Origin of the sequence: Hominimerdicola aceti, assembly GCF_025567495.1 — a bacterium.
GTDB classification, from domain to species: domain Bacteria; phylum Bacillota; class Clostridia; order Oscillospirales; family Ruminococcaceae; genus Hominimerdicola; species Hominimerdicola aceti.
This window is the reverse complement of sequence record NZ_JAOQJZ010000009.1, coordinates 1-57,671: the sequence shown is the minus strand read 5'-3', so window position 1 is coordinate 57,671 and position 57,671 is coordinate 1. Positions and strand designations below refer to the sequence as shown.

The 57,671-nt window shown below is 43.5% G+C and carries 51 protein-coding genes, 4 tRNA genes and 1 rRNA gene (1 of these 56 running past the window's edge); 17 read left to right on the top strand and 39 right to left on the bottom strand.

Annotated elements, in window-relative coordinates:
- From OCV57_RS09550 to OCV57_RS09510, 9 genes are all read left to right on the top strand, one after another.
- Positions 1-317 carry the 3' end of an aldose 1-epimerase family protein gene (locus tag OCV57_RS09550; protein WP_267301336.1) on the top strand. 526 nt of this gene lie to the left of the window's left edge, so only the last 317 of its 843 coding nucleotides appear in the window; the start codon falls outside the window, past its left edge; its stop codon occupies positions 315-317.
- Positions 317-778 (top strand): D-aminoacyl-tRNA deacylase, encoded by a 462-nt coding sequence (gene dtd, locus OCV57_RS09545; protein ID WP_267301334.1) that lies wholly within the window; start codon positions 317-319, stop codon positions 776-778. The genes OCV57_RS09550 and dtd overlap by 1 nt, the downstream gene beginning before the upstream one ends.
- Positions 775-1,116 (top strand): arsenate reductase family protein, encoded by a 342-nt coding sequence (locus OCV57_RS09540; RefSeq protein WP_022287732.1) that lies wholly within the window; start codon positions 775-777, stop codon positions 1,114-1,116. The genes dtd and OCV57_RS09540 overlap by 4 nt, the downstream gene beginning before the upstream one ends.
- A 104-nt stretch (positions 1,117-1,220) precedes the next feature.
- A complete protein-coding gene (locus tag OCV57_RS09535; protein WP_267301333.1) occupies positions 1,221-2,015 on the top strand; it encodes an amidohydrolase family protein in 795 nt (264 codons plus the stop codon).
- A 33-nt stretch (positions 2,016-2,048) separates the two neighbouring features.
- Positions 2,049-2,675, top strand: a complete 627-nt coding sequence (locus OCV57_RS09530; protein WP_195249444.1) for an SH3 domain-containing protein — start codon at positions 2,049-2,051, stop codon at positions 2,673-2,675.
- 14 nt (positions 2,676-2,689) lie between these two features.
- Positions 2,690-3,196 (top strand): DUF6106 family protein, encoded by a 507-nt coding sequence (locus tag OCV57_RS09525; protein ID WP_022287735.1) that lies wholly within the window; start codon positions 2,690-2,692, stop codon positions 3,194-3,196.
- A gap of 2 nt (positions 3,197-3,198) precedes the next feature.
- Positions 3,199-3,582 carry a holo-ACP synthase gene (acpS, locus tag OCV57_RS09520; protein WP_046439454.1) on the top strand — a complete coding sequence of 128 codons (384 nt, stop codon included), beginning with the start codon at positions 3,199-3,201 and terminating at the stop codon, positions 3,580-3,582.
- Complete coding sequence (locus OCV57_RS09515) at positions 3,575-5,098, top strand: NAD(P)H-hydrate dehydratase (RefSeq protein WP_267301331.1); 1,524 nt, start codon at positions 3,575-3,577, stop codon at positions 5,096-5,098. Before acpS ends, OCV57_RS09515 begins: the two co-directional genes overlap by 8 nt.
- Before the next feature lie 60 nt (positions 5,099-5,158).
- Positions 5,159-5,653 carry a hypothetical protein gene (locus OCV57_RS09510; protein ID WP_267301329.1) on the top strand — a complete coding sequence of 165 codons (495 nt, stop codon included), beginning with the start codon at positions 5,159-5,161 and terminating at the stop codon, positions 5,651-5,653.
- A 47-nt stretch (positions 5,654-5,700) separates the two neighbouring features.
- Here OCV57_RS09510 and OCV57_RS09505 read toward each other — a convergent pair whose 3' ends face one another.
- The 6 genes from OCV57_RS09505 to OCV57_RS09480 form a co-directional block, all read right to left on the bottom strand.
- Positions 5,701-6,570 carry a hypothetical protein gene (locus OCV57_RS09505; RefSeq protein ID WP_267301327.1) on the bottom strand — a complete coding sequence of 290 codons (870 nt, stop codon included), beginning with the start codon at positions 6,568-6,570 and terminating at the stop codon, positions 5,701-5,703.
- Positions 6,571-6,819: 249 nt separating this feature from the next.
- Positions 6,820-7,698 (bottom strand): NPXTG-anchored protein, encoded by an 879-nt coding sequence (locus OCV57_RS09500; protein ID WP_022287740.1) that lies wholly within the window; start codon positions 7,696-7,698, stop codon positions 6,820-6,822.
- 206 nt (positions 7,699-7,904) lie between these two features.
- A complete protein-coding gene (locus OCV57_RS09495; RefSeq protein ID WP_022287741.1) occupies positions 7,905-8,666 on the bottom strand; it encodes an amino acid ABC transporter ATP-binding protein in 762 nt (253 codons plus the stop codon).
- Between the two features lie 11 nt (positions 8,667-8,677).
- Positions 8,678-9,388 carry an amino acid ABC transporter permease gene (locus tag OCV57_RS09490; protein ID WP_022287742.1) on the bottom strand — a complete coding sequence of 237 codons (711 nt, stop codon included), beginning with the start codon at positions 9,386-9,388 and terminating at the stop codon, positions 8,678-8,680.
- A gap of 278 nt (positions 9,389-9,666) precedes the next feature.
- The gene (locus OCV57_RS09485; protein ID WP_267301325.1) at positions 9,667-12,198 is read right to left on the bottom strand and encodes an AMP-binding protein; all 2,532 of its coding nucleotides are present in this window, start codon (positions 12,196-12,198) and stop codon (positions 9,667-9,669) included.
- A gap of 20 nt (positions 12,199-12,218) precedes the next feature.
- Entirely contained in the window at positions 12,219-12,662 is a 444-nt protein-coding gene (locus OCV57_RS09480) for a MarR family winged helix-turn-helix transcriptional regulator (protein WP_117924559.1), read from the bottom strand.
- Between the two features lie 214 nt (positions 12,663-12,876).
- Here OCV57_RS09480 and nadA point away from each other — a divergent pair, with 214 nt between their 5' ends.
- Together nadA and OCV57_RS09470 are read left to right on the top strand one after the other, a co-directional pair.
- Positions 12,877-13,800 carry a quinolinate synthase NadA gene (gene nadA / locus OCV57_RS09475; protein ID WP_195220982.1) on the top strand — a complete coding sequence of 308 codons (924 nt, stop codon included), beginning with the start codon at positions 12,877-12,879 and terminating at the stop codon, positions 13,798-13,800.
- 4 nt (positions 13,801-13,804) lie between these two features.
- Positions 13,805-14,239 carry a GNAT family N-acetyltransferase gene (locus OCV57_RS09470; protein WP_195247315.1) on the top strand — a complete coding sequence of 145 codons (435 nt, stop codon included), beginning with the start codon at positions 13,805-13,807 and terminating at the stop codon, positions 14,237-14,239.
- A gap of 273 nt (positions 14,240-14,512) precedes the next feature.
- Here the strand turns inward: OCV57_RS09470 and OCV57_RS09465 are convergent, their stop codons facing one another.
- Positions 14,513-15,667 (bottom strand): glycoside hydrolase family 5 protein, encoded by a 1,155-nt coding sequence (locus OCV57_RS09465; RefSeq protein WP_267301323.1) that lies wholly within the window; start codon positions 15,665-15,667, stop codon positions 14,513-14,515.
- 630 nt (positions 15,668-16,297) lie between these two features.
- On the opposite strand from OCV57_RS09465, the gene OCV57_RS09460 reads away from it, so the two are divergent.
- Entirely contained in the window at positions 16,298-16,840 is a 543-nt protein-coding gene (locus OCV57_RS09460) for a hypothetical protein (RefSeq protein ID WP_267301322.1), read from the top strand.
- A gap of 47 nt (positions 16,841-16,887) precedes the next feature.
- Here the strand turns inward: OCV57_RS09460 and OCV57_RS09455 are convergent, their stop codons facing one another.
- The 7 genes from OCV57_RS09455 to OCV57_RS09425 all read right to left on the bottom strand — a co-directional run bounded on the left by OCV57_RS09455 (position 16,888) and on the right by OCV57_RS09425 (position 27,348).
- Positions 16,888-17,586 carry a PHP domain-containing protein gene (locus tag OCV57_RS09455; protein ID WP_267301320.1) on the bottom strand — a complete coding sequence of 233 codons (699 nt, stop codon included), beginning with the start codon at positions 17,584-17,586 and terminating at the stop codon, positions 16,888-16,890.
- Positions 17,586-18,755: an AGE family epimerase/isomerase gene (locus tag OCV57_RS09450; RefSeq protein ID WP_267301318.1), complete on the bottom strand. Its 1,170-nt coding sequence runs from the start codon at positions 18,753-18,755 to the stop codon at positions 17,586-17,588. Before OCV57_RS09450 ends, OCV57_RS09455 begins: the two co-directional genes overlap by 1 nt.
- Positions 18,756-18,819: 64 nt before the next feature.
- The gene (locus tag OCV57_RS09445; protein ID WP_267301316.1) at positions 18,820-20,082 is read right to left on the bottom strand and encodes a DUF1015 domain-containing protein; all 1,263 of its coding nucleotides are present in this window, start codon (positions 20,080-20,082) and stop codon (positions 18,820-18,822) included.
- 68 nt (positions 20,083-20,150) lie between these two features.
- Positions 20,151-22,925, bottom strand: coding sequence for a preprotein translocase subunit SecA (gene secA / locus OCV57_RS09440; protein WP_267301315.1), 2,775 nt, complete (start codon positions 22,923-22,925; stop codon positions 20,151-20,153).
- Positions 22,926-23,111: 186 nt separating this feature from the next.
- A complete protein-coding gene (locus tag OCV57_RS09435) occupies positions 23,112-23,831 on the bottom strand; it encodes an N-acetylmuramoyl-L-alanine amidase (protein WP_046441586.1) in 720 nt (239 codons plus the stop codon).
- A 175-nt stretch (positions 23,832-24,006) separates the two neighbouring features.
- Positions 24,007-25,560, bottom strand: a complete 1,554-nt coding sequence (locus OCV57_RS09430) for an NPXTG-anchored protein (RefSeq protein ID WP_267301313.1) — start codon at positions 25,558-25,560, stop codon at positions 24,007-24,009.
- Between the two features lie 171 nt (positions 25,561-25,731).
- Complete coding sequence (locus OCV57_RS09425) at positions 25,732-27,348, bottom strand: peptide chain release factor 3 (RefSeq protein WP_370817503.1); 1,617 nt, start codon at positions 27,346-27,348, stop codon at positions 25,732-25,734.
- Between the two features lie 646 nt (positions 27,349-27,994).
- Here OCV57_RS09425 and OCV57_RS09420 point away from each other — a divergent pair.
- The gene (locus tag OCV57_RS09420) at positions 27,995-28,522 is read left to right on the top strand and encodes a nitroreductase (RefSeq protein WP_267301311.1); all 528 of its coding nucleotides are present in this window, start codon (positions 27,995-27,997) and stop codon (positions 28,520-28,522) included.
- Between the two features lie 245 nt (positions 28,523-28,767).
- Entirely contained in the window at positions 28,768-28,923 is a 156-nt protein-coding gene (locus OCV57_RS09415) for a helix-turn-helix transcriptional regulator (protein WP_267301310.1), read from the top strand.
- A 408-nt stretch (positions 28,924-29,331) separates the two neighbouring features.
- Here OCV57_RS09415 and OCV57_RS09410 read toward each other — a convergent pair whose 3' ends face one another.
- The 10 genes from OCV57_RS09410 to OCV57_RS09365 all read right to left on the bottom strand — a co-directional run bounded on the left by OCV57_RS09410 (position 29,332) and on the right by OCV57_RS09365 (position 40,428).
- Positions 29,332-30,708 (bottom strand): sensor histidine kinase, encoded by a 1,377-nt coding sequence (locus tag OCV57_RS09410; protein WP_267301309.1) that lies wholly within the window; start codon positions 30,706-30,708, stop codon positions 29,332-29,334.
- Complete coding sequence (locus tag OCV57_RS09405) at positions 30,696-31,358, bottom strand: response regulator transcription factor (protein WP_072521435.1); 663 nt, start codon at positions 31,356-31,358, stop codon at positions 30,696-30,698. Before OCV57_RS09405 ends, OCV57_RS09410 begins: the two co-directional genes overlap by 13 nt.
- A 14-nt stretch (positions 31,359-31,372) precedes the next feature.
- On the bottom strand, positions 31,373-32,113 hold the full coding sequence (locus OCV57_RS09400) for a lantibiotic immunity ABC transporter MutG family permease subunit (RefSeq protein ID WP_267301306.1): 741 nt from the start codon (positions 32,111-32,113) through the stop codon (positions 31,373-31,375).
- A gap of 1 nt (position 32,114) precedes the next feature.
- Positions 32,115-32,846 (bottom strand): lantibiotic immunity ABC transporter MutE/EpiE family permease subunit, encoded by a 732-nt coding sequence (locus tag OCV57_RS09395; protein ID WP_055182538.1) that lies wholly within the window; start codon positions 32,844-32,846, stop codon positions 32,115-32,117.
- Positions 32,839-33,552 (bottom strand): lantibiotic protection ABC transporter ATP-binding protein, encoded by a 714-nt coding sequence (locus tag OCV57_RS09390; RefSeq protein WP_005609481.1) that lies wholly within the window; start codon positions 33,550-33,552, stop codon positions 32,839-32,841. The genes OCV57_RS09395 and OCV57_RS09390 overlap by 8 nt, the downstream gene beginning before the upstream one ends.
- Positions 33,553-33,753: 201 nt before the next feature.
- Positions 33,754-33,918 (bottom strand): hypothetical protein, encoded by a 165-nt coding sequence (locus OCV57_RS14285; protein ID WP_317245412.1) that lies wholly within the window; start codon positions 33,916-33,918, stop codon positions 33,754-33,756.
- Positions 33,890-34,384, bottom strand: coding sequence for a helix-turn-helix domain-containing protein (locus OCV57_RS14280; RefSeq protein ID WP_317245411.1), 495 nt, complete (start codon positions 34,382-34,384; stop codon positions 33,890-33,892). The genes OCV57_RS14285 and OCV57_RS14280 overlap by 29 nt, the downstream gene beginning before the upstream one ends.
- A 105-nt stretch (positions 34,385-34,489) precedes the next feature.
- Complete coding sequence (locus tag OCV57_RS09375) at positions 34,490-36,832, bottom strand: vWA domain-containing protein (protein ID WP_267301300.1); 2,343 nt, start codon at positions 36,830-36,832, stop codon at positions 34,490-34,492.
- Positions 36,833-37,082: 250 nt separating this feature from the next.
- A complete protein-coding gene (gene clpB / locus OCV57_RS09370; RefSeq protein ID WP_138338094.1) occupies positions 37,083-39,704 on the bottom strand; it encodes an ATP-dependent chaperone ClpB in 2,622 nt (873 codons plus the stop codon).
- Positions 39,705-39,771: 67 nt separating this feature from the next.
- Positions 39,772-40,428, bottom strand: a complete 657-nt coding sequence (locus OCV57_RS09365; protein ID WP_117857815.1) for a hypothetical protein — start codon at positions 40,426-40,428, stop codon at positions 39,772-39,774.
- Between the two features lie 231 nt (positions 40,429-40,659).
- Between OCV57_RS09365 and OCV57_RS09360 the strand changes: the two genes are divergently transcribed.
- A complete protein-coding gene (locus OCV57_RS09360) occupies positions 40,660-41,316 on the top strand; it encodes an HAD family hydrolase (protein WP_267301299.1) in 657 nt (218 codons plus the stop codon).
- Positions 41,317-41,559: 243 nt separating this feature from the next.
- Here the strand turns inward: OCV57_RS09360 and OCV57_RS09355 are convergent, their stop codons facing one another.
- The 3 genes from OCV57_RS09355 to OCV57_RS09345 all read right to left on the bottom strand — a co-directional run bounded on the left by OCV57_RS09355 (position 41,560) and on the right by OCV57_RS09345 (position 44,235).
- On the bottom strand, positions 41,560-42,693 hold the full coding sequence (locus OCV57_RS09355; protein WP_118164407.1) for a D-alanyl-D-alanine carboxypeptidase family protein: 1,134 nt from the start codon (positions 42,691-42,693) through the stop codon (positions 41,560-41,562).
- A 26-nt stretch (positions 42,694-42,719) separates the two neighbouring features.
- Positions 42,720-43,175 (bottom strand): CBS domain-containing protein, encoded by a 456-nt coding sequence (locus tag OCV57_RS09350; protein WP_022288260.1) that lies wholly within the window; start codon positions 43,173-43,175, stop codon positions 42,720-42,722.
- A 151-nt stretch (positions 43,176-43,326) separates the two neighbouring features.
- A complete protein-coding gene (locus OCV57_RS09345; protein ID WP_267301298.1) occupies positions 43,327-44,235 on the bottom strand; it encodes a hypothetical protein in 909 nt (302 codons plus the stop codon).
- A 284-nt stretch (positions 44,236-44,519) separates the two neighbouring features.
- Here OCV57_RS09345 and OCV57_RS09340 point away from each other — a divergent pair, with 284 nt between their 5' ends.
- On the top strand, positions 44,520-45,449 hold the full coding sequence (locus OCV57_RS09340; RefSeq protein WP_267301297.1) for an AEC family transporter: 930 nt from the start codon (positions 44,520-44,522) through the stop codon (positions 45,447-45,449).
- A gap of 434 nt (positions 45,450-45,883) precedes the next feature.
- Here the strand turns inward: OCV57_RS09340 and OCV57_RS09335 are convergent, their stop codons facing one another.
- The 3 genes from OCV57_RS09335 to OCV57_RS09325 form a co-directional block, all read right to left on the bottom strand.
- The gene (locus OCV57_RS09335) at positions 45,884-46,570 is read right to left on the bottom strand and encodes a DUF2461 domain-containing protein (protein ID WP_256320999.1); all 687 of its coding nucleotides are present in this window, start codon (positions 46,568-46,570) and stop codon (positions 45,884-45,886) included.
- Positions 46,571-46,675: 105 nt separating this feature from the next.
- Entirely contained in the window at positions 46,676-47,212 is a 537-nt protein-coding gene (locus OCV57_RS09330) for a flavodoxin family protein (protein ID WP_022288256.1), read from the bottom strand.
- 16 nt (positions 47,213-47,228) lie between these two features.
- Positions 47,229-48,980, bottom strand: a complete 1,752-nt coding sequence (locus OCV57_RS09325) for a 1-deoxy-D-xylulose-5-phosphate synthase (protein WP_267301296.1) — start codon at positions 48,978-48,980, stop codon at positions 47,229-47,231.
- A gap of 234 nt (positions 48,981-49,214) precedes the next feature.
- On the opposite strand from OCV57_RS09325, the gene OCV57_RS09320 reads away from it, so the two are divergent.
- Complete coding sequence (locus tag OCV57_RS09320; protein WP_022288254.1) at positions 49,215-49,400, top strand: hypothetical protein; 186 nt, start codon at positions 49,215-49,217, stop codon at positions 49,398-49,400.
- Here the strand turns inward: OCV57_RS09320 and OCV57_RS09315 are convergent.
- The 9 genes from OCV57_RS09315 to rrf form a co-directional block, all read right to left on the bottom strand.
- Positions 49,397-50,092: a hypothetical protein gene (locus OCV57_RS09315; RefSeq protein ID WP_022288253.1), complete on the bottom strand. Its 696-nt coding sequence runs from the start codon at positions 50,090-50,092 to the stop codon at positions 49,397-49,399. The genes OCV57_RS09320 and OCV57_RS09315 overlap by 4 nt on opposite strands.
- 87 nt (positions 50,093-50,179) lie before the next feature.
- Positions 50,180-52,708: a pPIWI_RE module domain-containing protein gene (locus tag OCV57_RS09310; protein WP_267301295.1), complete on the bottom strand. Its 2,529-nt coding sequence runs from the start codon at positions 52,706-52,708 to the stop codon at positions 50,180-50,182.
- On the bottom strand, positions 52,656-55,730 hold the full coding sequence (locus OCV57_RS09305) for a pPIWI_RE_Z domain-containing protein (RefSeq protein ID WP_267301294.1): 3,075 nt from the start codon (positions 55,728-55,730) through the stop codon (positions 52,656-52,658). The genes OCV57_RS09310 and OCV57_RS09305 overlap by 53 nt, the downstream gene beginning before the upstream one ends.
- Complete coding sequence (locus tag OCV57_RS09300) at positions 55,696-56,829, bottom strand: restriction endonuclease-related protein (protein WP_267301293.1); 1,134 nt, start codon at positions 56,827-56,829, stop codon at positions 55,696-55,698. The genes OCV57_RS09305 and OCV57_RS09300 overlap by 35 nt, the downstream gene beginning before the upstream one ends.
- Positions 56,830-57,120: 291 nt before the next feature.
- Positions 57,121-57,196 (bottom strand) — tRNA-Trp (locus tag OCV57_RS09295).
- Between the two features lie 13 nt (positions 57,197-57,209).
- Positions 57,210-57,286 (bottom strand) — tRNA-Ile (locus tag OCV57_RS09290).
- Positions 57,287-57,357: 71 nt separating this feature from the next.
- A tRNA-Glu gene (locus OCV57_RS09285) sits at positions 57,358-57,432 on the bottom strand.
- Between the two features lie 73 nt (positions 57,433-57,505).
- A tRNA-Lys gene (locus OCV57_RS09280) sits at positions 57,506-57,581 on the bottom strand.
- Positions 57,582-57,586: 5 nt separating this feature from the next.
- A 5S ribosomal RNA gene (gene rrf, locus OCV57_RS14465) occupies positions 57,587-57,671 on the bottom strand; the annotation flags it as partial.

Here is a 57,671-nt window from a genome sequence, read left to right as displayed (position 1 = left end):
ACGGAGAAAAGACTATCACTCTCACCAGAGAGCTTTTCGACTATGACGTTATCATGAAAGACCACCCTGCTTCAAAGGCTGTCACCCTGAAAAAGTCTGACGGCGGTTTTGTAAAGCTTTCATTCCCACATTCTGAATGCATTGCAGTATGGACTTCCACCGGCAACCCTGACGCTCAGTTTATCTGCCTTGAGCCTTGGACTAGCGTGCCTGTTTACGAGGACGACGCTTTTGAGGATATCGAAAACAAGCCTCACGCTATCAAGCTTGCACCTGAAGCTGTTTACACCTACAGCTACACCGTGGAGGTGGGCTGATGAGAGCGGTAATACAGAGGGTCACAAGTGCAAAAGTTGAGGTCGAGGGCAAGGTCACAGGCGAGATAGAAAAGGGCTTTCTGATACTTTTCGGAGTAGATCAGGAGGACACTGAGACTGACTGCGACAAGCTTGCCGACAAGATATCAAAGCTTCGCATTTTCGCTGACGAGAACGACAAGACAAATCTTTCTATAAATGATGTTGGCGGAGATATTCTTTGCGTTTCACAGTTCACCCTTTATGCAGATTGTCACCACGGCAACCGCCCGTCATTTATCTATGCAGGCAAGCCTGATGAAGCCAACAGACTTTATGAATACTTCTGCAAGGTCTGCGGCGAGAAAATTTCAGGCAAGGTAGAAAAGGGCGTTTTCGGTGCAGACATGAAAGTTTCACTGCTCAATGACGGTCCTTTTACTATCATTCTTGAATGCAGAAACGGAGAGATAATCCCATGAACATACAGATATTCGGCAAGTCAAAATCCTTTGACACAAAAAAGGCCGAGCGTTATTTCAAAGAGCGTGGAATAAAGTTCCAATCTGTTGACCTGCCTACAAAGGGGCTTAGCAAGGGCGAGCTTAACTCAGTGCTTGCGGCTGTTGGGGATATTGACAAGCTTATCGACCCAAAGGCAAAGGGAGAGCAGGCAATGCTCATAAAATATCTTGGAAGCACCGAGGAGAAGATAGAAAAGCTTCTTGACTATCCCGAGCTTTTTGCCGCACCTATCGTAAGAAACGGCAAGAAAGCCACAGTAGGCTTCTGCCCCGAGGTGTGGAAAAGCTGGGAATAGCCCTAGATGAATATACTGTGAAAATTGCCGATATTCGTTGAAAGAAGCTTGAAAGTGTGGTATAATACCATATGAAAGAGTATTTTCAGAAAGAGATGTTTTAAATGGTAATTGATTTTCACGTTCATGCCTTTAATCCAAAGGTAGCGGAAAAGGCTGTTGAAAAGCTTCAGGCTTGCAGTGGAATAACTCCTTTCACAAGAGGCACTGCAGAGGAAACCATACAGCGTTTTGACGAATGGGGCATTGACAAGGGCGTGCTGTTATCAGTGGCAACAAAACCTACTCAGCAGAGAGTTATAAACGATTGGTGTGCCCAACAGGACGGCGGAAGATTTATAAGCTTCGGTGGAATACACCCTGACGCTGAGGACTATGAGCAGGAGATAGCCCACATAAAGGAGCTTGGACTTCACGGCATAAAGCTTCACCCTGACTATCAGGGCTTTATGATAGATGATGAGCGCATGGACAAGATATATGACGCCATTGAAAGAGCCGACCTGCCTGTTATATTCCATTCTGGCTATGACTGCGTTTCCCCTGACCTTATCCACTCCACCCCTGAGAGGGCGCTGAGAATGATAAAAAAGCACCCTAAACTCAAGGTCATTCTTGCTCACCTTGGTGCAAACATGATGTGGGAGCAGGTGCGTGACGTTTTGGCAGGAGTTGACGGTGAAGTTTATTTTGACACCGCTTTCACAAGTATGTGTCCTGACGAGCTTATGCAGGCTATCGTTGAAAAGCATGGGGCTGACAGGATACTTTTTGCAAGCGACTGCCCTTGGGACAGTTCCTACCTTATAAAAGAAAAGATACTGCGCTTGAGCATTTCCGAGGATAACAAAGATAAAATTCTCGGCGGCAACGCAGAAAGGCTTCTTGGCTTAAAATAAAATTGTGTAAATTCTGAAAAGAGGATATAAAAAATGAGATCAAAACTGCTTGCGGCTGTGCTGGCTTGTTCTGCGGTTTTCGGGCTTGCGTCATGTGGGGCAATGCTTCCGGAAAGCTCCTCCGAAACGGAGACCACCACGGGTACTGCCGCTCAGAGAGTTATAGAGACCACAAAGACCGCCACAATGGGCGACGATTATGATGAGGACGATGAGGATTACGAGGGCTACACCACCACCACTTCTGTGACGGCAGGCACACTTGAAAACCCAGACGTAAGCATTGACGAAGGCTACGACCCTGACATAATCGCAACGGCAACAAAGAGGACGACCACCACCACAACCACAACATCTGCCGAAACAAAGGCGACTAAAAAGACCACCACCACAAAGTTCAAAAAGGACACACTTTTCCCTTTGGGTGATGATGTGAAATACCCTGATTCTATCCCATTTCTTGTAAAGTCAGACACCTCTTATCTTAATCTCAGATACGGTCCGTCAAAGAAATATGACGTGATAGAAAAGATACCTGACGGCAAGACCATAAACGGCTATGGCGAGAGAACAGACGGTGACGGAAACATATGGGTATATGTAAAATATAACAATAAAAGCGGCTGGGTAATGAAAGAGCTTCTCAGCGGCACTGAATAAACGGAGGACAAATAATGGACAGCTTCAAGGAACAGATAGTTCGCAAGATTCCCACAAAGAACGATAAGATACAGAAAATTTTCATCATGATAGCAAGCGTGGCACTTGCCGCACTGTGCTTTATCTTCCCTTTCGGCACGCAGTTTTCTGTAATAGGCATTTTTCTTGCCGCCGCCGCACTTTATGGCGGTTATTATCTTACAACAAAACTCGATGTGGAGTATGAATACATTTTCACAAACGGAGAAATAGACGTTGACAAGATAACGGCTCAGCGTTCAAGAAAACGCCTTATCACATTCCGTTGCGGCAGTGCGACAGATTTCGGCATTGCTGACGAGAATTTCTCTGTACCTGAGGGCGCAACACAGGTCCTTGCCTGCGCTTGTGACGATAGCCTTACAGACTACTACATAACATTCAACCACAAAAATCTCGGGCTTACAACTGTTATTTTCACACCAGATGACGATATGCTGGCACTTATGAAGCCTGCGCTTCCGAGAACACTGAGGAAATAAAAATGAAAATATTTGTCGGAACTGATCTTATTGAGATCGAACGCATAAAAAAAAGCTGTCAGAGCCGACGTTTCTGTGAAAGGGTTTACTCCGAAAAGGAGCTGACCCTTTTTTCACAGAAGAAAAACCCATACGAATCCATGGCGGCGAATTGGGCGGCTAAGGAAAGCTTCGCAAAGGCTTTAGGCACAGGGGTCGAGGGCTTCGCCTTGAACGAGGTGTCATGCTTGCGTGACGAGCTTGGCTGTCCTTATCTGGAGCTTACGGGGAATGCGCTTTTGGCGGCTGAAAATAGGAGGCTGACCTTTGCGGTGTCACTTTCCCACATCAAGGATATCGCTTCGGCAGTGGTGATAGCTTATGAAAAGGAGGATAAAAATGGATAGGATATTAACAGTGGAGCAAATGACATTTTGCGAGCATGAGGCTGAAAAATATGGCGTGAGCCTTGCTCAGCTCATGGACAATGCGGCGGCACAGCTTGCGGAGGTCATTGCGAGCAACTCGTCTGCGTCCTCAAAGATAGTGCTTCTTATTGGCAAGGGAAACAATGGCGGTGACGGACTTGTGGCGGCAAATTTACTTGCGGAACAAGGTCTCAAGCCTGCGGTGGTCCTATGCTGTGGCGAGCCTGACACTGACCTCTCCTCGGCAGCGTATGCTAGGCTTGATAAGAGCGTAGAGGTGCTGAAAGCTGAAAATGCGCTGGATTTTATCGAGGATGCAGACGTGCTTGTGGACTGCATTTTCGGAACGGGTTTTCACGGAAGCTTGCGTGAAAATATCCTGCCAGTGTTCAGAGCTTGTAAAAAATGTGAAGGCATGAAGATAGCCTGCAACCTGCCGTCGGGAGTCAACGCACGGAATGGTCAGGCTGACAAGTTGTCGTTCAAGGCTGACGTGACAGTGACCTTTCATCGTGGCAAGCTGGGTCTTTATTTACAGCCTGCGGTGGACTTTTGCGGTGAAATTCTGGTAAAAGATATCGGTATTGACGAGCGTTGCGAGAATACCCTATACCCTGTTATAACGCCTTTTGACGTGGTAAAAGCAAGGGCTTCACTGCCTTTTAGACCTGCTGACGGACACAAGGGCACGTTTGGCAAGGTGGTGAGCGTGGCAGGCTCGGAGAGCTATATAGGTGCGGCAGGGCTTTCAGCAATGGCGGCAATGCGAACAGGCGTGGGGCTTTTTGAGCTTTGCACTGCAAAAAGCGTAGTCAACTCCCTGTCGGCTGGTATGTATGAATGTACATACTCGGCAATGAAAACCGACAAGGACGGCTTTATGGTGGCTGAAAATGCGGAGACGATACTGAAAAAGTGCGAAAAGGCAAGCTCTTTGCTGATAGGCTGTGGGCTTGGTCACACGGCTGAAACGGAAAAGCTGGTGGCGGAGCTTATAGAAAAAGCGGAGATACCCATAGTTTTGGACGCTGACGGAATAAATTCACTTTGTCCGAATATAGATGTACTGTTGAAGAAGAAAAGTACAGTTATCCTCACCCCTCACCCTGCGGAGCTTGCAAGGCTTTGTGGCGTGACGGTGGGCGAGGTCATGTCGGACAGACTTGGGTTTGCATATAGGCTGTCAGAAAAATATGGTGTGACAGTGCTTGCGAAGTCGGCTGACACCTTTGCTGTGGACGGTGGGAAAGTTTATCTTTGCACCGAAGGCACAACTGCGCTTGCAAAGGGTGGCTCAGGGGATATGCTTGCAGGCATTGTTTCCTCCTATGTGGCTCAGGGGTTCGATGCTCTTGATGCGGCGGCACTTGGGTCGTTCACACTTGGCTCGACGGCTCTACTTGCAGGATACAAAAGATCTGAGCGTGGAATCATTGCAAGAGATGTTATTGACGCTTTGCCACGATTTTTGTATGACCTTGAAAACGCCGACTAGGCTGTACTAAAAACAAAGACCTTCTTCTTATGAAGAGGGTCTTTTTTAATGGAGGGCAAAATGAAAAGAACAAAGGCATTTTTTCTAACGATTTTGGCGGTAATGGGCTTATGCTCATGCGGTGAAAGCACCGAAGTCAAACCCGTAAAGTTGGCAGAAGATTACAAGACCCCGGCCGAGTTCACCATTGACGGCACGGAATACGTCGCAAGCTTCACCCGTGAGGGCGCAGATATGTGGGAGTGTGAGATAACTGCGCCAGAAACTGTCAGCGGCATGGTGATAACCTGCTCAGGAGAAAGCGCACGACTAGAATACAAGGGTTTGACCTACGAAACTGACCGAGGGAACATACCCGAAAGCTCCGCTGTCACAATGACCGCCTCTGTGCTTGACAAGCTTATTTCGCAGAAAGGCGTGACGTATCTCAAAAATGACAAGGGAGATATCACCGCCACGGGACAGATAAAAGGTCAGGATTTTTCAGCTAAAATCAAGGACGGAAAGGTAAAAAGCCTGGATATATCAGGGGAGGTAAGCGTAAAATTCACATAAAAAAAGGTGCAGAGAAAATCTGCACCTTTCTTATGTATGGAAATGAATTATTTACCAAAGTTTGCGCAAGCGATAACGTTACCGTCCTCGTCCTCAAATCTGAGGTCAGCAATGTAGAAATCAGCCTGGTTTGGAATGCCCCATCTCATAAGTGAAACATACTGTGGTTCAGTTGAGTTTACAAATGTAGCACCGTCCTTGATACCAGGTCTCATTGTAAGCTCATAGGAACCCCACTCAGAAGTCCACTCAGCCTCGCCGAAGTCATAGAGGTCGTTCCAACTGTTTTCACCTTCACCTGTTGTAGGCTGTGTAACGAATGCACCCATGAAGTTACCAGGAACGAGTGATTTTGTGCCGTCGTCACCAGTGAACTCGCCAACTGCCTTTGTAACTACGTCAGCCTTGATAGTGAAGATCTTCTCAAGATCAGCTTCCTGACCCTCGAAGAGCTTCTCCATGTGGAATCTAATCTTAGGGATCTTGTAGTTGCCATTATCCTGATCGAGAGTCTCGACCTTGATCATTGGAATACCTGCAAGCTCCTCAACAGAGATATTTACATGAGACTCATCGTTCTCGTAATCCTTCTCAGCGAAAGGTTCAACGATAGAAGCAACGTCCATATCCTTCTTGAAATATACAGAAGCCTCCTCATAGTTCTTCAGAGTAGCTGGCATTTCGGAAATATCCTTTGCAGCCTCGCCCTCAGACTCTGTGCCGGAAGCGGCTGTTGAATCAGCTGTTGACTCAGGAGCGGCTGTTGTTGTAGTAGCCTCTGTTGTTGTAGCAGCTGTAGTTGTTGTTGTAGTAGTTTTTGCCTCAGCCTTTGATGAAGAATCATCAGAGCTGCCGCAAGAAGCGAACATAGCACTTGTAAGTGTAAGTGCAAGAGCGCAAGCTAAAAACTTTTTCATTTTAATAACCTCCGTTTAATTGTCACGCTATACACATAGCCTGACCTATATTTACTTTTGTATTATAGCACAATTGTCACATATTTTCAATATACTATTTGCACAATTTAAGCACATGATTTCATATGTTTTGCACAGAAATCGTTTACAAATTAGTGCAGGTTACACAAACGAACAAAAAACAGAGCTTCCCGAATGACAGAAAGCTCTGTATAAATTCACTTATTCAAGTGTGTTATCTGTGAGAGATTACTTTCTCTTAGAAATAACGATAGCTGCACCAGCAAGTGCTACGCCAGCGAGTGCAAGACCTGCTGTTGCGCCTGTAGCTGCTGTGTTGTCAGAAGCTGCTGCGGAAGATGTAGCTGTTGTAGTTGTTGTGCCAGCCTTTGAAGATGTTGTGCCAGCTGCTGTTGAAGATGTAGCTGCTGCAGAAGACTTGTCGTCCTTCTTAGAATCGTCCTTCTTAGAATCTGTGCCTGAAGGTGTTGAATCAGTCTTAGAGCTTGACTCCTCAGCTACTGGCTTCTTCTGAACTTCCTTCTTGTCCTTGTTAGAACCAGCCTCGAAGAGAACGTTGCCGTCAGCGCCAAGAACCTTCATACCTACAACGTCGATACCCTTAAGGTCTGCTGCCCAGTTGTTGATACCAACTGCTGCGTAATTATCAGCATCGCCGTCTGTTGTTGCGAAAACAGGAGCGTCGCCGAGGTATTCAAGAACGTATGTGCCTTCCTCTTCTGTTGTGTAGCAGAGAGTATCCTTTGGCTTATCGTCCTCAACCCATGAGCCGCCAGCCCAGTCCTTAGCGTTCCAGCCACCAGACTTTGAGTTGAAGTTGATTGATCCGCCACCGCCGATCGTGTTCCAATCGTTGTTGTCAACCTTGATTGTGAATGAAGCACCGTAAACAGCTCCAAGGTCAGAGATAGCATCCTTGTTTACAGCACCCTCTGACTCATCGCCATTGAAGAATACAGCAAAAAGGTCATCCTGAGTCTGTCTGCCGATTGCAAGAAGGTCATCGCTTACGTTGAGCTTTGTGCCTGCTGCAGATGCTGGGATCATTGCCATAGAAGCTACGATAGCTGCTGCTGACATACCAGCGAGAATCTTAGAAATTTTCATCGTTAATCTCCTCCATATGAATATAATTTTATGAATTGTCATTCAATTCTAGTCTTATTATAGCAGACTTTCTCCCTAAAATCAAGGGGTTTTCACTTTTTTTATTCCAAAAAGTGTTGAAATTTCTAACAATATTGTCACACTTCTTTTGTGCATTAATCACAGAAAACGTTATCACCTCTTATATTTTACAACATTTTCCCGTTCTATCTGTCATTGAATCTCTGCAAGAACTGCTTTGTTCTTTCGTTCTGGGTCTGACCGAAAACTTCCTCCGGAGTACCCTCCTCCACGATATAGCCGTCGTCCATAAAGATAACATGGTTTGCCACATCACGGGCGAATGCCATTTCATGGGTGACGATGACCATGGTCATTTTCTCTTTGGCGAGCTCTTTTATTACCTTTAATATCTCACCTGTAAGCTCAGGGTCAAGTGCGGAGGTCGGCTCGTCAAAGAAAAGTATCTGCGGTTTCAAAGCCAATGCTCTTGCGATAGATACACGCTGCTGCTGACCGCCTGAAAGCTCGCAGGGATAAGACTTACCTTTAGTTTCGAGTCCCATTTTCTTTAAAAGCTCCTCACAGTTGGCTTTTGCCTCCGCTTTTGGCTGTTTAAGGACATGGAGAGGGGCTTCCATTATATTCTGATTTACAGAAAAGTGCGGAAAAAGGTTGAAATTCTGGAACACAAGACCTATTTTCAGGCGTATATCCCTGAGGGTCTTAGAGGGTGCATACGCCGCCTTGCCATTTTCTGTATGGAACATATTCACGCCGTCAACGTTTATCTCTCCACCGTCTGCTTTTTCAAGCTGGTTTATACAACGCAGAAGCGTTGATTTACCGCTTCCTGACGGACCTATTATTGCGACTACCTCGCCCACCTCAACGTTAAAAGAAATATCTTTGAGCACCCTAAGGCTGTCAAAGCTTTTAGAAATATTTTTCACTTCAAGAATAGCCATATGAGTTCTCCTTATTTATAATAGTCGAATTTCTTTTCGATAACGGCAAATGCCACCGTCACGATAGCGTTGAGTACGAAATAGAATGCGCCTGCGATAAAAAGCGGTGTTATTGAGCTATACAGGTTCATCTGCTGTTTTGCCTTCATTGTTATCTCAGCGAATGCGATAACGTTTGCGAGAGAGGTATCCTTTACAAGGACGATGACCTCATTCGATGTGGCAGGGATAACACGCTTTGTGACCTGCGGCAGGATTATTCTAAAAAATGTCTGCATTTTCGTCATGCCGAGCATTGAAGCCGCTTCGTACTGTCCCTTTGGGATAGCCTCGATACCGCCTCTGAATATCTCTGCGAAATACGCCGCATAGTTAAGGACAAATGCCGTAACAAGGGCGATAAACATATAGTTCTCATTGTTTTTTATATTGGTAAGCACGTCATAGATACCGCCTGTTTTGCCCTGCTTTGCAGCACTTGCGATAATAAGCGGTACTGCATAGTAGATAGCGATTATCTGAAGCATGAGCGGTGTGCCACGCATGACAAGTATATAGAGATTTGTCAGCCACGAGATAGGCTTGAAGCGGCATTTTTTCAGCATTGTCACAAGCACTCCCACAGGTATTGAAAGCACGATGGTCCATGCAAAAAGTTTCAGTGTATTAGGCAGGAACTCCAGCAGGATCTCCGTGACCTTTTTTACTTCCTCAAAAGTCATAAATATTCATTCCTTAACAAAATATTACGATAACACGTCACCGTATCAGCGTATTAATACATTATACTACATATTTTGCGACTTGTCAAACGGAAAGAGTGAGGAATGAGGAATGAAGGTATCGCCTGCGGCGATGATTTTTTTCATTGCGAACTGCGTTCGCACAATTAACTCACCAATGGTCTTATTAACTTACCTCTTGGAGTATCTCAAACCACAGCTATGCTAATTCCTCATTCCTAATTCCTCATTTGTCATTCCTCACTCCTCACTTTAAATCAGTTCTCTTCGTTCTTTAAAGCCAAAACCGCTTCACGGACTTTCGCCATAAGCTCTTCGGGGGTTTCGCCATTAGGATAAATAGGCTCACCATAAACGACTTTTACTTTATATTTGCTAAGGCGCTTCCAGTTGAAAAGCCTTGGGAGCTTTCTGTCTGGTGGGAATATCTCGTGTCCGCCTTTGATGTAGGCTGGTACTATAGGTACATTGGCTTCGATAGCAAGGACGGCTGCACCGCTTTTGAACTTGCCCATTTCACCAGTTTTGCTTCTTGTACCCTCCGGGTGAACTAGCACGCCCCATTTCTGACCAAGCTTTTTACGCAGAGACGCCATTGTTTCGTCTACTCTTCCGCCCCTGTCAACAGGCACCATACCGCCTATTCTTACTATAAGTCGGCTGGCTAAACTGCCGTTGAAAAGCTCTTTTTTCGCCATACAGCAGAATTTTGCAAAACGCTCGTATCTGAAATTCAGGGTGAGGAAGATAAAATCAAAATTTGAAACGTGATTTGCACAGATTATATAACCGTCCTTATCAGGTAGATTTTCCTCGTTGGTGACCTTGACTTCATAGAACGCTGTCACAAGATTTCTGTAAAAGCGGTAAATACGATAGTCTATCTTTTTCTTGTCCAGAGGATAGAGCATTGATCTCACTGTTTGCGGCTTTATGCGGTTTGGGTTTTGAACGAGGGCGATAAGCTTGCCCACTGTCATATCCTTATCCATACAGCCGTCAACACGCACACCACTGAACTCCTCTATCTCCAAAGCAAGCTCGATAGCTGAGAGGGAGTCTATGGTGAACTCCTGCAAAAATTTTGTACTGAGCTTGACTTCATTCGGCTGAACGTGTGCTATTTTTGCCACGGCGTTTCTCACCATTGACGGGATATCCGACGGGTCTATACTATTTTTCGCCTGCTTTGTAAGGCTGTCAAGGTCATCCTCCATGACCATTTTCTTCAGCAGATAACGCTTTGGCTTGCCGATAGCTGTTCTTGGTATAGAATCCACAAAATGTATGCCGCTTAGCTTCATTGCCTGACCTGCGGAGGAGCTTATTTCTTTTAGCTTTTCTTCTGTCTGCTCACGCTTATCATCAGCACAGACCACAAAGGCGTGCACCTCGTCATAGCTTCCCTCTTTCGCAGGCACTCCGCAGACCACAAGCTCGTCAACGCTCTCGATGCCCCTATAGACCTGTTCGATATCGTCAGGGGCGGCTTTTTTGCCTGTGGATAGGACAATATTTTCTTTACATCTGCCGAGAATGACGATATTTTTATGCTTATCGAACTTTGCAAGGTCGCCTGACTTGAACCAGCCGTCAGGATTGAAAGCTTCATCTGTGGACTTTTTGTCGCCATAGTAGCCTATCATCATATAAGGTGACTTTATGAGAAGCTCACCGCTGCGGTCAATCTTAACTTTTATATCAGGATATGGCTTGCCGCAGGTGTCAGCATAGACGTGCTTGCCATATGTGCCGATAGTTGGTATGCTCGTTTCGGTCGCACCGTAGTTGTTCACAATATTAAAGCCTGTGCCATAGAAGAAATCAAATGTATCCTTTGACATCGGTGAGCCTGCGGAGCAGAGAAATCTAAGTTCGCCGCCCAAGACTTTGTGTATCTTTGCGAAGATCTTTTTGCCGCTGTTTATGCCGTAGATCTTACGCTGATGAAGTGCAACAGGAAACATTTTCTTGAAAAGTACTGAAGATACTTTGCTTGCGTTGATCTGCTGCATTATCTGGGTTTTCAAAAGCTCATAGACCTTTGGCACGCCCGGGAAAACTGTCGGCTTGAAGTTTTGGAAGCCTGCGGAAAGACCCTTTGCGGAGAGAGACTCTATAAAGCACACTGTTCCGCCTGTGAGGAGTGGGGCTAAGACCTGTGCAAAAAGTCCGTAGATATGGCTGTTTGGCAGGATTCCGAGATAGCGTTCGTTATCGGTTATGCCGTTGCACCGGCAGACCATTTTGCAGGAATTTATCTGAGAATCGTGGGTGTGCATGATGCCTGAGGCTGTCCTTGTCGTACCGCTTGAAAAGATTATCACTGCGATATCAGGGTCGCCTACTTCACCTTGGCGGAGTATATTTTCCCCTGAACCGTCAAGTCTGTCAAGCTGGTTTTGGATATCGAGAACAGGTATATTTTTCACGCTTGTAAGCTTCTTTGCCGCCTTTTGAGAAGCGACAACGCACACAGGCTGTGACTTTTTCACCAGTGTGACAAGCTCTGCCGCAGGAAGCGAATAATCCAAAAGAACGGCTGTGGCGTTTAGCTTTGCACAGGCGAGGAATGCGATATTCCACTCAGGTCTGCCCTCAGAGGCGATACAGACCCTATCCCCTGCCACTACGCCCATGGCTTTCAGGCGGCTGCAAAAAATATCTACCTGCTGCAAAGTTTGTCCGAATGTATATTCCTTTGTTTCACCCTCGTCGTTCATCATCACGAGAGCGGTTTTGCTATAGCGGTTTATTGCCGTTTTTCTAAATTCGTTATAAATGTTCATGGCAGTTTCCTTTCCGCACCTCAGACTTTCTGAGAGTTGCCCTTCATTGTATGTTCAAGCGCCTCGACAGCTTTTTCGGAGCTGTCAAGGAGGTTTTTGAGATTTTCCTCGCCCAGTGCGTCAACAAACACGCTGAAATATTTTTCAAGACGCTGCTGCTTTTCTTCAATGGATTTTTCACCTTTTGGGAGGAGTTTCACCTGCACACGGCGTTTATCCTCAGGGTCACGCACAAGGCTAACAAAGCCTTTTTTCTCCATTGTGCTGAGCACTGACGTTGCTCGCTGACGTGATATCATAAGGTCACGGCTTATGTCTGAGGGGTAGACTATGCCCTCGGCTGTGCTAAGATAGACTATCACTTTGCTTTCGCCCTGAAAAAGCTCTGCAAGATCGTCCATATATCCTGTTTCAAAAAATCGTCTGAAAACTTCTCCAAAACGCTGGGCTGTTTTATCGTTCATTGTTATTCCTCCAAATGTCAAGGCGGTTGATTGTCAACACTGTTGATTATACACCCTATTGATGAATTTGTCAAGTGCTATGGGCGGTATGGTACAAATGCCCTTGACAAAATGTCTATATCATACTATAATAATATGGTATAAATCTTTCGGCAAATGCCGAAACACCGAAAGGAGGATATGCTTTTCAAAGGTCGAAAGGCATGATCTGGATATGATAAAGGACGTACAGGAAAAAATTCTTCAGTTAAAGAAAGAAAACGATATTTGTATACTTGCGCACAGCTATCAGGCTAAGGAGATAGTAGAGATAGCAGATATTACGGGTGATTCATACAAGCTAAGCGTTGAGGCGCAGAAGGTCTCAAACAAAAACATACTTATGTGCGGAGTGCATTTTATGGCTGAGGCGGCAAAAATGCTCAACCCTGACAAGAACGTATATCTTGCAAATCCATCGGCAGGCTGTCCAATGGCAGAGCAAATGGAACCTGAGATGATAGAAATGATAAAGGCGCAGGAGCCTGACAGAAAGGTAGTATGCTACATAAACACCACAGCCGCACTCAAGAGGGTTTGCGACGTTTGCGTTACTTCCTCGTCTGCGGTGAAGATAGTAAAGAACATGGACGCTGACAAGATATTGTTCATTCCTGACTGCAATCTTGGTGCATTCGTAAAAAAAGCCTGTCCTGAAAAGGATATAAAGCTTTTGCAGGGCGGATGTCCTGTTCATGCGTCGGTAACAAAGGCTGACATGATAGCGGCTAAGACGGCTCACCCTGATGCACTGGTGCTTTGTCACCCTGAGTGTATCCCTGCTGTAAGCGAAATGGCTGATTATGTTGGTTCGACTTCCGGCATAATGAATTTTGCGGCTGAGTCTGACGCAAAGGAATTCATCATAGGCACTGAGATATCCATTGCGGAACATTTGCAGTACAGATTCCCTGAGAAGGAGTTTTACATACTCTCAAAGAAGATACTTTGTCCTAACATGAAGCTCACCACTCTTATGGATGTTTACAAGACTTGCGAGGGCATCGGCAACGGCGGCGGTTTTGAGATAAAGATGACAGACGAGGAGATAACCTCTGCAAGAAAATGTATCGACGAAATGATACGTCTTGGGGGCTGATATAATGGATAATTACACCATAAAGATCGCAAAAGGGCTTGCAAACAACGCAGACGCCAGACTCATAAGACAGCAGGTATTCGTTGAGGAGCAGGGCTTTGTGAACGAATTTGACGATATCGACCATGAGGCTTATCATGCTGTTATCTACACAGGAGGATATCCCATTGCAACAGGCAGGCTGTTTGACGAAAATGGCGAAGCGCACATTGGACGTATCTGCGTGAGAAAGGCATATCGTGGCAGAGATCTTGGCAGAATGATAGTGGAAGCCCTTGAAAAGCAGGCTGAAAAAGTGGGCTACAAGGAAGTCGGCTTATCGGCGCAAACGAGAGTACAGCAATTTTACGAGAAGCTTGGCTACACGGCATATGGTGATGTTTACAAGGACGAATACTGTCCGCACATTGCAATGAAAAAGACCCTTTCAGGGGAATAGATATGAAAAAGGATGACTTGGGGTCGTCCTTTTTTTGGTATTTGATAAACACAAAAAGTTTGTGGAAGGAACGGGCGACCAAAGGTCGCCCCTACAGGAATGGTGCGACAAATAAGAAAGCGGAACACGGATATGTTTTTTTGTAGGGGCGAACAGCGTTCGCCCGTTTACCGCAAGATTGCCCACCGCTCGCAAGATATCAATTCGCCCCACAAAAATTGCACATAATTTGCACACAAAAAAAGGACGGAATCGCTTCCGTCCTTGATTTTTTTAGCTATTTACTGTTTCCATGATAGCGTCAACTATTTCAGGGAAATACCAGCCGCCCTCGGATCTGTTGAGAAGTCCGAAGTTCTCACCGTTTCCTATTCTTGTGCCGTTATCCCACCAACAGCATGGTACGCCATACTGCTTTGCGGTGCTGAGATAATCCTTTACACACTGAACTCTTGCTTCTGTATTAGCCTTATTTACAGAGCCGAACTCACCGATTATTACAGGTATTCCCTTGCTGAGGAACACTTCATTGATATCGGTAAAGAGTGTTGTGATAGAAGAATCAATGCTTGTATACTGGTCTGTGCCCGCGGTATCAAGTGCGAATGAATATGGAAGATAAGCGTGGATAGAAACTATTATCTTATCGTCGCCCTGCGGAACTTCCAAAGCCTCCATATTCTGCTTTGTTGATGATGCGGCATATGGTGTTACCATTATACATCTGTTAGGATTGTTTCCGCCAGAAGCACGGACTGTTTCAACGAACGCCTTTGCGTACTGATTTACGACCTCTCTTGACTCAGCGTCGCCTATCCACTCGTTGCCCTCGCCTCTAAGTCTAGGTTCATTCACGCCCTCGAAAATGAGGTGCTCGTCATAGCCCTGAAATCTGTCGCATATCTGTTTCCAGAGGGCTTTGAGCTGCTCTATATCCTTATCGGCACGGTCTTTCTTAGGCATATACCACTCCTCGTGGTGGGTGTTGAGGATAACGAACATTCCGTTGTCGATACCGTAATCGACAATTTCCTGAACTCTGTCCATCCATGCCTCGTCAACTGTATAGTTCTCGTCCATGTGAGTGCCCCATGAAACAGGAAGTCTGAACACGTTGAAGCCTGCGTCCTTGACCTGGTCTATCATCAATTTTGTGGTTTCCACATTTCCCCATGAGGTTTCAGCGCCAAGACCTGAACCGCCTGTGGCGTCCATGGTATTGCCAAGATTCCAGCCCACTTTCATCTGAGCCACAAGGTCTTTTGCAGTGGTCACTGTCATAGGGTCATTGGTATGCTTCTGAGTATTTTCTGTAGCTGAAGAATCGTTTTCAGCCTTTGAGGAGCTGTCCGAACTGCCACAGGCTGTCATCATTGATACGCCCATTGCAAGGGAAAGCACTGCTGCAAGTAGTTTTTTGATTTTCATATTTTGGTTTTCCTTTCTCACCATATAAAATAATAACATTTATATTTTAGCTCATTAAAGTTGATTTGTCAATAGCAACCACAAAATTTGATATGCGTGTAGAAGTTTGCCGAAATTTGGCTATGTATACAAAAATTATTTTTTTGTTATGCATTTTACCCATTGACATTTATAATCATAAATTGTATAATTTGAGCACAGACAATTTAATTTAAAATTACATAGGAGGTAAAATCATAAAAAAAATAATTAGTCTTTTCTCCGCAACTTTAATTGCCGCAATGATGCCATTTACATGTTCAGCAGAACATGTGGTCAACCCAAATTTTATCGGAACATACTATAACACCACCAATAGCGTATCATACATTGATGTGCAAAAGGAAAAATGCTATGCCATAGTTGTATATGACCCTACTGAGCGTATTTATATAAAAGGCTCGACTAATGAATTTACATTACAATATAGTAGTAAACGCCATGAATTTTCGGCTTCATTCACAAAAATTGTTAAAGTGGACAAATCAGGTAAAACCCTAGGTGTTGAAACTCGCGAAATAAACTTGATAGGGAAAACGTCATATGTTAATAACAAAAAGTCTAAAAGGATAACGATTGGAAAGTACAACTATGACTGCTAAAAACGTTGGTATAATAGTATGGGTAGTTATTGCCGTTGCATTTATATTTTGTTTTTGGTATTTTGGCATAAGACACATTTTTGCTGATAAAGATACATCAGATGAAGAAGATATCATAGTGGGCAGCATGGCTGAATGTTCCCACGGAGATGATTTTGTTGAGCCGGTTTTACAAGCTGGCGATTATTACATTGACGGAAACACTGACAATAACGTATTCTATATTCACATCGGTGATGATGAGACATACAATGTTTGTGGAGATGTTGAAAAATATATTGATTCTTTTGCAACATTTTTTGATGACAATTTGAAAGCTGAATCCATTGAACAGTACAGCAAACCGATGCGATATAGGATCATGACCTATCATGAAGCCGGGGACAGAACACTTATACAGCTTGAACAAAAAACCGAAAATGGTATAGAATTTTCTACAGGACCAAGTTACATAAGCGAAACTTCCTTTAAAGACGGCGATAACATATACAAGCTTGTGTCGGAAAGCACAAGTTCAAATTTGGATAATTAAACATAAACAGGCAGCACCTATCTTGGTACTGCCTGTTATCTTTTTATTTATCCCTCCGCAGGCTTTGGCGGCACTATGACCTCCAATTTGCCCTCTCTGAGCGAGGTGATATAATCTTCTATGGAATTGATCGGCTCGTCAGTTGCAACACCGCTGATACGGCTGTCCTCCACCCACAGGTGGTGATTGTCCGTACCGCCCGTCTGTGCAAAGCCGAACTGCTCGGCATACCATTTTGCACGCTGATTATAGACCTCTTTGCCGTTGCCGCTGTTATAGACCTCAACGCCGTCTATCCACTTTGGCAGGAGCTTTATTTCATGGATATACCAATCCGCCTCACGAAAAGGGTGGGCATGGACTAACACGCCACCTGCTTTATGCACTCTGTCGGCAAACTGATAAAAGCTTATATCACTGATGTTATCATTGGCAAGAAGAAAGTCCTTGTCGATACCATAGGTCAAAAGGTCTGCACCGAAGTAGGAATACTCCAGACCGAAAAAAACTTTCAGACCTATCTTGTCACCCTCTTCTTTGGCATTCTCATAACCCTTGCAGAACTTGTTCACTCTGTCCTCCCAACTGTCAAAGTTGGTGACAGCACAGTTGCCGTTGAAAAAATGATCGGTGACGATGATGCCGTCATAGCCAAGGGCTTTATAACGCCTTGCCTGCTCTGCTCCGCTTGCAGAGGCACAGGCGCTTCCCTCGGCGGTATGCAGGTGTGTTTCATACCTGAACATCAGAAGTCCACGCCTCTGTTGATGACCTCCATGCACATTCTGCCGTTATGATAAGGGCACTTCCATGGACCTACTATCTCTTTCCAGTCATGTGGCTTATGGTCATAGGAAACCTCGGCATACCACTCTGAGCCTTCTCTCTTGTCGATTATCTCAGCCTTGATATACTCCCAAACGCTTCTTGCACTTTCAAGGAACTTCTTTTCTCCGCTGTGCTGATAAGCGTTGATGAAGCCAACAACAGACTCTGCCTCTACCCACCATACACGCTTCTTGTCTATCTTATCGTTCTCACGCTCGTTGTTCAGTGCGCCGTTGTCAAGGGCGATATTCTGAATATTATGGGAAATTTTCAGATCCATTTCAGCAAACTGCTTTTTAAGCTCCTCGTCGCCAAGAGTATCGCAGGCAAGATCCATGAGCCATGTTGCTTCGATATCGTGACCAAATGAATGGATATCTCCCACAAGGTCGAACTTTGTGTCAAAGAAAACTTTCAGAGCGTTTGTTTCAGGAGTATAAACAATATCTCTCATCTGACCAAGCTGGAATTTAAGCCTTTTAGCAACTTCCTCGTTGTGGTCTGCCTTATAAAGCTCGGTATAAGCTTCGATAAGGTGGAGGATAGCGTTCATTGTCTTATCAGCATGCAAGCCATTCTCAGAAAGAGCGTCATTTGATACCAGGTTCCACTGCCTGTCGAAAGCTTCTCTGTAACCATACTCATCGAGAGTGTTGTTCTCAATGTCGTGGAAAAGCTTATAGGCAAGCTCCAGAGCTTCCTTATCTCCGCTTGCGTTATAGTAACATGACAGTGCATAGATAGCAAATGCGATGTTGTATGTATGCTTCATAGTGTCGGCAGGCTCGCCCTTATAGTTCATCATCCAATAAACTCCGCCGTACTCATAGTCGATACAGTGGTTTTTGATAAACTCGTAAGCGTGGCGTGCGTTGTCAAGAAGTGTCTTATCGCCCAGAGTGATATACGCTTTTGAATAGAACCAAAGTATTCTTGCGTGGAGGATAACGCCCTTATCAGCCTGCTTATCCAGCTTGAGGTCATAGCCCATATAGCCGTAAAATCCACCGTTCTCATCATCTCTCAGCTTGTTCCAGAAGGGAATGATATGTCCTGTAAGTTCCTTTTTGACTTCTTCAATTATCATCGTAAAAACTCCTTTTAAAATATATTGTCTACGATTTTTCTATTTCAACATTTCTTTATTTTTTCTATTTCAATATTTTTCTTGCCTCAACATAAAATCTCTTATCCTCGGCATGACCCATGGAGAACGTTTTTCTTGGCAGTGCGCCGTCAACGATAACTGTAGGGAAAAGCTCTTCCTTGCCCATGTCGGGGAGCATAAAGCCTATGGAATTTTCCTTTGCGGAAAGCTCTCTTATGACCTCTGCACCGTGGATATAGTCCACCTTGCCGCCTTTTTCCTTGATATAGATGTCAAGGAAATTCTGCAATGAGCCGACAGTGAGCTTTGAAGTCGGCTTATGTATATAGAGAGTCTTTTCCTCGCCATTGTCGCAGACAACTATTGCCTGCTCTGTCTTTTCCTCAGAAAGCTCAAGAGCCGCTGTCATTTCGCTCATAAGAGCCTTTGTGTCAACATCTGTAACTATCCTATGGATAGCTTCAAATTCAAGTGCAGGCGAATGAAGATTAACTATCTCCACAAGGGCATATCTGCAAAGAGCATTGCTCATGTCCTTATCAGGGTTCTCTCTCTTCTGCTCCTCGTAAAATTCCTTTGCAGTAGCGAGAGAATGGTTGCCGTCACCCATTGCGTAGACAAGAGGTGAAGTTTCCTTAAGACCATACTTTGTATTGAAAGCGTCGATATCACCAAGCTTTTCAAGTGCGGCTATTATCTTTTCCTGCATAGGCTTTTCAATAAGATAGCCTGCGATATGACCACCCTTTTTCATAAGGTCAAAGTCATAGAGCTTTTTCATTTCTCCCTTGTGAGCTTCAAGCGGCTCAACAACGCTTTTTTCTGTATCGTCAACGAGTATCATGATATGCGGCAGCTCAACAGGTGCGCCACGTCTTACCTTTATTCTAGGCGGTATTCTCTCCACAACTGTGGCTTCTGTTGCTCTTACGGCAGACTTCGAGCCTTTGCGGTAGTCATACTCTTCAAGGTCGATAGCGCCAACAATGCCCGCTCTGACCTTTCCGTCAGACTGTGTTCTTTCAACGTATATCATAGCGTCCTTATACTCTTCAAAAACGCCCTCGCTGATATAGCTGTCCATATTCTTATGTATGTCGGCTATTCTTTCATCAACGTTATCGTCCTCCAGATAGACCTCAGGCAGGATAAGGTTAAGTGCGCTTTTTGCACCCTCTGTTATCTTTTCCACGTCAGCCCAATACTCAGGCTCAGAGGTATACTGGTCGCAGGCAACCACTGCCCATTTTGACATATCGGCGTTCTTAGGCAGAAGTATATCTGCACTTTTAAATGCTGTTGACATTTCACTACACTCCTATTATTCTTATATCCAAAACAGGACGGCTGTTTTCACCGTCCTGCATATTGTTTTTATTTCTCAGAGCTGTCAGAGCTATTCTCTGCCTGCTCGGCTTCGTCAGCCTGTACACCGTTTCCGGCACCGCAGCAGTTCTTATACTTCTTGCCGCTTCCGCATGGGCAAAGATCGTTTCTGCCCGGCTTCTTAGCCTTTCTTACGGTCATGTTATGATGCTCGCCCGGCTTGAGAACGTCCTCTCTCTTTGGAGCGGCGCTGTTCTTTCTTACCTGAATGGTGAACAACATTCTTACAGTGTCCTCACGGATAGATGCGACCATATCGTCGAACATATCCATACCTTCCATACGATACTCAACTACTGGGTTCTTCTGACCGTATGAACGCAGACCGATACCCTTTTTCAGCTCGTCCATATCGTCGATATGTGCCATCCACTTTGTATCCACAACTTTAAGCAAAACGACTCTTTCTATCTCATGGAGAAGTTCCTGACCAAGGTCTTCCTCACGCTTTGCGTATATCTTCAAAGCTCTGTCTTCAAGGAGGTCGATTATATCCTTCTTTGTTATCTCGTCAAGCTCCTGTGGGGTATAGTTGAAGTCGTCCTCAACTGTGATTATGCCCATAAGTCTGTCCTTAAGACCCTGCAGGTTCCAGTTATCCTGAACGTCCTCGTCAGTGATATACATATTTACAGAATCCTCAACAAACTCCTTTATCATGCCGAGGATATTTTCATGGAGATCCTCTCCGTCAAGCACCTGCTGTCTTTGCTTATAGATTATCTCACGCTGTGTGTTCATAACGTCATCGTAGTTAAGGACGTTCTTTCTGATGTTGAAGTTTCTGCCCTCTATCTTCTTCTGTGAGGACTCGATAACACCCGTGAGCATTTTTGACTGTATTGGAGTATTCTCGTCAACTTTGAGAGTGTCCATCATAGCTGTTATTCTCTCGCCGCCGAAAATTCTCATAAGGTCGTCTTCAAGTGAGAGGAAGAATGTGCTTTCGCCCGGGTCGCCCTGACGGCCTGAACGTCCTCTGAGCTGATTGTCGATACGTCTTGACTCGTGTCTTTCTGTACCGATGATATAAAGTCCACCTGCTTCTCTAACCTTTTCTGCAAGCTCCTTTACCTCTTCTGAATACTTTGCATAGAGTTTCTTATACTCTGCTCTTGCAGCCAGAACTTCCTCGTCCTGAGTATTTGAGAAGCCTGCTGCCTCGACAGCCACTTCCTCAGAATAGCCCATTTTCTGGAGGTCTGCAAGGGACTTATACTCAGCATTACCGCCAAGCATGATATCAGTACCACGTCCTGCCATGTTAGTAGCGATAGTAACAGCACCGTATTTACCTGCCTGTGCAACTATCATAGCCTCACGGTCATGGTGCTTGGCGTTAAGCACTTCATGCTTGATGCCCTTATTTTTCAGCAGTCTTGAAAGATACTCTGACTTCTCAACGGAAACAGTACCAACGAGGACAGGCTGTCCCTTTTTATGGCACTCTATCACCTGCTCGATAACGGCATTGAACTTGCCCTTTTCTGTTTTGAAAACAACGTCTGGGTGGTCAATTCTGATAACAGGCTTATTTGTCGGTATCTCGATAACGTCGAGCTTATAGATCTCTCTGAACTCGTCCTCCTCAGTAAGTGCAGTACCTGTCATACCTGACAGCTTGCCATACAGACGGAAGTAGTTCTGATATGTTATAGTAGCGATAGTCTTTGACTCTCTTGCTATCTCAACGCCCTCTTTTGCTTCGATAGCCTGATGCAGACCGTCATTGAAACGTCTACCCTGCATGATACGGCCTGTGAACTCGTCTACGATAAGAACTTCTCCGTCCTTAACAACGTAGTCGATATCCTTTTTCATAACGCCGTTTGCCTTGATAGCCTGATTGATGTGGTGGGCAAGGGTCATATTATCAGCGTCCATAAGGTTTATAACGTTGAACGCCTTTTCTGCTTTCTTAACACCGCTCTTTGTAAGAGTTGCGGTCTTAGCCTTTTCGTCGATGATATAGTCACCGTCCAGAAGGTCGTTATCTGCCTTATCGTCCATTTCAACAACTGTAACAGGCTTCAGGGTCTTTGCAAATCTGTCAGCAAGTGAATAAAGCTTTGTTGACTTGTCGCCCTGACCTGAAATGATAAGCGGAGTTCTTGCTTCGTCTATGAGGATAGAGTCCACCTCGTCCACGATTGCGAAAGCGTGCTCTCTCTGAACCTTATCTTTCTTATAGATAACCATGTTGTCACGGAGGTAATCAAATCCGAACTCGTTATTTGTACCATATGTAATATCAGCGTTATAAGCTTCCCTCTTCTGCTCCTTGTTCATGCCTGTGAGCACAACGCCGATAGAAGTGTTCAGGAAGTGGAACACCTTGCCCATTTCCTCAGACTGGAACTTAGCAAGATAGTCATTTACTGTTACAACGTGAACGCCATTTCCTGTAAGGGAGTTAGCATAAGCCGCCAGACAAGCAACGAGAGTTTTACCTTCACCTGTTTTCATTTCGGCGATACGTCCCTGATGAAGAACGATAGCACCGATTATCTGAACAGGGTAAGGCTTTTTGCCAAGCACTCTGAACGCAGCTTCACGGCAAACCGCAAGAGCGTCAGGAAGAACGTCATCAAGAGTTGAAAGCTCGTCCAGCTTGCCCCTCAGAATGGCAGTCTGTCCGCCCAGCTCCTCGTCAGACATATCGGCATACTTACTTTCAAGCTCGAGTACCTTATTCTTTATAGGCTCGATCTTGGCAAGCTCTTTTTTAGAATAGTTGCCGAATATTTTATCAAATAATCCCATGTTTCAATCCACCTTTATTTATTCTCCAGCCAGAATTTATGACAGGAAAAAGTTAAAAAATATACTATGCTATAAATACACTATTATATTATACAATATCCCCTTTTAAAAGTCAAGCAATTTATGTAACGTTTTACAAACAAAAAACGACGGACAGTGTTTTCTCACTGCCGCCGCACCAATGGACTATTTCTGCATTAGCCTGTATTCGCTGATACCTGTCAGCACTGTAAATGCCACCTGACGCTGATAGTCCTCATTCTCCAATTTCTGAGCCTCCTCAGGGTTTGAAAGAAAACCGCACTCTATCATAACCGCAGGATTTTTGGTATTATTAAGTAGATAAAGCTCGTCGCCTACCGGCTTAGTTTCTCTGGTATTGTCGGGCTGTAAAAGGGAAACGAACTGCTTTTGCATCACTCCCGCAAGCTTTTCACCCTCGGCATTGTCTTTAGAATAGAACATCTGCGCACCGCTGTAGCGGCTGTCGGTAAACTGATTTTGGTGTATGGAAACTGATATGCCGTCGGAATATTTCGAGAATATGGCAAGGCGGTTTTTCATATCGGACTTTTTCTGCTCCCCAAGCCCCTCTGTGCCTTTGTCATAGATAGATATATCGCTTTCACGGGTGCAAACAACATCATAGCCGAGAAGCTTCAGACCGTCACGGAGGCTTTCCGCCACCGCAAGGTTTATCCCCTTTTCAGGCGTGCCGTCAACGGATACACAGCCTCCGTCCATACCACCGTGACCTGGGTCGATTACCACCACAGGCTTATCCATGGTCGTTTTCACCGCCCCACCTGTCATGACGGCTTCGCCGTTGTTTTTGCCATACCAGCACACTGCCGCAAAGCCTGCTATCACCACACAGCACAAAATATTCTGCAATCTTCTGAACATATATCCGCCCTCCTAGTTTTTGTCCTTTGTACAAGTTATGCGGACAAAGGACGGCTTATGCAAAAAAAAATCACCGCACCACGAGAGGGTACGGTGATAAAATATTCAGCACACAGATAATATGCCAATATACGGGTGAACGCTGTTCACCTCTGCATATGTTAGGCTGAAAAGACTATTTCTTTTTACGCTTTGCACATATCGCCAAACCTGCTCCAGCGGCTATTATTGCGGCTGTAACGCCTGCCGCCGCACCTGTTGACGGATTTGTTGACGAATCGGTATTATAATTCTTTGAAGCCTGAGAGCCTGCTGTTTTGTCAGGGTTAGAAATATCATTTGAAGTGTTCTTCTTTTCTACATATGTAAAGCTTGCTCCGCCCACAACGTCCCCAAGCTTATACTCGTCATATGACTCTGCAAGGGTGCCTTCATTATTAGGGACTTTGTTTTCGCCCATGGTGCTTATTGTTACAGAAAGCTCATCATAGTCGCTGTTAAGCTTTGCAAGATACGCCTGAAACTCCTCTGATGTGGCTTTCTTTCCCTCGATGGTGTATGAAGTCACGCCTTTTTTGCTGTCATATTCTGCGGTGCAGATATCAGCGGTGAGACATTCACCAAGACAGCTAAAAAGCTTTCTCACTGCGTAATGCTCCTTGCCGTCCTCTGTATATCTATCCTCTGAGAGGTATGTTTTTTCGCCAGTCTGCTTGTTTACATAAGGCTTGAAGCCGAAGCCTTTCTCACCGTCGCCATGGTCGTTCGACACATTGGTATCCGCCAAAAAGCCTGCATTGCCCATACCGATAACGTCATAAAGCCTTAAAGCAGTACCTTCATCTAATAGGTCTGCAATACCGCCGATAACAAAGTCAGGAACGCCGTCAAAGTTTAAATCCTCAAACCAACTGTTATAGCTCCAATCAACATCACTAGCAATTTCATAAGGAGCGTCAGCCATTATCTCTTTAAGAAGATCGAACATCTCGACTATTACGCTTACCATATCGTCCTTTTTGTTCTCCGCCGTCATGACAACGCAGTTATACTCGTTATACATTTCCAGAAGCTTATCAGCGTCAGCCTTTGCAGTTTCATCTGATGTCAGCTCTGTATTTTCCACTTCAAGAGGGATAAATCTGCTGAGTGTGGATTTATAGTTATAATACTCGCTCTCGCTGACCTCTTTGCCGTCTGTTTTGTAAACAGTGCTGTCAGTTTCCAAATCGTATTCTTCCGAGCAAAGCTCCTTTTCAGTAACGCCTTTTTCAGGGTCAAAGGTCATAGTTTTTATCTTATCGTTACTTGAAAAATATGATACCTCCCCTGTATAAAGATCTCTGTAAGGCATATAATCAAAGCCCATAAATCCCGGAAAATACTGTCCGTTTGCAACAGTGTCATCTATCTTTATCTCCTTGCCGTCCTTGGTAAGAATAGAATAATGTCTGTCGCCGTCAGCCATTTCGCCGCCTATTATAAACTCAGGCACACCGTCATAATCCAGATCCATGAACCATGAGCCATAGTCGAAGTAGATCTTATCGCCGTCTGCAACACTGTCCATACTCTTTAAAATATCAGGCAGCTTGCCGTCTATGAAATTGACGAAGTCTTCTCCTGCGTCCTTATCAAGAACATAGGAAGCGTCTGCCGAAGCTGTAGTGAACATCATGTTCGCTGACATAATGACCGCAATTGCCGCCGCACTTATCTTTTTTATCATACATATCACCCCACAAAAATAGTTTTCATACATATACCTACTTAATATTTCATACATATATCTACTTAATATATAACATATATCAAATAAAAAGTCAAGAAAAAAACTGACCAAAGCACACACTTTGGTCAGTTTATCACTTTTTAGGAAAGGGTATTTAGCAATATTGTATTATTGCAGGTCGCCTCTGTTAAATTCTGAAAGCTCAAGACCCTCGTTTCTTTCAAGCGCCCAGCGGATATTCCACTCGCTTGTGAAAAGAAGCAGATAGTTGTCACGGAAGTCCTTGACAAGCTTTGTGTCACTTGAAAGCTTCAATGTCTTAGGGTCGATATCCTTGTTATCTATCCAGCGGATATAAGAATAAGGCAGACCCTCTTTGAAGAGGTCAACGTTGTACTCATTTTTCATTCTGTATTCAAAAACTTCAAGCTGAAGAACGCCCACAACGCCCACGATAACTTCTTCCATACCGCTGTCAGGCTCATGGAATATCTGTATCGCACCCTCTTGTGCGATCTGTGTTGTACCCTTTACGAACTGCTTTCTCTTGAGGGTATCCTTCTGACGGACTCTCATAAAATGCTCAGGTGCAAAGGTCGGGATAGACTCGAACTCGAACTTTTTCTTTGGCGAGCAGATCGTATCGCCAATAGCGAAGATACCTGGGTCAAACACACCGATTATATCTCCTGCATAGGCTTCGTCGATTATCTCTCTTTCCTGAGCCATTATCTGCTGAGGCTGAGAAAGTCTGAGCTTTTTATTGCCCTGAACATGGAGAACTTCCATATCCTTATCGAACTTGCCCGAACAGATACGCAGGAAAGTGATACGGTCACGGTGAGCCTTGTTCATATTAGCTTGTATCTTGAATACGAAAGCCGAGAACTCAGGGTCGAACGGATCTATGATACCGGCAGAAGAATTTCTCGGAGTAGGAGAAGTTGTCATTTCGAGGAAGTTTTCCAAAAACGGCTCGACGCCGAAGTTTGTAAGAGCAGAGCCAAAGAACACAGGCGAAAGCTCACCCTTTCTCACCTTTTCGATATCAAACTCATAGCTTGCGCCATCGAGAAGCTCGATATCATCGCAGAGAGTTGAGTGGAGATCCTCGCCGATAAGGCTGTCAAGTGACGGGTCGGAGAGGTCGACTTCTGTAGCTGCCACCTGATGCTGTCCACCGCTTGCCTCAAAAGAGATTATATGCTTTTTATCTCTGTCATAAACGCCCTTAAACTCTTTGCCTGAGCCGATAGGCCAGTTCACAGGATAGGTCTGGATACCAAGTTCAGACTCTATCTGCTCCATAAGATCGAAAGGATTTCTGGACTCACGATCCATTTTATTTACGAAAGTAAATATAGGGATATGGCGCATAACGCAGACCTTGAAAAGCTTTCTGGTCTGATTTTCCACACCCTTTGAAGCGTCTATTACCATTACGGCTGAGTCTGCAGCCATAAGAGTACGGTAGGTATCCTCAGAGAAGTCCTGATGTCCAGGAGTATCCAGGATATTTATACAATAATTTTTATACTGAAACTGCATAACAGAAGAAGTAACAGAGATACCTCTTTGTTTTTCTATTTCCATCCAGTCTGAAACAGCATGGCGGGAGTTCTTTTTACCTTTTACAGCACCTGCCTGTGCTATCGCACCACCATAGAGCAGAAATTTTTCCGTAAGAGTTGTTTTACCTGCGTCAGGGTGGGAAATTATCGCAAAAGTACGGCGGCGTTTGATCTCATCTTCAAGCTTACCCAAAATTATTCCTCCATATTTCATTGCATTTTTAAACATACCTTGTTAGTATAACACAGTATCGCTTAAATTGCAAGAGATTTTTTATGAAGAAAGCGGCGTTTGTAGAATGAGGAGTGAGGAATGAGGAATTATGGTATCGCCTGTCGGCGATAAATTTTTTGTAGAGGCGACCGCTGGTCGCCTGTTTCTTGTTTGCAAAACTTGCGTTATCCCCCATATTTGGCTTCAAGTTCTACTGCCGCAAAATCGCTTCGCTCTTTGCGGATTTTACGTTGTGCAGGAAACAACAAAAGCGGTGCAGGTCTTATTCTTCGATACTTATTTGTTTAGTGATTTAGTTTGTATTTCTTCTTTTCACCTCTGCACCGCTTAATCGGCTTGCGCCGAATGAGGCTCTGCCTCAAACTCCGCTAGGGACTCTGTCCCTAGACCCTGCAATGGGTTTCACCCCTTGACCCTGACCAGGGGCGTGCCCCTGGACCTTTTGCTCGCTTCGCTCGGTGTTGGCTACCCCACTCTGTGCGGCTATGTCATTCCTCACTCCTCACTTAAACCGCTCCTCACTTAACTTCGTTTCTCACTTAAACAGCCGTTGACATTCTCCACAAACTATGCTAAAATCAAATTATAAGCAATCAACTATCAAACCTACAAAGGAGGCTGTTTTATGAAAGATCTGCTCGAACTTATGAAAACCAGAAGAAGTGTACGAAAATACAAGCCTGACATGATACCTCAGGACGTTCTCGACCGCATCATAATAGCAGGAACTTATTCCGCCACAGGAAGAAACTTGCAGTCACCTATTATAATTGCTGTCACCAACAAGGAAATGCGCGACAAAATTTCTGAGATGAACAGAAAGATAGGCGGCTGGGATGAGGGCTTCGATCCGTTCTATGGTGCACCTGTTATTCTTATTGTACTAGCTGACAAATCCTGCCCGACTTACATTTATGACGGAAGTCTTGTTATGGGCAATCTTATGCTTGCCGCTCACAACGAGGACATTGGAAGTTGCTGGATACATCGTGCAAAGGAAGAATTTGAGTCTGAAGAAGGCAAGGAGATCCTCCGCAGCCTTGGCATCGAGGGCGAATACGAGGGAATCGGTCACTGTGCACTCGGCTACACTGAGGGTGAATATCCCGAGGGTCACGAGAGAAAAGACAATTGGGTATACTATATCAAATAATCCTGACAAACTATCTAACAAAAGGGGAGCATTTCAATCTTCCTTATCTCGCTTAATGAAAAGTATGCACCTATCAAGGTTAGTGAAAATGACCGCTTAGACATATTTGGAAAAGTTCTTGGAAAATCTGATGCTTCTGCTATTACAGGACATTACCGATAAAATTGCAAGTCCTTTTTATCGGACACATCATTTTGCATAATTGACAATAAGAAAATTCTATAGAACTGAAAGAAGGGATTTTTATGGTGGTTACCAATAATATCCGAGAAATCCGAGAACAGCGTGGCATTTACCAAGATGACCTTGCCGCTGCTATCGGATTCAGCACCAAAACTGTCGGCAGGATAGAACGTGGGGACAGCACCCCCATCTGCCGAGTTTATGCTACGGATTTCTAAATACTTTAATTTATTGGTGGAAGATGTCTTCCATGTAGAAGATTGAGCTGGGTAGATGCCACCCAGCTCTTTTTATGTTTGAATCGTCAACCTTCAATTCGATTATGTTTTCATCTCCAAACACATTTTTTCATCCAATGCAATGTTATATTAAATGAAAAAATCATTTGATATCATAACAAAAGTTATATTATTCTCTTCTTATATGTGCATATAATCCCAACTATAATGATAGTTATGTAATAAAGAATAGTATGAGCATTTTTAATTTTATCAGCTATCATAATTCTGTATGCCTCCTTCTTCCATGAGATTACAGCAAACGTAGTAGTAATGTCTATCAAAAGGCTTTTACATATTAGATAAAAGCATGTAAAATTTCTTTTACATAGCTTAATTGCGGTCTATTTAGCTTGTTCCTTGACTACTCAGGAAAAATATTTCTACCCTCGCCCCACCTGTATTTTCAGAATTTGAAAGTTTAATACCTCCACCATATTTTTCAGCCACAGTTTTTGCAAAAAATAGTCCCATCCCATAATGGGCTTCGCCATTTCTACTTGTGTCATCCATAAAAAACTGCTCTGTGCCATGCAATAATGCTTCTTTTGTAAATCCTGATCCGCTATCCTCCACAATGAATGTCAGCCGGCCATCCTGCTCCTTTGCGTCAATATAAATGATTCCATTTTCTTTTGTATGCTCCACTGCATTCTGAATCATATTCATTACGGCCCGGAACATTGGATCATAAGCAATCGTTACCTTTTTATCACTTTGTCCCGCCTTCCAATCTATTTTCTGGTGATAGATTTCTACCAGTCCGAGTGCCTGTTCCTTTATATCTGCGAAAAAATCTTCTAACCTCACCGTTGTATAGGTAACATCACTGCAATTCCATGATTTTGTGACATCTATCAACTGTTTTACATAACTTTGTATCTGTGTTGTGCCGTTCAAAACATAAGTGATATTATTCTTCTGTTCTGTGGTCAGTTCAGTCTCTGAAAGTAGTTCTGCATTTCCCCGTACAATCGTAAGAGGTGTTTTAATATCATGCGCCAAAGCAGACATCTGTTGTTTCTTTTCCTGCTCTGTTTTCCACTGCTTTTCTAAAGATTCTCGCAATGCATCTCGCATATCATCGATTGCCGATAAACAGTCATCAAACTCTTTGATACCGGAACAGGATGTCTCATATTCCAGATTTTGATCCTTTATTTGTCTGATTGCGTCTAATACAGGCTGCATCTGCTTTTTGATTCTTTTTCCAAAACGTATGGACGGAATGATGATAATCGCTACCGCTCCAATCACTGACATAATACTCATCGCATTCTGTGGTCCTATAAAATGCTCCCTCAAAAAAGCTGAATGATATTGAGGTGTCAGGCGATATTGCAATACAACATATTCATTTTCCCTTACAATTACTTTATAAAAATATTTCCCGGATGCGTTTCCGTACTTTGCAACATTCCATGCTATCTGTTCGTATTGTTCTGACAGATCTCCACCTATTTTCTCTCCATTCTCTGAAAAGATTACATAATCACAAAGTGCAGGAATCATCTCAGCAGTTACTTTATCCGCACGTAAAATCGTATCATATGCTTCATTAATCTTTCGCTCTGCATAATTCGCCGGATAGATACAGCCCACACTAATCAAAAGGTACAGCAGCAGCCAAGCAACAATCACCAAACCTACTAATGATCCAAGCATGACCAGTACATATCTCATAAAAATCCAGCTGAGTGCATTGCTTCTCTTTACTCTTCCCATTTATATCCAATCCCCCAGACTGTTTTTATCGGTGTATAATCATAATCCGCAAATTTTGCTCTTATATTTTTGATATGCGTGATAATGGTACTGTCATTACTCTCACTGTCAAAACCAAAGACCTCTTCTAAAATCTGTTCTTTCGAGAAAACCTGTCCCCTGTTTTTAGCCAGGAATTCACAAATTTCGTACTCCGCTTTCGTAAGAGGAAGTTCCTTATCATCAACCAATAGTTTCTTTTGAGATATTTGAATACAGACCCTCCCCAAAACCATCCGGACAGAATGTTCCCTGTGCTCTCTTCTAAGATGTGCATGAATCCTTGCCCGAAGTTCCATCACTCCAAATGGCTTTGAAATATAATCATCTGCTCCCAACGAAAGTCCGTTCACCAGACTTTTTTCCTCCGTTTTTGCGGTAAGAAACAAAATCGGACAATCCACAAGTGCCCTGATTCTTTTGCATAATTCAAAGCCGTCCATTCCAGGCATCATAATGTCAAGTAAAATCAGGTCATAACGATGTAATTCTTCCATATTAAGTTTCAGCGGATTACTTACTTTGGTAACCAGATGTCCATCCTTATTCAAAATGCTTTCTATCATTTCCAGAATTGCCGGTTCATCATCAACTGCCAGTATTTTTGCCATAGTTTCCCTCGATTCTATTCCGATATTCTGTTTCCTTCCCAGTGGTTTACCCACCAAAAATAGTATGCCATACTAATCCCTGTAAATATTAAGCAGCCTGGTATGAATGACAACCATTCACCTACACTAGTTTCTCCCAATACAGATTGCAGATAAGTATATGGTACTCTACCCGTCCAGCAGACAAATACATACTTCCACACATAATCTCCAAGTCCGGTAAGCATCAATGCACTAATTAGTCCTGATATAATCCCTGCTCCAATGGATACCCCTTTTCCAAACTGAAAAGCCAGAATCAGCTGCCACAGATAAAGTGGAACACTGCTTCCCCACAGCAGCAATGCTGCAAATATACATCCTTTCATGATTTCGATATCGCTTGATGCGATTCTTCCAAATCCAATTCCGAATATGATTGCTGTCAATAGGATAGAGCACAGACACAAAACCAGTAGCATCAACAGTTTCGATAAAAATGCTGCAGGTTTATCCGGTAAAGACAACAGATTTTGAAAATCACCTGCATTTTGTTCCTGTTCCATCACACTTGCTGTAAAAATTCCAATAAGTACCGGAAGTCCTGCTCCTATTGCCTGATAAAATGCAATCACTTTCATATTTTCATTCCATGGTGAAAAAAAGTAATATATTAAAAATATAACGCTGGTTATAATCGGAATCAGTAAGTGTGCCAGAATCACAGATGTTCCTTTCATCTTTCGCAAGTCTGCATTAAGAGATCTTCCAATCATCTTATTTCACCTCTCTTCTCTCAAACCATTTCAAAAACAGAACCGTTACAAAAACAAACCAGATGATTGAGAGACACATTCCCGGAACAATGACTCCCATATCCAAAAGAGGATTCCCTGCTTCTGCGGCAAGTCCATTTGGTAAAACATGAAGCAACGGGCACATCATTCGCATAGGGATTGCAGAAACAAGTACATACCAGATTCTGGTTTGTGATATTACCACACCGCTGACGGTAATAAATAGGCAGACGAACAGGTTTACAATCATTCCAAATCGTTCACTTAAAAATAAAGCTACCGGAATCTCCCATAACTCAGAAACCGTCAGAAACAATACTGCAATCAACGCTCCTCCAACTGGAACATGTGTCGTTAGAAGAAAGCCTCCAAGCGTTGCTCCTGCAAACACAATCACATTAGAAAACAAAATCATGTACCCAATATAAATAATTTTCCCCAGCAACAATTTTCTTCTGTCTGTGGGAATAGTCATTAAATGATAGTATTTTATCTTTTTCTCCTGCGCCACAGAAAGATAACAAAATAGAGCAATCATCCCCGGCAGCAAAAGTGTATACCACCAGTTCCAAACACTTTCTGCATAAGCATTTGTCATCCCAAGAGTAAATATAAATGCCATGACAAATGTAAGAAGAGGAAATCCCCAGATAAACTTTTTTCGCATGGTTCTTTTGGCTTTTTGATGTTCTGCTTTTATAATATTAACCATGGATTTCACCTGCTTTCTGGTTTTTTCTTACCACATTCATAAACAAATCTTCAAGATTATCTCCCTGCTTTAATGCTCCTTCGTATCCTAAGATTCCACCTGAAATAATCCCGACTTTATCTGCAAGTAACTGTACCTCTGAGAGAATATGACTGGAGAGAATTACAGTAATTCCCTGTTCCGGAAAAGACCGGATCAGCTCTCGTAATTCCTCGATGCCTATTGGATCTAATCCATTCGTAGGTTCATCCAATATCAAAAGTTCCGGTTCTCCAAGCAATGCCATTGCAATGCCTAGTCTTTGCTTCATCCCCAAAGAAAACTGTCCTGCTTTCTTCTTTCCGGTGTTTGTAAGTGATACAATCTGCAAGACCTCATCAATTCTGTTTTCATCTGTACCAAGCAATAATTGTCTTACCTTCAAATTCTCTCGGGCGGAAAGATTTTCATAAATAGGCGGATTTTCAATTAACGCTCCTATTTTTGATAAATCTTTCCTATCCAAAAGTTTTCCATCAAAGTAAATCTTTCCTGCAGTTGGTTTCATCATACCGGTCAGCATTTTCAATGTGGTAGATTTACCAGCGCCATTCGGTCCAAGCAGTCCATAAATCTGTCCCTTTTCGATATTAAGTGAAACATTATTTACCGCTTTCTGCTTTCTAAAATATTTACACAAATTTTGTGTCTGCAACATCATTTCCATCTTTACTATCCTTCCTTCCATATTTCATTTCTTACTGAAATATAACCTAACAGAAAAAAATAAAGATTTGATGAAGATTGCTAAATAATTCGTCTACTCTATTTTTATTCTCGTATGGAATAAACCATCAATTGAATATCATTATCAGAACTCGGCTTTCCACTGAAATCAGCAAAGCTGTTACAAATACGAAGTCCTAATTTACAGAATATCTCCTTCAAAAATCTGTCCCGGAAGTTTTTTCTTCTCCATATACGGGAACTCTCTATCAAATGCCTCTGCTTCCTTTTCATTTACCAGATACCCTGCCGGAGGTGCATACTCTCCTGTAATTCCATTAAGATATCCCGGTATCAGTTTTTGCACAGAAAGAAAGATGCATCCTCGCCTTCCGGCAATCCATGATAGCGGATGCCAAACTCACTTGCCTGTTTAAATCCGCTTTTTCCATAAAAATCAATATTTCCTTCAAAGCATACTGCTCCGCATCCAAGCTCTTTTGCTTTTTCTCTTGCCGTACCCGCTCGGCAACCAAGGCATTCAATTTTTTTAAGTATGCATTCTCCGCACGAAGTCGCTGTACTTCTGCAATCAGATCTTCTTCTTTCTTAATTTTCGGAGGTCGCCCTGTGGATTTCCTTCCTCTGCGTTCTGCGTAAAGTCCCTCCGCTCCTTCTTCAATATAGATTCGTTCCCATGCTGTTACTCTGCTATTCGGTATGTCAAATTGACGTGCAGTTTCACGATAGCTTAACTTTTCTCTGTGCATTGTTTCCACTACTTTGATTTTGAATTCCGGTGTATATCTTTTGTTTGGTTTTCCTTTTGGCATAAAAATGCCCCCTTTCGTTAGATTTTTTATTGGTATATTTCTATTATACCACATTGTCTAACAAAAGGGGAGCATTTCAAAAGCCGTTCCGTTTTTTTGTTCTTATTAATGAGCTGTCACGTCAGAAAATTCTATGCCGACCTGCTTGCCTTCATATGTTGCGGAATACTCGAACGTTGTGCCAACAACTGTCGCCTTGCCATTGCTGTCTATCTTGAGCTTGCACTTCGGAAGCTTCTGGATATAAAGCTGTTTTGTTTCCCCAGGATAGTTGTTGTCATATATCTGAAGGATATATTTTCTGTGGCAATCAGAATCCTGAATAAGTCCGATAGCGTTCACTGTATGAGTATCGTCTATAGTTGTAACAACTGGTATGCCAAGGCTGAGCTGGTCTTCAAGCTTTTCAAAGCCCTTACTGTCGTTGTTAAGGTTATACTCTGACGAAGAATCGTCCCACTGGAGGGTGTTAAGTCTGTAGAGTGCCTTTGCGAACTCTGCGTCATTTGAGGAATAGCCGCCCCTTATTTTGTCAATGCCGTTTGCTATATCCATATCAAGCAGCTCTACCTTTTTCCAACGGAGATTGCCGCCTGATATTTTCGTAACGTCCTTTACCCAGCCCTTGTTCTTGCTGTCATACTTATAGTCATCATTAAGGGTGAGAATATCCCCCGTGCAGGAATAGTCGAGGTACTTTGTAACGTCCGAATATGTGCCCGCAAAAAGGTCTGAGGTTATCTTGCTAAGCGGCACTCTTTCGTCATACTGTTTACCGAAGTCTGTTCCGCTTATGTCATAGCCTGCGGCATTCACCTTTATGTCGCTCTTATCTGACGGAGCGATATCCCCAAGAGAAGTCTTTACATTTCCGAGATACCAATCTCTTGCCATAACAGCCATGCCGAAGTCAACACTTGCGGTAGTTGTTGTTCTGAAATTCTTGAATGAGAAGCCGTTCACCTTTGGATCAAAGCCTGTGTTGTAAAGTGAATAACCTCTTACGTTATCATCAGCGTTTGTGTATGTAACAATATCATAGTTCAGTGTAGTAACTATCTGCTTGTAAACGTCATTAAGGGCGTTTGCGTCGGAAGCTGAGTAATACTTTCCGCCTGTGGAATAAGCAAGCTCCTGAAGCCAATCTCTGTCAACATCTCTGCCAAGACCAACTGTAAGAACGATTATGTCCTTATCCTTTGCAGTATTTGCAAGGCTTGAAACGCTTGCAGGATTAAACTCGTCAGACTCGCCGTCCGTGAGCATCACGATGATATTTCTGTATTTTCCACCGGAAGTTGCCTTGAACTCGTCCATGCACTTTTTAAGAGCCGTCTGGCTGTGAGTGCCGTTAAATATCTCTTTTTCAGACTTTATCTTATCGAGAGCTTCCGTAAGCTTCGTCTTATCATCAGTGAAGTCTACCATCTTTTTGTAGCTTCCTGTGAACTTGCAAATGCCGACCTGATAGTGGCTCTCAAACTTGTCGATAAGATTCTTTGCAAATTCAAGACGCTTGAAGTCAACATCATTCTCAGAAGAAGTTACACACTGCTCCTTTGGATACATAGAGCCGGAGTTATCAACGAGGAAGCAGATCCTTGTTGTGGCTTCATCGTTTACAGTTTTCTCAACTCCTACCACATAAGTGCCAAGCTCTGTAAGAGAAGCAGAAACTGTCTTTTTGCTCTTGTCTGCCTTTGAATCCACCTTTGTGTAAAGGGTCGAGCGTGAATCAAATCTCAGCACTGTAAGGTCATCAAATGAATATCCCATTTTACTCAGCTTTGCAGAGTCGATATCAAAAGTTATCTTTGCCGAGTTGAACTTATAGTCAGAATAAGCGTCATAAGCCTTTGTTACGATACTTGCATTTGAAGAGATACCAAAGAGGTCAAGCTCAACGAGGGTCGCACTGGCAGCGTTTGCGTCGCCCTTTATTTCAAGGCGGCAGTCCCCTGCATTTTTTTCCACTGTAAGCTCTCTTTCAGCGTCATTGGTCTTTCCGTCAGACTTTGACTCTCTCGGATTTGTGCCTGCCATAAGCTCATAGCCGTCAAGAAGACCGTCGCCGTCAGTATCGGCTTCAATAGGGTTCGTGCCTAGCTTTATCTCATCGCCGTCGCTTATTCCGTCATTGTCAGTATCCTCGCTTTGAAGGTTAGTGCCATGACGTGTTTCATCGGCATTCTTTATGCCGTCACCGTCCCAGTCCTGATCGTCAGAAAACTCCGACTCCTTGAAGGTAGTGCTTATATCAAGCTTTGTTATGACCGATTTCGCCATGGCGATACGGTTATTTTCCCTTATTTTCAGACCCACGACAACACAGGCAGCCACAAGGAACGCAAGCACTATACACAGCACCAGCAACGCTATCTTCTTTTTGCGCTTTCCTCTGTTCATGCTCTGAACAAAATCATTCGTATCAGAAAAATTTGCTTTCATAAATATTAATTCCCCTTATCAGATCACATATTTCACGATATTAATATTTTAGCATATATGTACCTCATTTGCAAGCAAAATAGCCTAGAATAATTCACAAAATAAACTGTTCTTTTTTGTTTACAAACAGTATATCTTACCAAAACATTAACAAGATAATTCTTTTATTATTAACCTAAAATAAATTAAAACCTTCTTTTTCCACAAAAAAGGGCAGCCCCTCTCGGAGCTGCCCTTTGGCATAATACTATCACTCTTCTGTAACAGTATTATAGATAACGTTCACAACGAAGTCCTTGTCATAATCTACCTGCAAGATAGAATCAGGCTCAAGCTCGTCTGCAATGATCTTCTTTGCAATAAGAGTTTCGATACGTCTTTGGATAAACCTCTTGAGAGGTCTTGCACCGAAGTTCTGATCGTAACCCTGATTTACGATAGCTTCCTTAGCGGCGTCTGTTACCTCTATGCTGAGCCTCTTGTCTTCAAGACGCTTGCCAAGCTCTGCAAGCATAAGGTCAACGATCTTGTATATCTCTGTCTTCATAAGCGGCTTGTAGTAGATTATATCGTCAAGTCTGTTAAGAAACTCAGGTCTGAACTGCTGTTTCAGCAGAGCGTCCACCTTGTCCCTTGCTTCCTGAGATATCTCGCCCTCAGGTGTGATGCCCTCAAGAATATAAGGAGAACCAAGGTTTGAAGTAAGGATTATGATAGTGTTCTTGAAGTCAACCGTTCTGCCCTGTGAGTCTGTGATACGTCCGTCGTCAAGCACCTGCAAAAGGATATTGAAAACGTCAGGGTGAGCCTTTTCGATCTCGTCAAGAAGAACTACTGAATAAGGCTTTCTTCTTACAGCCTCGGTGAGCTGACCACCCTCCTCATAGCCTACATATCCCGGAGGCGCTCCGATAAGACGGCTTACGCTGAATTTCTCCATGTACTCCGACATATCTATACGAACGATATTGTTCTCATCGTCAAACAATGCCTGCGCAAGAGTTTTTGCAAGCTCTGTTTTACCAACGCCTGTAGGACCAAGGAACAGGAACGAACCTATCGGCTGATTTGGATTTGCGATACCGGCACGTGATCTCATGATAGCCTCAGACACACGCTCAACGGCTTCGTCCTGACCGATAACTCTCTCGTGGAGGATATCAGGCAGGTGGAGAAGCTTCTCACGCTCGCCCTCCATAAGCTTTGCAACAGGGATACCTGTCCAGCGGCAGATTATCCTTGCGATCTCTTCCTCTGTTACCTTATCTCTTAGCAGAGTGTTCTTTGTCTTTGACTTCTCTGCCTTTTCTTCTTCCTCGGCAAGCTGCTTCTGCAAGTCAGCCATTCTGCCGTATTTCAGCTCTGCAAGCTTGTTAAGGTCATATTCACGCTCTGCTCTCTCAATATCCTTTGAGCATTGCTCGATATCCTCACGGAGCTTCTGAACCTTAGAGATAGCAGACTTCTCATTCTCCCATTTAGCTTTCATCTCATTGAACTGCTCACGCATTTCTGAAAGCTCTTTCTGCACCTCATGGAGATGTTCAACTGCAAGCTTATCAGTTTCCTTTTTAAGGACAGTTTCCTCTATCTCGTGCTGGAGTATCTTACGTCTTATCTCATCAAGCTCTGTAGGCATTGAGTCCATTTCCGTTCTGATGAGTGCGCAGGCTTCGTCCACAAGGTCGATAGCCTTATCAGGGAGAAATCTGTCTGTAATATATCTGTTTGAAAGAACAGCCGCCGCAATAAGCGCCTGATCCTGAATTTTTACGCCGTGGAACACTTCGTATCTTTCTTTCAGACCACGAAGTATAGAGATAGTGTCCTCAACTGTCGGCTCGTCAACCATAACAGGCTGGAAACGTCTTTCAAGAGCGGCGTCCTTTTCGATATACTGACGGTACTCGTTAAGAGTCGTTGCACCGATACAATGGAGCTCGCCCCTTGCAAGCATAGGTTTCAGCAGGTTGCCTGCATCCATTGCGCCGTCTGACTTGCCTGCGCCAACAATATTGTGAAGCTCATCTATAAAGAGGATTATCCTGCCCTCAGACTTCTTTATCTCCTCAACGACAGCCTTAAATCTCTCCTCAAACTCGCCTCTGTATTTTGCGCCTGCGATAAGCGCACCCATATCAAGTGAGAAAACCTGTCTGTCTTTCAGGCTGTCAGGAACATCTCCGCTGACGATACGCTGAGCAAGGCCCTCTGCAATGGCGGTCTTACCAACGCCAGGCTCACCAATAAGGCAAGGGTTGTTCTTTGTTTTTCTTGAAAGTATCCTTATAACGTTTCTTATCTCGCTGTCCCTGCCGATAACAGGGTCGAGCTTATTCTGTCTTGCAAGCTCCACAAGGTCCTGACCGTACTTTTTCAGCACGTCATATGTTTCCTCAGGGTTCTGGCTCGTTACCTGAGCATTTCCTCTTACAGCTTGAAGAACTTTCAGAAACTTTGTTTTTGTTACACCAAAGGTCTTGAATATTTCCTTCAAAGCGCTGTTAGGGCTGTCCATTATGCCCATAACAAGATGTTCAACTGAAACGTATTCGTCCTTCATTCTTGAAGCTTCCGACTCGGCTTCCGCAAAAGCCTTGTCAAGGTCGCTTGAAATGTATACAGAGTCCTGCGCACGTCCGCCTACCTGCACCTTAGGTATATCGTCAACTGCTCTTGTAAGAGCCGCCTCTATATTTTCAGGGGCGATATCCATTTTTACAAAAAGCTGCGGCACAAGACCGTTTTCCTGTGAAAGCAAAGCCAACAGCAAGTGCTGCTGGTCAACAGCCTGATTTGAGTTTCTTGAGGCAATGCTCTGCGCTTCCTGCAAAGCTTCCAATGATTTCTGTGTCAATTTCTGAGCGTTCATAAAATTACCTCCCTTATCATCTTAAAAAGATATATGCTCACAGCAGGCGGAATGCACCGCCCACCGTTTAAAGAACGACAACGCCTTTTTTCAGATATCTTTCATACATTTCAGATACCTTTCTTGCCGCCGTTTCAGGTTCTGCGGCGTTGTCAAAGTAAAGCTGAATACAGCTGTCCATACAGCTTATATAATCACCGATAGCGTTCGCTATATCCTCGTCGGTCAGCTCCGACTGAGGCGGTGCGTAAAAATCTCTTGTAAATCTGCCCTCGGCTGTTTCATAAGGCACGCCAGTAGTGAAAAGATACGAAAGATATTTTTCTTCGAGCCTTGCCCACAGCTTAAAAAAGCTGTCAAGCATTGAAATGAGCTGTGTGCTCTGAGTTCTGAAAGATACTTTCAGCCTCCCCACCTTTCCGTGAAAATCTCGGCTCAGCTCTATGCTGTATCGTATGGTCGGCTTATATTTATATCTCAAAGGACTTTTTATAGACATCATAGCGTCAGAGGGCTGATTAAGGGTCTGAAACCTGCTGTCCATAAGCTGTTCTATTTTAGCGAATATCTCACGCATTCTTTTTTCAGGGGTGAGAAGCTGGACACGCTCTGCCAAAATCTGATTTATCAGATTTGAACGGCTGGTATTCATGGAATATGCCAGTCTGTCAATAGCCTCCACCACATCGTCTGCAAGCACCAGACTATACACGCTCTTGTTCACTTTGCTCTCATTCCTTTCTTTAAGGCGCTCCCATATGGCGTCGCCTTTTATCACTGTACTTATTATACCACATTCTAATAATTTGTCAATAGGATTATATAATTTTAATTGCGAATTATATAGATGCACAATAGAATGTATGTTCCGCGCCTCTAATTTGTGCAGTTTTATTGAAAACTTGTCAAAAGTGTGATATAATAACAGATACCAAGTTGGAAAGGCGTGATAAAAATGCTCAAAGGCGTTATATTTGATATGGACGGACTAATGATAGATACGGAAAAACTGCTCACAAGGTTTTGGTGTGAGGCGGCGAATCATTACGGCTATCCAATGACAAAGGAACACGTTCTGGGCATACGCTCTCTTGCAGCGAAGTATGCTATCCCACATCTTAAAGGCATTTTCGGAGAGGATTTTGATTACTACAAAGTCCGTGGAAAGCGTATCGAGCTTATGAACGAGTTTATCAGGCAAAACGGTATAGAAAAGAAAAAGGGGCTTGATGAACTCCTTGACTATCTCGACAGCACAGGGCTGAAAAAAGCCGTTGCCACCGCCACCGACCTCCAGCGCACCACGCTGTATCTCAGCTCTATAAATATCATTGACAGATTTGACAAACTTGTCTGCGGAAACATGATAGAAAACGGCAAGCCTGCCCCTGATATTTATCTCGCCGCCGCAAAGGAGCTGGGGCTTGACCCTAGCGAGTGCATTGCCCTGGAGGACTCACCAAACGGCATACGCTCCGCCCACACCGCAGGTTGCAAACCTATTATGATACCCGACCTTTCGCAGCCTGACGAGGAAACAAAAAAGCTTCTGTATGCCTGCTGTGATGACCTTTCCAAGGTCATAGGTGTGATACAAAAGCTTTTAAGATGAATATTCTGCCAATTCATGTAGGGGCGAACATTGTTCGCCCGCTTTTTGTAAAAAAACGCTATAAAAATTGATACAATGTTACACGAATTGACACAAACGCTACATAGGGATAGTAAAACCGATAGCTTTATCACTTCGACGGGCGAACGCTGTTCGCCCCTACACTGACTACACTGATTTGCAAAATAAAATACAAAAATGCGGATACCTCCACGAGATATCCGCATTTATTTTTCCTATCTATTAATCCTCGACCTCAGAAACAGAAGACGTGTCAGTGTCCGTCTTGCTGTCCTTGTCTTTATTATCAGAAGCCTTGCCACCCAGATACTTTTCATAAATAGCTATCTGATCCTCAACAGACTTCAGCTCATCCTTAGACTTTGTTGTAACACAAATATATTTGTGTCCGTTATCATCAAGTATAGTTGAAAGGGTGTACTTTGCTTCGTCGGTAAAGCCTGTCTTTCCGCCCTCGATGCTTATACCGTCGTCAGCCTCGCCGTCACCGTCACAATCCACATAGTAGCCCTCAATTCTCTGTGCAACGATGCTTGTAAGCTCGATACCGTCCTTGTGCTGTTTTGTCTTTGAAGTTGTGTACTTTGTTGCTGTAAGCACTTCACGGCAAGTTTCGTTATCCATAGCCGCCTTTGTGATAACTGCGATATCCTGCGCTGTGGAATAATGATTTTTGTTGTGCAGACCGCTTGCATTCACAAACTTCGTGCCGGTAAGACCAAGCTCCTGGATCTTAGCGTTCATAAGCTCAACGAACTTCTCTTCTGAGCCTGCAACTGCGTTTGCAAGACCTGTTGTGCCGTCAGCACCGCTCACAAGGATAGCTGAATAAAGCAGGTCTTTCATTGTAACAGTTTCCCCGGCTTCAAAGCCTGCTCTTGATGCGTTGTCCTCGATAAGAGGGTCGATATCATCGCTTGTGAACTTATATGTAGCGTCCATATCCTGAATATTCTCTGCGGCTACAAGAAGCGTAAGCATCTTTGTAAGAGAAGCAGGATATACCTTTTTCTCGTAATTATAACCTGCAACTATCTCATTAGTGTCAGCGTCAACAAGTATAGCTGAGTTTGCTGTCATACCCTTTATATTTATATCCTGATAATTTGCAGACTTCACAGGATAATTGCTCACAGGCTCTTCCACAACTGATGAAAGGTCGTCAACCTCTGAAACCTCCTCAGAAGAGCTTTCCTCAGGTTTGCTGTTCACCTTAACAACCGCGTCTGCCACCTTGCTTGCCTGAATGGTATATCTTCCTGTTACCACCAATGCCGCTGAACCAACAGCCACAAGCATTATAACTATAAGCACAGCAACTATAGCTGCACCGCCCTTTTTGTTTGTCCTCTTCATTTTTACAACAATTCCTTTCCTAGTGCTTATACTGCACCTATCTCCTCTTTTTCTTCCTTATGACCATATTTCGCTTCATACTCGTTAAGAGTATCGTGACAATATTTAAGTATATCTCTTCTCGTCACAATACCTATAAAAACTTCCCTGTCATCAATAACAGGCACAAAGTTCTGATCCATTGAAAGAAGTATCAGATCCTCGATAGTAGAATAAACATAGACGGGTTTCATTCTAACACGTCTTGTTATCTCACTTATCCTATATTTCTCCAGCTCACGCATATCCTGAATGCCATTATTGAGCATGAACCACAGAAAGTCGCCCTCTGCAAGGGTCTTTACATATCTGCCCTCACGGTCGATAACAGGCACAGCGGTAAAGCTGTGATTTTTCATTTTCTCAAGGGCCTGCCTTGCTGTGTTGTCATCATAGACAAAATCCACGCAAGCCTTCGGCTTCAAAAACTTTAGTATATTCATTTATATATATCCTCTTGTAAGCATACGTTTTTATGCGGTAAAGACCGCACCTATAATTATACCAAAAAAACGCATACAAGTAAAGCATAGAGAGGGCATTTTCCGCCCTGCGTTTTCAACAAATCTCCACGCTGAAATTGTGCATTTTGACTTACTGCTGTGCAGACTTGTAGCCGTATGTGTAAACAAGGCTCACAAAGCTGTCATAGGATATAGTCTTAAGATCGTCCGTCTGATATCCCCCTGCACTGAGATCGTCTGTTGTAACGCCTGCTTTGTTTAAGATACCCTGACAATAGCCAAGCCTCTGATCCTCTGACATACTGTCAAAGTCCACAAGACTTGTCGCCTGAGATACGTCAAACAGGCTGTCGTCAGCTTCCCCCGAAAGCTCGTCAACAGTGTATTCTGAAACTGTATCATCTGAGCCTTCAATGGTAAAGGTCTGCGTGTATTTTTTTAAGCTTCCGTCAGATTTATCAAAATACAGGTCGATAGCAGTAATGTATGTGTCGCCCGTATAAGTGTACTCCTCGATATCGAAATCATCAGCCTCATCACTGTTTATATGGCCATAGGTTCTCGGCAGGTTTTGCTTGACTATGCTTTCAAGGACGCCGTCAAGCTCCGTCACGTCTGACTTGTGATAAACACCGGTCACGTTATCGTAATCATATCCTGCTCCGTCAACATAGATAAATCCGCTGGTACCTATATCCGATGTGACTTTCAGATAGATGTTTCCGCCCTTTTTGGCTCTTACTACCTCCTGCTTTGAGCCGTCGGCCTCTGTGCAGGTCGTTTTCAGAGTGTAGTCACCGTCAAAGATCGCAGCAGTTTTTGTAATAAGCTCACCCTGCTCGTTCAATACCTTACTATCCGCATCACTCTCGTCACCCTTGCTGTCCTCAGACTTTGCGCTGTCGGCATTGTCGGCTGTTGAAACGTTCGCCTTGCTCTCTGTGGCAGAAGAGCTGTCCTTACTATCCTTTGAACAGCCCGCTGCACACAAGCATACCACGCAAGCGCAGAGAGCCGCACATATTTTCTTTATATCCATATGTAAATATCCTTTCAGACCATGTACTATATTTCTTTTTCAAGACAATACTGCTCTTAACATTATACACCCCTTAAACTTTTATGTCAAGAGATAAGGCATAGCGTAAAGATCGGTGAGTTATTTGCTATTTTACCTTATTTACGCACATAAAAATCACAAAAATCCCCTATCAATGTATACTGTGAGTTCATGCTTTTTTCACAAAAGTCTGATATAATATTTGGGTATTCTGACGAAAGAACACCTAAAGAAGAAAAATATATGTGAAAGAGGAAGTAAAAATGGAAGCAGGTCTGATAATCGGAAACCAAATAATAATAATGTTCATCATCCTTATTATAGGCGCATTTTGCTATTTAAAAGGGATAATCACAAAGGACGGTACAAAACAGTTGTCCTCATTCGCACTGAATATAATCAATCCTGTGCTTATATTCATGTCCTATCAGTCAAAATATGACAAGACCCTTGTGCATGGATTGCTGTGGTCTTTTCTGCTGTCAGCGATATCCTATGCAGTGACTATCTTGCTCACCTATGTTCTTATAAGAAAAAAGACTCCCGACCTTGCGGTGGAGCGTGTTTCGTCAATATATTCAAACTGTGCATTCATGTGCATACCACTTATAAACGGCATTTACGGCTCAGAGGGCGTTTTGTATCTTACAGCGTATCTTACGTTCTTCAACGTCCTTATCTGGACGCACGGACTTATGACAATGAAAGGCGAGCGTGACTTTTCTTCTCTTGTGAAAGCCCTTATCTCACCGTCAGTTATAGCCGTTGTGGTCGGTCTTATTTGCTATCTTACAAATATCAGACTGCCGAAAGTTCCTGCAACAGCTTTGCAGTACATAGCAGATATGAACACACCTATCGCCATGGTGATAGCAGGTGCAACAGCCGCACAGACCAACGTTTTGAAAGCCCTTCAAAACCGCCGTATCTACTACGTTTCACTGTGCAAGCTCATAATACTCCCTGTGGCAGGCTTCTTTGCAGCGTGGATACTTGATCCTCCTCCGATAGTTCTTATGACAGTTACCATAGCCGCCGCCTGCCCTGCTGCGACCATGTGTACAATGTTCGCTGTAAACCTTGACAAGGACCCTAAAACAGCCTCAGAGATCTTTACAGTCACCACTATTCTCAGTGCTGTAACTCTGCCGCTTATAACTATCTTTGCCGACAGAATTACATATCACATTTAAAGTCAGCCTAAGCAAACATATCCATATAAACAAAAAGACCTGTCAGCATTTCGCTGCACAGGCTGTGAAAAGATAAACAAGCTACGCTCTGCAATGCTTTCCGAAAACCTCGGAGAGCATTTTTTTATCACTCTTTTTGCTGCACCGCAGGTAATTCTATAAAAAGCCTGCCGCACACACTGATCCCCTTCATGACAACACCGTTCAAAAGATTTCAAACGTCTTGCCTTTATAATTTTTTATCCACCCATAGTATACACCTTACTTCATCGGTGCCTCGGATAATAAAAGTATAACATATAATTAATTCACTGTCAATATTTCTTTGAACAAATAGCATATAAATTGTATATTTCAATAAAACAACCAGAAAATTTATAGCGTTTTACACAAAATTGTCAGAAAGCATTCTCAAACAAGACACAATTTCTCCGCTATTTTACTTTTTTCTGCAAAATATTATCCTCCGCCCTCATAAAAAATCTGTATACATCTCCAAGAGAAGCAAGGTCACTGCATACTGTGTCCAGCAAGTTCACGTTGAAAAGCAGCTTAGGGTCTTCACTGTCAAAGCTTACGCCTATGTCCTTTTTGTTGAGCCACAAAGCGTCCTCACGGCTGGCATTTGGAAAATGGTCACGCTTATACTCGTCACCGAACAAAACGAACTTGCTGTTGTCTTTCAGCGCCTTGTAAGCCTTTTTATATTCCTGCGCACCTGCAAGTATCATCGCCCTCATTTCGTCCATGCTTTCTCTGTCGGTTTTGTAATATCCACAACCATAGCCGAAACCGTGGGTAGAGATATAGAAATAAAACTCAGGCATGGGGTGATATTCGCTTTTGTCGCGCTGGCATTTCAAAGAACACCACACGCTCTCTCTGAATATCGGTCCGCCCTTGTTGTAACGTGCGTCTTTGTAAAGCCTTGATATCTTTTTCGGGTTGCATACTATCCTGCTGTCAATATCGTTCATTATAGGCGTGAGCGCAGTGATAAGCTCCGCAAAAGGCTCTTCTATGAGCCTGTGATAATCCGCCTTATGCTCCTTGAACCAATCCTTACTATCTCTCGTATGATTTTCAAACAAAAAGCCGATAGCCTCTTCACTAAATAGCATTTTTCTCTCTCCTTGATGTTTCTAAACTTATTATAGTATATCACGATTTGCATTTTTAATCAAGAAAAAAGAGCCTGCCAAAGCAAGCTCTCTTCCAAATGGATTTTATGAATGAAGTCCCATTTCGTAAGCGGTTTTCATGTGTGCACTGCTCTGCACTTCGCCCTTGTCCCACACGCCTGTGCCGTAAAGGATACCCTTTTCAACAGCCCCGTCAAGACAGTCAAGAGTAAATCCCCTTATGCTCTCAACTGTCTTTTCAAGGTTAGCGGCATTGGTATCAGCCGCAGTGAGTATATAATACACTTCTTTATTTACCATTTCAGTGTATCTCGGCACTGTTCTGTCAATGAGTGTCTTGAGCTGGGCGTCCATGGTGTAGAAATAAACAGGCGTTGCAAAAACGATAACGTCAGCGTTCACCATTTTGTCCATTATCTCCGCCATATCGTCTTTCTGCACGCACTTGTGAGTGCTGTTGCAAACGCCGCAGCCTGTGCAGTAGTTCACCTTAAAGTTCCTGAGAAATATTTTTTCCGCCTTGTGTCCTGCCTGCTGTGCACCCTTTATGAACTCATCGCAAAGCACGTCGGAATTTCCGCCCTTTCTAGGGCTTGCGGATATAACAAGTATATTTTTCATATTGTCACCTCAAAGATCAAAGAGTTTTTATAACGTCCTCAGCTATCTGCTCAGGGGTAAGATGATTTTCTTTCAGCACCTCGGCAGGATCATAGCGGTCATAGAACTTCTTTTCAAGACCAAAGCAAAGGGTCTTTACATCACTGTCGCCGTAAAATCTTGCTATCTTCTCGCCAAAGCCGCCCTCAAGAACGCCGTCCTCAAGAGTGATAACGGTCTTGTGGTCAGCCTTAAGGCTTTCAAGCATTTCCTTGTCAATGCCTGTGATGTAGTAAGGGTTTATTACAGTAGCCTTGACACCTGTTTTTTCCTCGATAAGCTTTGCAGCCTCAACGCCCAAGCCGTAGAATGAACCCAGTGCGATAACAGCAACCTGACTGCCCTTCTGTGTCATCTCATACTTGTTGAGCTTTGAAAGATCCTTTGTGAAAGGCTTGCCATCTGAAACAAGGCTTGCAGGAACTCTTATTGCAACAGGGTGTTCGTTCTGTTCAAGGGACCAATCCAGCATTGCAAGATATTCTTCCTTTGTTACAGGTGCAAGATAAACAAGCTCAGGGATATTTGATATCATCGGTATATCGTAAATTCCAAGGTGAGTAACGTCACTCATGCCGTAAACCGAAGCCGCAAAAACAGCTATTGTAACAGGACTTTTATTTATGCAAACGTCCTGAGAAAGCTGGTCGTAGGCACGCTGTATAAACGAGCTGTAAACACCGTAGAAAGGCTTTCCTCCGTTCTTTGCTATACCTGAGGCAAGTGCCATTGCGTGTTCCTCCGCAATGCCCACGTCCATAAACTGCTTGCCTGCTTTCTTTCTGACATCAGGAGTGAAGCCGAAAACCGTCGGAGTAGCGGAGGTTATAGCACACACGGACTTGTCAGCCTGCATTTTCTCAAGGAGATAATTGCAGGTAACAGTTCTGTAATCCTCGCCCTCAGGATTGTAAAGGGACTTGCCTGTTTCAGGGTCGAACGGCATATGCCAGTGCCATGTTTCCTTATCCTTTTCCGCAGGAGCATAGCCCTTACCCTTTTGTGTTACAATGTGAACAACAACTGGCTTTTTGCTGTCCTTTACGCCCTCAAAAGCCTCAATAAGCGAAGGAATATCGTTGCCGTCCTTAACGAAAACATAGTCAAGACCCATTGCCTTGAAAAGGTTACATTCAGCCTTGCCCTCGGTATCACGAAGAAGCTTGAGATTTCTGTACATACCGCCGTGGTTTTCTGCGATAGACATATCGTTATCGTTCACAACGATTATGAAGTTTGTATCCATTTCCCCTGCAAAGTCGATACCCTCCAGAGCTTCGCCACCGCTGAGAGAGCCGTCGCCGATAACAGCGATAACATTGCCCTCCTCACCCTTGAGATCTCTGGCCTTTGCAAGACCGCTTGCAAGACTCACAGAAGTGGAAGTATGGCCAACCGTAAACAAGTCATGCTCGCTCTCCTCTGGGTTTGTGTAGCCTGAGATATCATCGAACTTGTCAGCGTCAAGGTAGGACTCCTTTCTGCCTGTGAGAATTTTATGTGGATAGCTTTGATGTGAAACGTCAAAAACTATCTTATCCTTAGGGGACTCAAAAACATAGTGCATTGCGATAGTGGCTTCCACCATGCCGAAGTTAGGGCCAAAATGTCCACCATGCTTGCTGAGCCTGAAAAGCAGAGCCTTTCTCATTTCCTCAGCCAGCGCTGTCATTTCATCAACAGTGAGCTTTTTAACGTCAGCAGGTGAGTTTATTTTTTCAAGATACATTTTCATTTCCTCCTGTTTCACTTATAATTTTTCTTAGCTTTAGCTTACTTATATTGTACCACCTGGAGTTAGCTCTAAGTCAACAGGTTGTAGAGATATTTTACATTTTATTAACAATCAACCTAGCAAAAAAGCACGGTCATGTGCCGTGCTTAGTATATTTCTCTTGAAAAAATTTAATGCTGTGCTATAATTATAGTATCACCAATATCACACCGGAAAGGTCTTGAAAGCATGAAATACAAAGTTATAGACATAAGTGAGGAGGATTACGGCTGCGAGGGTATACCGGAGGACAGCGAACTCATGTGCAGTGTTTTGATCGAAAGCTCTGACGGCACACAAAAATGGTTGAAAATAGCTGACCGATATCTCAGAGAAAACGACATTGATATAGGCAGTGTCATCACTGCAGACTAGCCTGCCTCCCCTGGAATATCACGCATTATCCACGCAAGCTGTTCTTCTGTAGGCTCTTCTATCTCATAGCCGTTGACATTGTCGCCCTTGAAACAGTTTTGATACAGCTCCACCCATGCAAATGTTGACAGTTTGCAATCAGAATAGATTTCTTTTTCACCTTTGTACGGCAGATCTTCAGGATAGCAGGTCTTGATAATAGGATTTCCATAAGGGGTGCAGTCCTCGAACTTATCCTTATCGCTCCCAAAAGTGTCTTTACAGCACACTCCCCTCAATGAGTATCTTGCCACAAGATACTTTTCACCCTCCTCATCAGGGTTCTTTTTAAACGCTATCTGCGCCAGCTCGACAATAGCTTCTGCGGCGTATATAGGATAAGGAATTAAATATCCGTTGTGAAGCTCAAAGATCTTGTCCTCGTAATGAAAAGTCTTTCGCTTTTCGATAGTGCCATATTCTGCATACTGAAAAATGTTCAGCTCAGGGTCATCGGAGTAATAGTCGGTGACAATTTCCCCTGCCTTACTGCGGAAATAGCGTTGTTTCTGCGCTTCAAGCTGGTTCGATTCCACATTTTCATCAGAAAAATAATTGTGTTCAAATTCGTCGATATCCTCAGTAAAAAACGAAGCTGTGCCGCTTGTGCAAGAGGGACAGTTGGCGTCAAACAAGGTTATTTTGTATATCATATGGATTTCCTTTCTTAAAAGCAGTGCCAAGCATTTCGGTACTGCTTTTATTATATTCTATTATGTTCCCATTTGAGGTAAATAAGACTATTTTTCTTTGTCGCAAAGGAGAAAATATTCGCTCATGAGTTTGGCAAGGTGCAACGGCGCAGGCAGGCGGACAGATTGCCTGGAGGGATTTTCAGGCATAAGCTCTCTCAGTAGATTTGCATATCCCACCCACTGCTTAGGGTCGTCCTCCTCCCTGAGTTGCAGAGGATAATATTCCATAAGGGCGCATTCGTCAAAGCTTTTTATTGGATTATCCGCCCTGCAATTTTTATAGCTATTTCTATATTCAATATTGTCAGGGCGTGATTCTATTCCCCAGAAAACATCTTTTCTGCGATAAACTCCCGAAGCCTGCTTAAATTCGCCCTTTGCATTTATTTCAGTATAATAATCAGGCACTTCCAAAGTGCTTACGCCCTCTCTTAAACGGATAATCCTAAGATGAGAGTCTGTAAAAGCTTCCGTTCTTTCAGCATAAGAATTGCCTATCTTTATTTTCTCAGGAATAAAAGCCTTTTTCATATTGTAGCCTGAAATGCTTGTGTCAGATATTCCATGCCACAAATTTCTTGTCAAACCATTGCAAGAAACAAGCACAAGTCCGTCGCTTTCCTTATAAAGATCTCTCAAGCCCAAAAGCTTAGTGACAAATCCACCCCTTGCGACTTGATTGCACTTGTCTACAAAATCGTCCTTTCTTGAAAGCTTTGAAAAAGCAATAAGCGCTTCGGGATAAGAAAGCTCTCTTTCATCAAACAGACCGCACTCGGCTTTTACCTGTCCGCTTCGTGCGTTGAAAGTCACATACGCAGGCAGGCACTTAGCCGTCAACACTGGCGATTTGCTTTCAGCCGCCCACAAAGGTCTTAAAGTCTGATAAGCATACACACCTATCACATCAGCGGCGCAGGCAGGATTTTTCACTGTGTTTCTGTTGTCAGCAAATTCCGTGTATCCAAACTGTCTGAAAATATCCAGCACCGCTCCATGTATCCTGCTTTTTGAAGGCTTATCCTTAGCTTTCTCATCTAAAACGTCAGGGACAATAAACTGCGTAAGTCGGTTTGTGTCCGCAAAACCTGCCCTCAGTGCGGCTTTCGGGTCGCCCTTTTCCCCAGAAGTGTTTTTCAGGATAACCACCGCGCCCTTTATCTCAGCCGACTTCTCAACGCATTCCTGCACCCTTTTTATGCGCAAAAGGTGGTCTTCATAGCTTTTGCCGTTCATCATATCCCCAAGAGAGCCTATACTGCGCTTTTCTATCTCTATTGTCACATCTGAGCCGTCCGTGTCGCCAAAATACTGGCAGATATCCTCCATAATAGCGTTTTTCAAAGGCTCGTCGCTGTCATGACCGTATATCTCGAGAGTGATCTTATCCCTGCCCGTGCAGACTTTCAGCCTTTCTCTGCGCATTTTTTGGATATCAGCCACTTCAAATTGCTTTTTGTCAGGTTTTTTATAATGTATCGCCCGCACAGACTGCACCTCACCCATAGGCTCTGCGATATCTTTCAGAAGCGGCGTCAGCTGATGATAAAACTCACATTTTTCCTTTACTGACACGCCTGTGCCAATTTTCATATTAGTGAAATCCATGCCAAATTTATAAGGCAAAAGTATCTGCGATCTCGCATTTTTGCCCACATAAATTTCAGGGTGTTTAAGCACCTCCTCAGCGGCAGGAAAATTTGAGTTACTATGATACAATCCATAGCAGTTTATGTCAGCATAGTTCCAATCACGAAAATATTCTGTCTTTTCTTTATCAATATTTTTTCGCTGCTGCTTCATTTTCATAACTCTGTATTTATTTTCAGACATTTTCACAAGAGCGTTTATGTTCTCTTTAAGGTATATCTTCTTTTTCCAAGCATTTGAAACAAAGCGTTTCACGCTTGGAAAAACAAGAAGCATACACTCGCGCTGGGGCGGAGTTGTCTGAACTGAAAATTCAAGCCCGTAGGAATAATATTGCTTATCATATTCTATAGGCTGGCTAACAAGCTTTTTTAAGCCACAATTGCTGAACGTAAGCTTCTGACCGAAAAGGGGTATGGTCTTTCCATTAAGAGAGTTCGCCACATACAGTGCAAAGGCGTCAAAGGCATAGTCCACCGCCGCAGTGCCGTCCTCGTTGAAAAGGCATACTTCTTCCGAGGTGATACCATATCTCAGCACATCAGGGCCTATCTCTCTTTTAAACTTTTCTGCTATCGCCTTTGTTTCCGAGGTTGCCTTATCATTCAGCTCATATTCTGCCGTGACCCATATTTTCATTATCTTGCATATCTTATGAACATCAGGCTCGTTCAAAGACACGAACCACCTGCTGTCATCAGAATTTGCTTTCATGTTGCCCACGTTTACAACTTCGTCAAGCCACCCGTTCAGGCATGCTTTCAAACCGAACAGCTTCATATAATACTCCGGATCGTATTTTTTGTAGGCAGAAACTTGCAACTGTATGAGCAGTTCTTTCCAAGGCTTTGGAAAAGCAAGATAATACAGCTTAAAATTCCTCTTCTTCGGAATAAATGTCATCGGATATATCGGCGAATTCATTTTTTTCAACTCCTTTTTTGAATGCTTCATAAAACGGCTGATAAAGCGTTTCTGCTATCTTTCCCGTTTCTTTGTTGTCAATCATGCTGTCAAGATAATCTATAAGCTCGTTTAGTAGGTCGTAGCCCGCAGTATTTTTCTCAGAACGGCGAAAAGCTCCGTCCGCAAAATAAACTCTCGGTGCAGGCTTGCTCTCATCCGTTATCCTGCAAAGCCGTCCGAATATCTGCAAAATAAGCACAAACAAGCTTGCCGTTACGTCAAGCTTCATCACAGGGTCAAGGGAGCTTAACTGCATTTTCCCCTGACGTTCCATGAGCGACCACTGCCTTGTGGCTTCACTGCGAAGCTTTGCCGCCCTGTCAAAAGCGTTTTCCTTCACCGACAGAACACAGTGCCTTTCAAGAAAGCCGTTTAGCTTTGTGCATTTTGAAGATATCTCGTCAGGAACTTCCATTGGGCGCACCAAAAAGAATACGCTTCCAAATGCCGAATGACCGTCCTTGTCAACAATGTTATAACCTCGCTCTATCGCCTGCGCAGGAGCTACCATTATATCAGCCGAATGATCTGAAAAGTCTGCTATCTCGCTCCTGAGTATCATGTTCTCGTCAAATTCATCTGCTTCCCTGCACATACATGCCACCGTCTTTTCATTCGACAAAAGTCTGTTGAGATAATTTGCCGCAGTTTGTGCTTCACTGTAACTGTTCACTATCATAAGCAGTTTTCCCTCAGAGCGAAGCTCTGCTTCTATCGTCCCCATTATCTTTTTTATGACCTCTGTAAGGTTTTCTTCACGTTCTTCACTGCCACTGCCTGAAACCCTTATTGCAGTTCCAAGGTCTATCATTTTCGACTCCGCTATCTTCCTGCGCTTCCACTCCTCCGCTTCAAGAAGATACTTCACAGGCACATTGACGTGATACTGCAAACAGCCGTCCGCCCAGCTTGACCCTGAAAGCATCAGCACATTAGGTCCTGCGGGCTGACCCTCCTCCGTGAGCCGAAGCCAAGGCATACGGTCCATAAGCGCACGTCCGAATGCGTATTGACGGTAAAGAATAAGCCCCTTTTGCGGGTCGTTCTTCATGCCGAAAAGATTACCCATTGCAGATGAAGGGAGAATTTTCTGCTGTGCGGTAAAACGTGTAGACAAAAAGTCAGTAAGCTCCTGCTGTGTTTTCCGCTCATACGGCAAAAACAAATAGGAATCGCTTATCTCCCTGATGTAATTATCGAACGCCGCCACCACAAGATAAAGCTTGATATGGTCAGAAAAAGTCTTGTCAGGCTTACAGTTATTGTCCGTGAGCCAATCATTAAATGCTTCGGATAATTTCTTACTTTCTTTCTGTTGAGATAGTACAAGCATCATCAAATACTCAATATCCTTATCATTATCCATTCCAAGGGTCACACGTCGCATATGAGCCAACGCCTTGTCAGATATATACTTATTGCCCTTATTATCTTTGCAAAGGCTGTTATAAAGTATCTCAGCCGAAAACGTCCTGCTAAGTATGGTCTGCCACTTGCTGCCGTAAGAGTTTATAGCATTTCTAACTGCCATACAAACCCTAACAGAAATAGAAAGCTTATCAACATATTCTTTTTCATTATCGTCCAAGCTCTCAAGTACCTCTGTATCCATATTCATGACTTCACTGCATAAAATCGCCGCATTCTGCCTAAACTTATCAAAGCTTGCTGACGGTGTGAAAAACTCGTCAAGTGTTTTCTGTACCTTGTCACATTCATCAAATATCACAAGGTCAGCTTGCTCCAGCACATATTCCAAAAACAGCTTGTTATCCCCAAGAAGCCTTATTGCCGCAAGCCCCTGCACAGTTGTCACGATAACATTTGACGTATAAACATCTCGGTACATTCTCACCGCAGGGCAAATATCCATATAAGGGCAATTATAGTGCTTTTTATTTTTCATAAGCGACCTGCACGGCTCGTTTCCAAACATTGGAGCAGAACTTTTGTCGCTCTTATTTTTTGCCATGCCGTCGATAATACAAGGGGCAGTGAGATACTTAGAATACTCATTTTGCAAATATTTTTCATGAGCTTTCGCCACCTGATCAATGTATTTTTCACGTCCGCCCCTGCCTATCACAGGTGAAACACTAACTCCAAACTGAGATAAATAAGAACACATCTCCAGCACACTTGAAACAGTGTCAAGCACAAGAACGACCTTTTTATCAGCCTTTGCAAGGTGATAAGACAGCACTTTCATTAGAGTGGATTTTCCTGAACCGACCATGCCCACAAGATTTGTTATCTTGTCGATCTCAAGCCTGTTTGCACTCTTAACATTGCCCTCTGTGACAGCTTTTAGGGTGTTGCTTTTGAGTATAGAATAGCAATAATCATCAGGCTTTTTCTCAGCCATTTCAGCCGCACTTGCAAGCAACTCATCTGTAGAAACACTTATCTTTTTTCTGATTTTCTTAGGCGTAGGACTTACAGGCATTTGCGGTGTGCGGTCAGGTATTTTAACATCAGCGCTATATACAGTGGAGCTTGTCTTGTCCTTAATGCTGTAGCTGTATTCCCCACCTTTTGCGTATCCAAAATGCTTTTCTTCCTTATGGTTTCTGATATAGTCGAAGTAAACATCAACACGGTCAGGCTCAACTGCCAGCTCGGTGTTTCGGGCAAATTTCAAGACCTTGCTGCCCTTTTCGATCTTCTCTGTAAAAATATACAAACAAAACTCAGGCTGAGCATCGCGGTAATTTTCAAGAACCTTTGCCCAATTCATCTTTGAACTGCAAGAATGTAAAAGTCTGTGAACTTTTTGAAGCAGAAAAGCAGTTTCATCGCAAACTACCTCGCCCAAAAGGCTGTAATTATGAAGCAGAAGATACGCCTTTGTGGGGTCGCCCTCGGGCTTGCATTTTTCCAAAATAGCAAGGGTCATTTCCGCCTTGATGAAATCATCAATATTCACAGAAGTTGGAAGATAATTTCTAAGACTTCTTTTGATAGTTTCTAAGCTTGACATCTTCCACCTCTCCTTTCAGCTCTTTTGAAAAAATTCTCATGGAAACGCATTTAGCAATTGAATCAGGAAAATTGCTTGCTAACGCATCATTGCATATCTTGCAATAATCAGGATAATCCGTCAAACAATCGTCAGGCACAACATAAAAGACTTTTTGCGCCTTAGTATGAGTAAAAACATAGTCCTTTTCAATGCTCTTTTTCAGCATATAAGGGTTTCTGTGGGTCTTTGCGTCAATAGCCCAAACCTGCCCGTCAGGCAAAGTTATCTTTACATCATACTTATCTCTGTCAGGCCATAGTTCCGCCCCACATCCACATTTTTCTGCAATTTTCTGTATTTTCAACTCCAACTGCCCAGGCAAACACATATATCTCATAACACCATGCCTAAGCCGCCAATTGCCGTCCTGAAATCTCAATGGCTTCAAATCATCTTTTTTCGGAATATTTTTCAAACAGCTTTTGTTACAGCACTGTGCTTGTGCTCCATAAAAAGTCATTGTCCAGCCGCATTTCGGACAAACATAACTCCCGTTTGGAACATTTTCGTAGGCTTCCGAGAATATCTTATTTATCATCTTAAAGTCTTGACAATGCTCCATTTTAAATTCACTCATTTTTTCAACAGCGCAAATTGGATTTTCCACAATAAACCGACGCACAGCCACATACAATTCGTTGGTAAGGTTAGTCAATAGAGAATAAATGTAACGCTGTTCCAAGTCATTTGCGTAATCTTTCTCTGAATCAGAAATAAGATCAACACAATCGTCGGTAAGAGTATATCGACGATTTTCACTTAACTCTATCAGCGCATTTGTATGATAAAGGTCAAACTTTTCCACACTTTTGACAAAATCACTGTTCCACCTCTCAAACCACGTTTTCACGGGCTTCACAGCATAATTCTCAATAAAAGCACATTCATGGAGATCTGAGAGCATATCATATTGCTCATTCACAGCCGCCAAAGCTGCAAGCCTATTTATCCCAGCAAAAAGCTTGCTACTGTAACTATACTTATCGTTGCACTGCCGTTTCTCATACAGCCCACATGCTATCAATCGTACCATCAAGTCAAAATCCAACTCATTCAAATCTTCCACTCCTTTTACCATATAAATAAAAAAGCCACCTTTTGAAAAACATCAAAAAGCGACCTGATATACCAATTAAAGCAAAACAGATATGAATACCGTTATTGCCTAATGTCAAAATATGATGTTTTTCGTGTACACTCATATCTTAAATCAACATCATAATTTTGTAAATAGTTTTATTTATAAATTGCCAATAATTTGTATCTTTATACGAATTGATACTGCAAAATTTGTAGCAGATAAACAAAAAAAGCCGCAGACAAAACGTCTACGACTTAGAAAACACTCTGGCAGGGGCAGAAGGATTCGAACCCTCGGCACGCGGTTTTGGAGACCGCTGCTCTACCAACTGAGCTATACCCCTAGATAAAAAAATGTGGTGGACCATCAGGGACTCGAACCCCGGACCCACCGGTTATGAGCCGGTTGCTCTAACCAACTGAGCTAATGGTCCACATAGAGCAAAAAAATAGCAAGCTTTTTGAGAAGCTTGCATAACGACCTCACGCAAGCGAGAGGAAATATTGGTGACCCGTGGGAGAATCGAACTCCCGATGCCGGCGTGAGAGGCCGGAGTCTTAACCGCTTGACCAACGGGCCATATAATGCTGAGCTGCAGCATATAAAGAAAAACCGCAGCGAGCAAAAATATATCTGCCCGTTACGGGAAATTTGGTGCACCATCGGGGACTCGAACCCAGGACCCACTGATTAAGAGTCAGTTGCTCTACCATCTGAGCTAATGGTGCATAGGTGTCGGCAGCACCCTATCTTACCGGGACGTTACCATCCAAGTATTTTCGGCGAAGAAGAGCTTAACTACTGTGTTCGGCATGGGA

What these genes read in the sequence shown, in the direction of transcription:
- dtd (WP_267301334.1), top strand. Translation starts at nt 317, where the DNA reads ATGAGAGCGGTAATACAGAGGGTCACAAGTGCAAAAGTTGAGGTCGAG.
- OCV57_RS09540 (WP_022287732.1), top strand. Translation starts at nt 775, where the DNA reads ATGAACATACAGATATTCGGCAAGTCAAAATCCTTTGACACAAAAAAG.
- OCV57_RS09535 (WP_267301333.1), top strand. Translation starts at nt 1,221, where the DNA reads ATGGTAATTGATTTTCACGTTCATGCCTTTAATCCAAAGGTAGCGGAA.
- OCV57_RS09530 (WP_195249444.1), top strand. Translation starts at nt 2,049, where the DNA reads ATGAGATCAAAACTGCTTGCGGCTGTGCTGGCTTGTTCTGCGGTTTTC.
- OCV57_RS09525 (WP_022287735.1), top strand. Translation starts at nt 2,690, where the DNA reads ATGGACAGCTTCAAGGAACAGATAGTTCGCAAGATTCCCACAAAGAAC.
- acpS (WP_046439454.1), top strand. Translation starts at nt 3,199, where the DNA reads ATGAAAATATTTGTCGGAACTGATCTTATTGAGATCGAACGCATAAAA.
- OCV57_RS09515 (WP_267301331.1), top strand. Translation starts at nt 3,575, where the DNA reads ATGGATAGGATATTAACAGTGGAGCAAATGACATTTTGCGAGCATGAG.
- OCV57_RS09510 (WP_267301329.1), top strand. Translation starts at nt 5,159, where the DNA reads ATGAAAAGAACAAAGGCATTTTTTCTAACGATTTTGGCGGTAATGGGC.
- OCV57_RS09505 (WP_267301327.1), bottom strand. Translation starts at nt 6,570, where the DNA reads ATGAAAAAGTTTTTAGCTTGCGCTCTTGCACTTACACTTACAAGTGCT.
- OCV57_RS09500 (WP_022287740.1), bottom strand. Translation starts at nt 7,698, where the DNA reads ATGAAAATTTCTAAGATTCTCGCTGGTATGTCAGCAGCAGCTATCGTA.
- OCV57_RS09495 (WP_022287741.1), bottom strand. Translation starts at nt 8,666, where the DNA reads ATGGCTATTCTTGAAGTGAAAAATATTTCTAAAAGCTTTGACAGCCTT.
- OCV57_RS09490 (WP_022287742.1), bottom strand. Translation starts at nt 9,388, where the DNA reads ATGACTTTTGAGGAAGTAAAAAAGGTCACGGAGATCCTGCTGGAGTTC.
- OCV57_RS09485 (WP_267301325.1), bottom strand. Translation starts at nt 12,198, where the DNA reads ATGAACATTTATAACGAATTTAGAAAAACGGCAATAAACCGCTATAGC.
- OCV57_RS09480 (WP_117924559.1), bottom strand. Translation starts at nt 12,662, where the DNA reads ATGAACGATAAAACAGCCCAGCGTTTTGGAGAAGTTTTCAGACGATTT.
- nadA (WP_195220982.1), top strand. Translation starts at nt 12,877, where the DNA reads ATGATAAAGGACGTACAGGAAAAAATTCTTCAGTTAAAGAAAGAAAAC.
- OCV57_RS09470 (WP_195247315.1), top strand. Translation starts at nt 13,805, where the DNA reads ATGGATAATTACACCATAAAGATCGCAAAAGGGCTTGCAAACAACGCA.
- OCV57_RS09465 (WP_267301323.1), bottom strand. Translation starts at nt 15,667, where the DNA reads ATGAAAATCAAAAAACTACTTGCAGCAGTGCTTTCCCTTGCAATGGGC.
- OCV57_RS09460 (WP_267301322.1), top strand. Translation starts at nt 16,298, where the DNA reads ATGACTGCTAAAAACGTTGGTATAATAGTATGGGTAGTTATTGCCGTT.
- OCV57_RS09455 (WP_267301320.1), bottom strand. Translation starts at nt 17,586, where the DNA reads ATGTTCAGGTATGAAACACACCTGCATACCGCCGAGGGAAGCGCCTGT.
- OCV57_RS09450 (WP_267301318.1), bottom strand. Translation starts at nt 18,755, where the DNA reads ATGATAATTGAAGAAGTCAAAAAGGAACTTACAGGACATATCATTCCC.
- OCV57_RS09445 (WP_267301316.1), bottom strand. Translation starts at nt 20,082, where the DNA reads ATGTCAACAGCATTTAAAAGTGCAGATATACTTCTGCCTAAGAACGCC.
- secA (WP_267301315.1), bottom strand. Translation starts at nt 22,925, where the DNA reads ATGGGATTATTTGATAAAATATTCGGCAACTATTCTAAAAAAGAGCTT.
- OCV57_RS09435 (WP_046441586.1), bottom strand. Translation starts at nt 23,831, where the DNA reads ATGTTCAGAAGATTGCAGAATATTTTGTGCTGTGTGGTGATAGCAGGC.
- OCV57_RS09430 (WP_267301313.1), bottom strand. Translation starts at nt 25,560, where the DNA reads ATGATAAAAAAGATAAGTGCGGCGGCAATTGCGGTCATTATGTCAGCG.
- OCV57_RS09425 (WP_370817503.1), bottom strand. Translation starts at nt 27,348, where the DNA reads ATGAAATATGGAGGAATAATTTTGGGTAAGCTTGAAGATGAGATCAAA.
- OCV57_RS09420 (WP_267301311.1), top strand. Translation starts at nt 27,995, where the DNA reads ATGAAAGATCTGCTCGAACTTATGAAAACCAGAAGAAGTGTACGAAAA.
- OCV57_RS09415 (WP_267301310.1), top strand. Translation starts at nt 28,768, where the DNA reads ATGGTGGTTACCAATAATATCCGAGAAATCCGAGAACAGCGTGGCATT.
- OCV57_RS09410 (WP_267301309.1), bottom strand. Translation starts at nt 30,708, where the DNA reads ATGGGAAGAGTAAAGAGAAGCAATGCACTCAGCTGGATTTTTATGAGA.
- OCV57_RS09405 (WP_072521435.1), bottom strand. Translation starts at nt 31,358, where the DNA reads ATGGCAAAAATACTGGCAGTTGATGATGAACCGGCAATTCTGGAAATG.
- OCV57_RS09400 (WP_267301306.1), bottom strand. Translation starts at nt 32,113, where the DNA reads ATGATTGGAAGATCTCTTAATGCAGACTTGCGAAAGATGAAAGGAACA.
- OCV57_RS09395 (WP_055182538.1), bottom strand. Translation starts at nt 32,846, where the DNA reads ATGGTTAATATTATAAAAGCAGAACATCAAAAAGCCAAAAGAACCATG.
- OCV57_RS09390 (WP_005609481.1), bottom strand. Translation starts at nt 33,552, where the DNA reads ATGGAAATGATGTTGCAGACACAAAATTTGTGTAAATATTTTAGAAAG.
- OCV57_RS14280 (WP_317245411.1), bottom strand. Translation starts at nt 34,384, where the DNA reads ATGCCAAAAGGAAAACCAAACAAAAGATATACACCGGAATTCAAAATC.
- OCV57_RS09375 (WP_267301300.1), bottom strand. Translation starts at nt 36,832, where the DNA reads ATGAAAGCAAATTTTTCTGATACGAATGATTTTGTTCAGAGCATGAAC.
- clpB (WP_138338094.1), bottom strand. Translation starts at nt 39,704, where the DNA reads ATGAACGCTCAGAAATTGACACAGAAATCATTGGAAGCTTTGCAGGAA.
- OCV57_RS09360 (WP_267301299.1), top strand. Translation starts at nt 40,660, where the DNA reads ATGCTCAAAGGCGTTATATTTGATATGGACGGACTAATGATAGATACG.
- OCV57_RS09355 (WP_118164407.1), bottom strand. Translation starts at nt 42,693, where the DNA reads ATGAAGAGGACAAACAAAAAGGGCGGTGCAGCTATAGTTGCTGTGCTT.
- OCV57_RS09350 (WP_022288260.1), bottom strand. Translation starts at nt 43,175, where the DNA reads ATGAATATACTAAAGTTTTTGAAGCCGAAGGCTTGCGTGGATTTTGTC.
- OCV57_RS09345 (WP_267301298.1), bottom strand. Translation starts at nt 44,235, where the DNA reads ATGGATATAAAGAAAATATGTGCGGCTCTCTGCGCTTGCGTGGTATGC.
- OCV57_RS09340 (WP_267301297.1), top strand. Translation starts at nt 44,520, where the DNA reads ATGGAAGCAGGTCTGATAATCGGAAACCAAATAATAATAATGTTCATC.
- OCV57_RS09335 (WP_256320999.1), bottom strand. Translation starts at nt 46,570, where the DNA reads ATGCTATTTAGTGAAGAGGCTATCGGCTTTTTGTTTGAAAATCATACG.
- OCV57_RS09330 (WP_022288256.1), bottom strand. Translation starts at nt 47,212, where the DNA reads ATGAAAAATATACTTGTTATATCCGCAAGCCCTAGAAAGGGCGGAAAT.
- OCV57_RS09325 (WP_267301296.1), bottom strand. Translation starts at nt 48,980, where the DNA reads ATGTATCTTGAAAAAATAAACTCACCTGCTGACGTTAAAAAGCTCACT.
- OCV57_RS09320 (WP_022288254.1), top strand. Translation starts at nt 49,215, where the DNA reads ATGAAATACAAAGTTATAGACATAAGTGAGGAGGATTACGGCTGCGAG.
- OCV57_RS09315 (WP_022288253.1), bottom strand. Translation starts at nt 50,092, where the DNA reads ATGATATACAAAATAACCTTGTTTGACGCCAACTGTCCCTCTTGCACA.
- OCV57_RS09310 (WP_267301295.1), bottom strand. Translation starts at nt 52,708, where the DNA reads ATGAATTCGCCGATATATCCGATGACATTTATTCCGAAGAAGAGGAAT.
- OCV57_RS09305 (WP_267301294.1), bottom strand. Translation starts at nt 55,730, where the DNA reads ATGTCAAGCTTAGAAACTATCAAAAGAAGTCTTAGAAATTATCTTCCA.